Origin of the sequence: Rossellomorea sp. GCM10028870 (assembly GCF_042666755.1) — a bacterium.
Taxonomy (GTDB): Bacteria; Bacillota; Bacilli; order Bacillales; family Bacillaceae_B; genus Rossellomorea.
Window position 1 is genome coordinate 57,672 of sequence record NZ_JBHTGN010000001.1, and the last position, 56,712, is coordinate 114,383.

65 protein-coding genes and 3 pseudogenes (2 of these 68 running past the window's edge) are annotated in these 56,712 nt (G+C 37.9%); 57 read left to right on the top strand and 11 right to left on the bottom strand.

Annotation, left to right across the window (positions count from 1 at the left end; translation table 11 throughout):
* On the bottom strand, positions 1-851 hold the 5' portion of the coding sequence (locus ACFQWC_RS00290; protein WP_377105551.1) for an AraC family transcriptional regulator. It extends 172 nt beyond the left edge of the window; the window shows 851 of its 1,023 coding nt (coding positions 1-851); the start codon lies at positions 849-851; its stop codon lies beyond the left edge, outside the window.
* 690 nt (positions 852-1,541) lie between these two features.
* On the opposite strand from ACFQWC_RS00290, the gene ACFQWC_RS00295 reads away from it, so the two are divergent.
* The 6 genes from ACFQWC_RS00295 (at position 1,542) to ACFQWC_RS00320 (ending at position 4,596) form a co-directional block, all read left to right on the top strand.
* Positions 1,542-1,736 (top strand): DUF6980 family protein, encoded by a 195-nt coding sequence (locus ACFQWC_RS00295; RefSeq protein ID WP_148996010.1) that lies wholly within the window; start codon positions 1,542-1,544, stop codon positions 1,734-1,736.
* Positions 1,737-1,886: 150 nt separating this feature from the next.
* The gene (locus tag ACFQWC_RS00300) at positions 1,887-2,513 is read left to right on the top strand and encodes an HD domain-containing protein (RefSeq protein ID WP_377105553.1); all 627 of its coding nucleotides are present in this window, start codon (positions 1,887-1,889) and stop codon (positions 2,511-2,513) included.
* 46 nt (positions 2,514-2,559) lie between these two features.
* Positions 2,560-2,892 (top strand): DUF3221 domain-containing protein, encoded by a 333-nt coding sequence (locus ACFQWC_RS00305; RefSeq protein ID WP_377105555.1) that lies wholly within the window; start codon positions 2,560-2,562, stop codon positions 2,890-2,892.
* A gap of 92 nt (positions 2,893-2,984) precedes the next feature.
* Positions 2,985-3,506: a VanZ family protein gene (locus tag ACFQWC_RS00310; protein ID WP_377105557.1), complete on the top strand. Its 522-nt coding sequence runs from the start codon at positions 2,985-2,987 to the stop codon at positions 3,504-3,506.
* A gap of 131 nt (positions 3,507-3,637) precedes the next feature.
* Positions 3,638-4,144: a GrpB family protein gene (locus ACFQWC_RS00315; RefSeq protein WP_341356765.1), complete on the top strand. Its 507-nt coding sequence runs from the start codon at positions 3,638-3,640 to the stop codon at positions 4,142-4,144.
* Between the two features lie 113 nt (positions 4,145-4,257).
* Positions 4,258-4,596 carry a hypothetical protein gene (locus tag ACFQWC_RS00320; RefSeq protein WP_341356764.1) on the top strand — a complete coding sequence of 113 codons (339 nt, stop codon included), beginning with the start codon at positions 4,258-4,260 and terminating at the stop codon, positions 4,594-4,596.
* Between the two features lie 269 nt (positions 4,597-4,865).
* On the opposite strand, the gene ACFQWC_RS00325 is transcribed toward ACFQWC_RS00320, so the two are convergent.
* Both ACFQWC_RS00325 and ACFQWC_RS00330 read right to left on the bottom strand, forming a co-directional pair.
* Positions 4,866-6,137: an FtsW/RodA/SpoVE family cell cycle protein gene (locus ACFQWC_RS00325; RefSeq protein WP_341356763.1), complete on the bottom strand. Its 1,272-nt coding sequence runs from the start codon at positions 6,135-6,137 to the stop codon at positions 4,866-4,868.
* Entirely contained in the window at positions 6,128-6,472 is a 345-nt protein-coding gene (locus ACFQWC_RS00330) for a PadR family transcriptional regulator (RefSeq protein ID WP_125479584.1), read from the bottom strand. The genes ACFQWC_RS00325 and ACFQWC_RS00330 overlap by 10 nt, the downstream gene beginning before the upstream one ends.
* A gap of 393 nt (positions 6,473-6,865) precedes the next feature.
* Between ACFQWC_RS00330 and ACFQWC_RS00335 the strand changes: the two genes are divergently transcribed.
* The 8 genes from ACFQWC_RS00335 (at position 6,866) to ACFQWC_RS00370 (ending at position 11,991) form a co-directional block, all read left to right on the top strand.
* The gene (locus tag ACFQWC_RS00335) at positions 6,866-7,150 is read left to right on the top strand and encodes a hypothetical protein (protein ID WP_282139144.1); all 285 of its coding nucleotides are present in this window, start codon (positions 6,866-6,868) and stop codon (positions 7,148-7,150) included.
* A 113-nt stretch (positions 7,151-7,263) separates the two neighbouring features.
* On the top strand, positions 7,264-7,701 hold the full coding sequence (locus tag ACFQWC_RS00340) for an NUDIX domain-containing protein (RefSeq protein WP_148996006.1): 438 nt from the start codon (positions 7,264-7,266) through the stop codon (positions 7,699-7,701).
* A gap of 193 nt (positions 7,702-7,894) precedes the next feature.
* Positions 7,895-8,587, top strand: a complete 693-nt coding sequence (locus tag ACFQWC_RS00345; RefSeq protein WP_282139143.1) for an aspartate/glutamate racemase family protein — start codon at positions 7,895-7,897, stop codon at positions 8,585-8,587.
* Positions 8,588-8,998: 411 nt separating this feature from the next.
* Positions 8,999-9,406 carry a hypothetical protein gene (locus tag ACFQWC_RS00350; RefSeq protein WP_341356762.1) on the top strand — a complete coding sequence of 136 codons (408 nt, stop codon included), beginning with the start codon at positions 8,999-9,001 and terminating at the stop codon, positions 9,404-9,406.
* A 77-nt stretch (positions 9,407-9,483) separates the two neighbouring features.
* Positions 9,484-9,795: a hypothetical protein gene (locus ACFQWC_RS00355; RefSeq protein WP_341356761.1), complete on the top strand. Its 312-nt coding sequence runs from the start codon at positions 9,484-9,486 to the stop codon at positions 9,793-9,795.
* A 196-nt stretch (positions 9,796-9,991) separates the two neighbouring features.
* The gene (locus ACFQWC_RS00360; protein ID WP_341356760.1) at positions 9,992-10,576 is read left to right on the top strand and encodes a hypothetical protein; all 585 of its coding nucleotides are present in this window, start codon (positions 9,992-9,994) and stop codon (positions 10,574-10,576) included.
* Positions 10,577-10,819: 243 nt separating this feature from the next.
* Positions 10,820-11,308 (top strand): RNA polymerase sigma factor, encoded by a 489-nt coding sequence (locus ACFQWC_RS00365; protein WP_341356759.1) that lies wholly within the window; start codon positions 10,820-10,822, stop codon positions 11,306-11,308.
* The gene (locus tag ACFQWC_RS00370; protein WP_341356758.1) at positions 11,305-11,991 is read left to right on the top strand and encodes a zf-HC2 domain-containing protein; all 687 of its coding nucleotides are present in this window, start codon (positions 11,305-11,307) and stop codon (positions 11,989-11,991) included. Before ACFQWC_RS00365 ends, ACFQWC_RS00370 begins: the two co-directional genes overlap by 4 nt.
* 135 nt (positions 11,992-12,126) lie before the next feature.
* On the opposite strand, the pseudogene ACFQWC_RS00375 reads toward ACFQWC_RS00370, so the two are convergent.
* A pseudogene (locus ACFQWC_RS00375) lies at positions 12,127-12,313 on the bottom strand (IS1595 family transposase); the annotation flags it as partial.
* Positions 12,314-12,410: 97 nt separating this feature from the next.
* Between ACFQWC_RS00375 and ACFQWC_RS00380 the strand changes: the two are divergent.
* The 5 genes from ACFQWC_RS00380 to ACFQWC_RS00400 all read left to right on the top strand — a co-directional run bounded on the left by ACFQWC_RS00380 (position 12,411) and on the right by ACFQWC_RS00400 (position 16,478).
* Positions 12,411-12,941: a DUF4367 domain-containing protein gene (locus ACFQWC_RS00380; RefSeq protein ID WP_377105563.1), complete on the top strand. Its 531-nt coding sequence runs from the start codon at positions 12,411-12,413 to the stop codon at positions 12,939-12,941.
* A gap of 600 nt (positions 12,942-13,541) precedes the next feature.
* Positions 13,542-13,829 (top strand): hypothetical protein, encoded by a 288-nt coding sequence (locus ACFQWC_RS00385; protein ID WP_377105565.1) that lies wholly within the window; start codon positions 13,542-13,544, stop codon positions 13,827-13,829.
* Between the two features lie 71 nt (positions 13,830-13,900).
* Positions 13,901-14,026 (top strand): hypothetical protein, encoded by a 126-nt coding sequence (locus tag ACFQWC_RS00390; RefSeq protein WP_377105567.1) that lies wholly within the window; start codon positions 13,901-13,903, stop codon positions 14,024-14,026.
* A gap of 455 nt (positions 14,027-14,481) precedes the next feature.
* The gene (locus ACFQWC_RS00395) at positions 14,482-14,991 is read left to right on the top strand and encodes a GNAT family N-acetyltransferase (RefSeq protein ID WP_377105569.1); all 510 of its coding nucleotides are present in this window, start codon (positions 14,482-14,484) and stop codon (positions 14,989-14,991) included.
* A gap of 371 nt (positions 14,992-15,362) precedes the next feature.
* Positions 15,363-16,478 carry an L-dopachrome tautomerase-related protein gene (locus ACFQWC_RS00400; protein WP_377105571.1) on the top strand — a complete coding sequence of 372 codons (1,116 nt, stop codon included), beginning with the start codon at positions 15,363-15,365 and terminating at the stop codon, positions 16,476-16,478.
* A 235-nt stretch (positions 16,479-16,713) separates the two neighbouring features.
* On the opposite strand, the gene ACFQWC_RS00405 is transcribed toward ACFQWC_RS00400, so the two are convergent.
* Complete coding sequence (locus tag ACFQWC_RS00405) at positions 16,714-17,076, bottom strand: hypothetical protein (protein ID WP_148970000.1); 363 nt, start codon at positions 17,074-17,076, stop codon at positions 16,714-16,716.
* 189 nt (positions 17,077-17,265) lie between these two features.
* Between ACFQWC_RS00405 and ACFQWC_RS00410 the strand changes: the two genes are divergently transcribed.
* From ACFQWC_RS00410 to ACFQWC_RS00430, 5 genes are all read left to right on the top strand, one after another.
* On the top strand, positions 17,266-17,748 hold the full coding sequence (locus ACFQWC_RS00410; protein ID WP_377105573.1) for a hypothetical protein: 483 nt from the start codon (positions 17,266-17,268) through the stop codon (positions 17,746-17,748).
* Between the two features lie 271 nt (positions 17,749-18,019).
* Entirely contained in the window at positions 18,020-18,844 is an 825-nt protein-coding gene (locus ACFQWC_RS00415) for a S8 family serine peptidase (RefSeq protein WP_377105575.1), read from the top strand.
* Between the two features lie 13 nt (positions 18,845-18,857).
* Positions 18,858-19,661: an SAR2788 family putative toxin gene (locus tag ACFQWC_RS00420; protein ID WP_377105577.1), complete on the top strand. Its 804-nt coding sequence runs from the start codon at positions 18,858-18,860 to the stop codon at positions 19,659-19,661.
* Between the two features lie 16 nt (positions 19,662-19,677).
* Entirely contained in the window at positions 19,678-20,235 is a 558-nt protein-coding gene (locus ACFQWC_RS00425; RefSeq protein WP_377105579.1) for a hypothetical protein, read from the top strand.
* Positions 20,236-20,488: 253 nt separating this feature from the next.
* Positions 20,489-20,932, top strand: coding sequence for a GNAT family N-acetyltransferase (locus ACFQWC_RS00430; protein WP_148995996.1), 444 nt, complete (start codon positions 20,489-20,491; stop codon positions 20,930-20,932).
* Between the two features lie 170 nt (positions 20,933-21,102).
* Here the strand turns inward: ACFQWC_RS00430 and ACFQWC_RS00435 are convergent, their stop codons facing one another.
* Positions 21,103-21,507, bottom strand: coding sequence for a DUF4279 domain-containing protein (locus tag ACFQWC_RS00435; RefSeq protein WP_148969994.1), 405 nt, complete (start codon positions 21,505-21,507; stop codon positions 21,103-21,105).
* 518 nt (positions 21,508-22,025) lie between these two features.
* On the opposite strand from ACFQWC_RS00435, the gene ACFQWC_RS00440 reads away from it, so the two are divergent.
* The 12 genes from ACFQWC_RS00440 (at position 22,026) to ACFQWC_RS00495 (ending at position 31,061) form a co-directional block, all read left to right on the top strand.
* Positions 22,026-22,490, top strand: a complete 465-nt coding sequence (locus tag ACFQWC_RS00440) for a GNAT family N-acetyltransferase (protein WP_377107192.1) — start codon at positions 22,026-22,028, stop codon at positions 22,488-22,490.
* A gap of 93 nt (positions 22,491-22,583) precedes the next feature.
* Positions 22,584-23,180: a class I SAM-dependent methyltransferase gene (locus tag ACFQWC_RS00445; protein ID WP_377105582.1), complete on the top strand. Its 597-nt coding sequence runs from the start codon at positions 22,584-22,586 to the stop codon at positions 23,178-23,180.
* Positions 23,181-23,857: 677 nt separating this feature from the next.
* Complete coding sequence (locus ACFQWC_RS00450) at positions 23,858-24,550, top strand: response regulator transcription factor (protein ID WP_377105584.1); 693 nt, start codon at positions 23,858-23,860, stop codon at positions 24,548-24,550.
* 107 nt (positions 24,551-24,657) lie between these two features.
* The gene (locus ACFQWC_RS00455) at positions 24,658-25,581 is read left to right on the top strand and encodes an ABC transporter ATP-binding protein (RefSeq protein WP_377105586.1); all 924 of its coding nucleotides are present in this window, start codon (positions 24,658-24,660) and stop codon (positions 25,579-25,581) included.
* Positions 25,574-26,323 carry an ABC transporter permease gene (locus ACFQWC_RS00460; RefSeq protein ID WP_377105588.1) on the top strand — a complete coding sequence of 250 codons (750 nt, stop codon included), beginning with the start codon at positions 25,574-25,576 and terminating at the stop codon, positions 26,321-26,323. Before ACFQWC_RS00455 ends, ACFQWC_RS00460 begins: the two co-directional genes overlap by 8 nt.
* Positions 26,324-26,350: 27 nt before the next feature.
* Positions 26,351-27,259: a sensor histidine kinase gene (locus tag ACFQWC_RS00465; protein ID WP_377105590.1), complete on the top strand. Its 909-nt coding sequence runs from the start codon at positions 26,351-26,353 to the stop codon at positions 27,257-27,259.
* A gap of 191 nt (positions 27,260-27,450) precedes the next feature.
* Complete coding sequence (locus ACFQWC_RS00470; protein ID WP_377105592.1) at positions 27,451-27,804, top strand: PadR family transcriptional regulator; 354 nt, start codon at positions 27,451-27,453, stop codon at positions 27,802-27,804.
* Positions 27,791-28,135, top strand: coding sequence for a DUF1048 domain-containing protein (locus tag ACFQWC_RS00475; protein WP_148969986.1), 345 nt, complete (start codon positions 27,791-27,793; stop codon positions 28,133-28,135). The genes ACFQWC_RS00470 and ACFQWC_RS00475 overlap by 14 nt, the downstream gene beginning before the upstream one ends.
* A 156-nt stretch (positions 28,136-28,291) precedes the next feature.
* Entirely contained in the window at positions 28,292-29,065 is a 774-nt protein-coding gene (locus tag ACFQWC_RS00480; RefSeq protein ID WP_377105594.1) for an ABC transporter ATP-binding protein, read from the top strand.
* Entirely contained in the window at positions 29,055-29,804 is a 750-nt protein-coding gene (locus tag ACFQWC_RS00485; RefSeq protein ID WP_341356728.1) for an ABC transporter permease, read from the top strand. Before ACFQWC_RS00480 ends, ACFQWC_RS00485 begins: the two co-directional genes overlap by 11 nt.
* 274 nt (positions 29,805-30,078) lie before the next feature.
* Positions 30,079-30,339: a Gfo/Idh/MocA family protein gene (locus ACFQWC_RS00490; protein WP_341356727.1), complete on the top strand. Its 261-nt coding sequence runs from the start codon at positions 30,079-30,081 to the stop codon at positions 30,337-30,339.
* Between the two features lie 41 nt (positions 30,340-30,380).
* On the top strand, positions 30,381-31,061 hold the full coding sequence (locus ACFQWC_RS00495) for a Gfo/Idh/MocA family protein (protein WP_341356726.1): 681 nt from the start codon (positions 30,381-30,383) through the stop codon (positions 31,059-31,061).
* Positions 31,062-31,533: 472 nt separating this feature from the next.
* Here ACFQWC_RS00495 and ACFQWC_RS00500 read toward each other — a convergent pair whose 3' ends face one another.
* Entirely contained in the window at positions 31,534-32,715 is a 1,182-nt protein-coding gene (locus ACFQWC_RS00500) for an MFS transporter (RefSeq protein ID WP_341356725.1), read from the bottom strand.
* A gap of 81 nt (positions 32,716-32,796) precedes the next feature.
* Between ACFQWC_RS00500 and yeiL the strand changes: the two genes are divergently transcribed.
* The gene (yeiL, locus tag ACFQWC_RS00505; protein ID WP_148969982.1) at positions 32,797-33,468 is read left to right on the top strand and encodes a transcriptional regulator YeiL; all 672 of its coding nucleotides are present in this window, start codon (positions 32,797-32,799) and stop codon (positions 33,466-33,468) included.
* A 452-nt stretch (positions 33,469-33,920) separates the two neighbouring features.
* Here yeiL and ACFQWC_RS00510 read toward each other — a convergent pair whose 3' ends face one another.
* Together ACFQWC_RS00510 and ACFQWC_RS00515 are read right to left on the bottom strand one after the other, a co-directional pair.
* The gene (locus ACFQWC_RS00510) at positions 33,921-34,298 is read right to left on the bottom strand and encodes a VOC family protein (RefSeq protein ID WP_341356724.1); all 378 of its coding nucleotides are present in this window, start codon (positions 34,296-34,298) and stop codon (positions 33,921-33,923) included.
* A 53-nt stretch (positions 34,299-34,351) separates the two neighbouring features.
* On the bottom strand, positions 34,352-35,215 hold the full coding sequence (locus ACFQWC_RS00515) for a helix-turn-helix domain-containing protein (RefSeq protein ID WP_341356723.1): 864 nt from the start codon (positions 35,213-35,215) through the stop codon (positions 34,352-34,354).
* Between the two features lie 234 nt (positions 35,216-35,449).
* Between ACFQWC_RS00515 and ACFQWC_RS00520 the strand changes: the two genes are divergently transcribed.
* Positions 35,450-36,118, top strand: coding sequence for a DNA alkylation repair protein (locus tag ACFQWC_RS00520; RefSeq protein ID WP_341356722.1), 669 nt, complete (start codon positions 35,450-35,452; stop codon positions 36,116-36,118).
* A 118-nt stretch (positions 36,119-36,236) separates the two neighbouring features.
* Here the strand turns inward: ACFQWC_RS00520 and ACFQWC_RS00525 are convergent.
* Positions 36,237-36,472 (bottom strand): annotated as a pseudogene (locus ACFQWC_RS00525) (IS110 family transposase); the annotation flags it as partial.
* A 634-nt stretch (positions 36,473-37,106) separates the two neighbouring features.
* On the opposite strand from ACFQWC_RS00525, the gene ACFQWC_RS00530 reads away from it, so the two are divergent.
* The 15 genes and pseudogenes from ACFQWC_RS00530 (at position 37,107) to ACFQWC_RS00600 (ending at position 53,143) form a co-directional block, all read left to right on the top strand.
* Positions 37,107-41,186, top strand: coding sequence for a S8 family serine peptidase (locus tag ACFQWC_RS00530; RefSeq protein ID WP_341356721.1), 4,080 nt, complete (start codon positions 37,107-37,109; stop codon positions 41,184-41,186).
* 343 nt (positions 41,187-41,529) lie between these two features.
* Positions 41,530-42,090: a GNAT family N-acetyltransferase gene (locus tag ACFQWC_RS00535; protein ID WP_377105599.1), complete on the top strand. Its 561-nt coding sequence runs from the start codon at positions 41,530-41,532 to the stop codon at positions 42,088-42,090.
* A 631-nt stretch (positions 42,091-42,721) separates the two neighbouring features.
* Positions 42,722-43,204 (top strand): DUF2975 domain-containing protein, encoded by a 483-nt coding sequence (locus ACFQWC_RS00540; protein WP_341356719.1) that lies wholly within the window; start codon positions 42,722-42,724, stop codon positions 43,202-43,204.
* Between the two features lie 11 nt (positions 43,205-43,215).
* A complete protein-coding gene (locus ACFQWC_RS00545) occupies positions 43,216-43,431 on the top strand; it encodes a helix-turn-helix domain-containing protein (protein WP_341356718.1) in 216 nt (71 codons plus the stop codon).
* Between the two features lie 43 nt (positions 43,432-43,474).
* Positions 43,475-44,722: a DUF4153 domain-containing protein gene (locus ACFQWC_RS00550; protein ID WP_341356717.1), complete on the top strand. Its 1,248-nt coding sequence runs from the start codon at positions 43,475-43,477 to the stop codon at positions 44,720-44,722.
* 192 nt (positions 44,723-44,914) lie between these two features.
* Positions 44,915-45,841: a GNAT family N-acetyltransferase gene (locus ACFQWC_RS00555; RefSeq protein ID WP_377105602.1), complete on the top strand. Its 927-nt coding sequence runs from the start codon at positions 44,915-44,917 to the stop codon at positions 45,839-45,841.
* A gap of 5 nt (positions 45,842-45,846) precedes the next feature.
* Positions 45,847-46,371, top strand: a complete 525-nt coding sequence (locus ACFQWC_RS00560; protein ID WP_377105604.1) for a DinB family protein — start codon at positions 45,847-45,849, stop codon at positions 46,369-46,371.
* 18 nt (positions 46,372-46,389) lie between these two features.
* Positions 46,390-46,632: pseudogene (locus ACFQWC_RS00565) on the top strand (alpha/beta hydrolase family protein); the annotation flags it as partial.
* A 379-nt stretch (positions 46,633-47,011) separates the two neighbouring features.
* Positions 47,012-47,854 (top strand): alpha/beta fold hydrolase, encoded by an 843-nt coding sequence (locus ACFQWC_RS00570; protein WP_377105606.1) that lies wholly within the window; start codon positions 47,012-47,014, stop codon positions 47,852-47,854.
* A 713-nt stretch (positions 47,855-48,567) separates the two neighbouring features.
* Positions 48,568-48,915 carry a VOC family protein gene (locus ACFQWC_RS00575; protein ID WP_299739667.1) on the top strand — a complete coding sequence of 116 codons (348 nt, stop codon included), beginning with the start codon at positions 48,568-48,570 and terminating at the stop codon, positions 48,913-48,915.
* 134 nt (positions 48,916-49,049) lie between these two features.
* Positions 49,050-49,712, top strand: coding sequence for an AraC family transcriptional regulator (locus ACFQWC_RS00580; RefSeq protein ID WP_377105608.1), 663 nt, complete (start codon positions 49,050-49,052; stop codon positions 49,710-49,712).
* Positions 49,713-49,804: 92 nt separating this feature from the next.
* Positions 49,805-50,686 carry an AraC family transcriptional regulator gene (locus ACFQWC_RS00585; RefSeq protein WP_377105610.1) on the top strand — a complete coding sequence of 294 codons (882 nt, stop codon included), beginning with the start codon at positions 49,805-49,807 and terminating at the stop codon, positions 50,684-50,686.
* A 332-nt stretch (positions 50,687-51,018) separates the two neighbouring features.
* Positions 51,019-51,441, top strand: coding sequence for an SRPBCC family protein (locus ACFQWC_RS00590; RefSeq protein WP_299739665.1), 423 nt, complete (start codon positions 51,019-51,021; stop codon positions 51,439-51,441).
* Between the two features lie 156 nt (positions 51,442-51,597).
* The gene (locus tag ACFQWC_RS00595; RefSeq protein ID WP_299739012.1) at positions 51,598-52,146 is read left to right on the top strand and encodes a sigma-70 family RNA polymerase sigma factor; all 549 of its coding nucleotides are present in this window, start codon (positions 51,598-51,600) and stop codon (positions 52,144-52,146) included.
* Positions 52,136-53,143, top strand: a complete 1,008-nt coding sequence (locus ACFQWC_RS00600; protein WP_377105613.1) for a hypothetical protein — start codon at positions 52,136-52,138, stop codon at positions 53,141-53,143. Before ACFQWC_RS00595 ends, ACFQWC_RS00600 begins: the two co-directional genes overlap by 11 nt.
* A gap of 107 nt (positions 53,144-53,250) precedes the next feature.
* Here the strand turns inward: ACFQWC_RS00600 and ACFQWC_RS00605 are convergent, their stop codons facing one another.
* Complete coding sequence (locus tag ACFQWC_RS00605; RefSeq protein ID WP_377105615.1) at positions 53,251-54,498, bottom strand: TolB family protein; 1,248 nt, start codon at positions 54,496-54,498, stop codon at positions 53,251-53,253.
* Between the two features lie 190 nt (positions 54,499-54,688).
* Here ACFQWC_RS00605 and ACFQWC_RS00610 point away from each other — a divergent pair, with 190 nt between their 5' ends.
* From ACFQWC_RS00610 to ACFQWC_RS00625, 4 genes are all read left to right on the top strand, one after another.
* Complete coding sequence (locus ACFQWC_RS00610) at positions 54,689-55,159, top strand: DinB family protein (protein ID WP_299739008.1); 471 nt, start codon at positions 54,689-54,691, stop codon at positions 55,157-55,159.
* Between the two features lie 67 nt (positions 55,160-55,226).
* Positions 55,227-55,664, top strand: a complete 438-nt coding sequence (locus ACFQWC_RS00615) for a GNAT family N-acetyltransferase (protein WP_299739007.1) — start codon at positions 55,227-55,229, stop codon at positions 55,662-55,664.
* Positions 55,665-56,191: 527 nt separating this feature from the next.
* On the top strand, positions 56,192-56,662 hold the full coding sequence (locus tag ACFQWC_RS00620) for an NUDIX hydrolase (RefSeq protein ID WP_377105618.1): 471 nt from the start codon (positions 56,192-56,194) through the stop codon (positions 56,660-56,662).
* Positions 56,659-56,712, top strand: partial view of a hypothetical protein gene (locus tag ACFQWC_RS00625; RefSeq protein ID WP_377105620.1) — the start only. The gene runs 708 nt beyond the window's last position; 54 of the gene's 762 nt are visible here — the first part of the coding sequence; its start codon is at positions 56,659-56,661; the stop codon falls past the right edge of the window. Before ACFQWC_RS00620 ends, ACFQWC_RS00625 begins: the two co-directional genes overlap by 4 nt.

Below are 56,712 nucleotides of genomic sequence, written 5' to 3' on the forward strand. Positions count from 1 at the left end.
CGAACTTTTACTAACAAATGCTTGAAGCTTGTGCCTTCTTCAGTAAGCCGCCGTTGCAAGGTTCGATCACTTATCCCTAACTCGCTCGCAATAGTCTGAATGTCAGGGCGACCTCCTGCTAAGCTACGTTTCATGATCCACTTGACCGTCTCGCTAATTGAAGGGCTGCGTGGCTGCTCATTCAACGACTGTTCCAGTGCCGGAGTCAGTATCTCTAGCAATTCTGCATTATACGAGACAAAGGGACGATCCAGATCTGCTCGATGTATAGTCAACCTGTTACAATTTGTACCGATCTGAATTCGGCAGCCGAAGTAATCTTCAAGTATCTGCATGTCGCCAATTGAATGGGTAGAAAATTCTACTAACTTTGCTGTCAAAGGTTGACCTGTGCCCCGGCGCCCCAGTTCGAGAAGAAATGCCAAAGTAATGCCAATTAATATGGACAGACCGGGGTGTTCACTATGAAATGTTTTTATTTCAATTGTACAGTGTTCACCTTCCTCGGTGATATGTAAGCTTTCAGGTGGGCAAAGTTGTTTGTACTTGGCCATTCGCTTTAAAGCATCACGGTAGTCACGAGCGTGGTAAGTTGCTAAGACAGTCGGGGGGAAATGATCTGTTTCAAAGGATGTCGCGAGCTTGATGATTCCTTTGGAGGTGTCATCAATGAGTTCGGAAAAAGCCTGCCAGATCGCAAAATATTGGGCTGTGGTGACAAATGGATCAGAAACAATGGAGATTGGCAATTGTGCTTTTCGAACTACCTCGTTGGCGACTATTCCCAATTGTCGTAATCCTGTCCAAAATCCTGCAGGGATTTTTATACGATCAGAGGTATAGAACGTCATACATATGGGCCTCCTTTATCTATTTTCATTAGTAGTTTAAGCGTGTCCTTCTTTGCTAATAGTACAGTTTAATAGTAACTCTCCAACGATGCTCTGTAACTAGCGAATGGCGACAAAACACTTGCTAACTACGCCAAATTGTATTAATAACGATAGCAGTACATAAAGATCTATTTACTAAATTGGTCAGTTTGTTTAAAGCTCTATCTTATTTTCCACTATTCAGCAAACAAAGTGCAATTGTTGAATAAGCAAGATGAGAAAATAACAGATTTATTTGCTGAGCAGTACACGAATAAAGTGCAATTACTTTTCTTATTCAAAAGACCGGGGCTTATCCTGAGCTGGCTGAGTTTCTTTTGTGTTTAAAGTTTTTCTTGAGTAAGCTGCTTGATTTTGAAATAATTGGTATTAAGTTAAACGGCAGTTTACTCGAAGAACTATGTGATTTCCAATAAAAAAGGGAGATTTGATACAAAGGATTATTCAGCAAAACAAATACGAAATTACAATGAAATATATTCTTGTCACACTTTTCTCATTATCGACTTTAAGAAAGTTAAAAAGAATAGAGAACCTTAGAAAAGAATTAAAAGAACAGCAAGAACAAGAAAATGATTTTAACAAACTATAATGAATTTCCGTTACTTCACTAACCAGTGTTTGTACTAAATAAGGAGAAATAAAATTATGAAAAAGCATTGTTGTGAGGATATGGCTTATCATGCTAACTTCGAGTGTGATATACATAAGAACCCCTTTACATGTCCCGACAAGATAATCATTTTTGACGAAAAGGATAATGACTACGGTTTGATAATTCATGATGGCGGCACGTCAAGTATCAGCATTTATTTTTGTCCTTGGTGTGGTTCAAAAATTTGAAACAATAATTTTTCCTTGTTGAATGAACGGGGGCGTTTGCTGAACAAGCAGCCACCTCCCTTCAACTACGCCAGCAAGCGTTAGCATCTTCGGCTAACGGGCAGGATAATGGAATAAACTACTCTTCAAATAGTATTAGGAGGTTTTAAAATGGAAACAAACCTATTGAAGATTCTGGAAATAATCAAACTGGGCGAAAAGTTAAAATTTGAAATGAGACACAGTTGGTTATCTAATGGTAGAAAAGAAAGTGTAGCCGAACATACTTGGAGAGTTGCCCTATTGGCTATTCTAATAGAACCTTATTTAATGGAAAAGGTTGATACTTCAAAATTATTAAAAATGATTATAATCCATGATTTGGTTGAGGCTGAAGCGGGAGATATTCCAGCATTTGATACCATGGATAATCATGTAGCAAAGGAACAAAAGACAACTAATGAGATTAAATCAATAGAAAAGATAAGGAGTATTTTAGGTGGTTCATTAGGGGATGACCTTTACAATCTATGGTTCGAATTTGAAAATAAAGAGACATATGAAGCAAAAGTTGCAAATGCTTTAGATAAATTAGAAGCCCAAATTCAACACAACGAAGCAGATATATCAACATGGATAGAAATTGAACACAGAATGAGTTTTATGATGGGCAAGCATGTTGAGTTTGACGAAAATCTAAAACTTTTAAAGAATTTAATTGAAAGTGAAGCTGAAAGGAAATTGCAAAAAGCCGGAGTGGATACGACAAGAATTAAGAATGCGATCTTGACTAAATAATTTAAGGTTTCCTATTTAATAATCCCAAATGGGAGGAATAATGTTAGTGACAAGGATATTTATAGCATTAGCAACCATTGTCTTATTAACCATTGTTGGGTGCTCTAATTTAACAGACAGAAGTAAAGAAAAAAACAATGAAATCAAAACGGAAAGTTCCAGTTTTATAGGAACAATCAAGGAAATTAACGGTAACACTGCTCTTGTTTCTGCTAAAGTATTTAAGGGTAATCCTGAAGGTAATGTGTTTGTTGACCTTTCCGTGAATAATGATGAAACATTCCAATTTGGAGATAAGGTAAAAGTAGAATTTGATGGCACCATTAAAGAATCGAATCCAGCTCAAATTAATACTCTCTCTGTTGAATTGGTTGATTGATAAAATAATTCCGTGTTCCATAAACGGGGGTCGTTGATCTAAGAAGAATTAACGGGCAGGTTAACGAAAAGTGAGATAGGAGTAATTTAATTATGCGGGTAATTATAAAAGTAATCTCATTAGTGGTTATGTTTCTTTATTTATTAGTTCTTTCAAAACTAATCCTATTTAAATATCTAACAATGCCTGACATCATTAGTCATTTTACTTTTAATTATGACGGCGACTATTGGAACAACCATAACTTTATTCCATTTAAAACAATAATATTTTATTTGTTCTTAGCAGATATAAATTTCAATATTAGAGTTGAAAACTTAGTAGGAAATATAATTGGCTTTGCACCTTTTGCTTTTATTTTGCCTTTAGTGTCAAAACGTTTTCGGTTGTTTAAGAAGGTTATAATAGCTACATTCTGTTTAAGTCTAACATTTGAACTAATTCAATTCGTTTTTAAGTTTGGAAGTTTTGATGTTGATGATTTAATTCTAAATACAATTTGTGGCATCTTAGGCTATATATCTATTCACGCTGTCTTATTATTAATAAATAACATAAAAGCAAAAAATAGAGTAGAGATTTTAAATTATCTAACTAGTCGGCATGACAACTGAAATATCAACTAATAGACCACGACTATTGCCAATCTTCAATTATTGGGCAGGTTAATGGAATAAGAGTGGTTATTTATGGTACGATATTCCAATGTTTAAATATCGCATCCATATTAAAAAGGGGGAATAAGATGTTAGGCTTGCCGAAAGGAGAGGTATTCCTCGTTCCTTGGACAGAGGAATGGAATAAGGAATTTTTACTTGAGAAAGAAAAAATCCAAGATAAAATTGGTGGGTATATAAAGGATATTCACCATATAGGAAGTACTTCAGTAAAACATTTAAGTGCAAAACCAATTATTGATATAGCCATAGAAATCAAAACTTTTACTGATGGGGAGAATACAGCTTCATTTTTAGAGGAGTTGGGATATTCATATAAAGGTACAAATATTTTGCCTGACAGACATTATTTTAGCAAGGGGGAGCCAAGAACTCATCAAATCCATATGTATCAATGTGGAAATGATTATTTACTTGAACAACTAAAGTTCAGAGATTATCTGAGAAATAATGATGCAGTAAGAATTAAATATGAACAGCTCAAACTTGATTTAGCAAGCTTAAATAAAAGTAACAAACATAAATATGCAGAAGAGAAAACAGCCTTTGTTAAAGCAATCTTAGAAAAAATCTAAGAGCTACTTATTCAACAAACGGGGGCGTTTGCTAAACAAGCAGCCGCCTTTTGTTCAAATATTGGGCAGATTAGCTAAAGAGGGATACATACAGAAACTGGAGGTGGATTTATTTGGATTTTACAACGCTTAAATCAGGAATAGTAAGTTTGATTGCTGCAATTTTAATATTCGTCAGTCTGTTTGTTTATGAGCCGAATTTTATAACAAGGGTTGTCGCTTTATTGGTAGCAATTGGAGACGTAATTATTAACCTATATAGAAGACGGATAACAAAAAATGCTTTTTATTGGTTTTCTGGAGTGGTTATTATAAGTATGGGCATTATCGTATTTTGGGAAGAAGGTTCTTATACTAATAGTTATGAAGTGGTTTTACCTCTGTTATTTATTTTCACCATACTCCTAGCTACATACAGAGATATTTTCAAAAAAAGAAACAATGAAGGGTAAGCAATTTATTATAAGTAACCTACTCTTCAATTAAAGGGGGCGTTAATTCAAGAAAGATAAACGCTTTTCATAATGAATTTATTAAAAGATGTAGCAGGTTCGTGGAAGAAGGTAATTAAAGACCGCAACGGAAGAACCGTTTGAGTATAAAGGATTTGGCACTTTTTTATCATTAATAAAGTAGCCCATTAAAAAATCTCAGACTGGCAAATAGTCTGAGATTTTTTAGTAATGGCTTCTTGCAGCATTGAATCCATTATGGATCGCTTCTAATTACTTTGCGGACCGTGAGTCAAGGAAACTGTCTCCTTGGTTCTTCGCCTTCTATATACACTTAGAATCAGTCCTGCGGATATCATCTCCAGCAATAAATGTGAACCTCCATAACTCATGAATGGCACGGAAACACCAGTGAGTGGAGATAAACCGAGATTCGTCAGTAGGCTTAGTATAAACTGAGCTGAAAAGACTGCTGCCAATCCTGTAATAAGCAACTTGCCATAAGGTGAATTCACACTTTTGGCGGTGATCGATATTCTATAAATAAAAAATATAACCAGGGTTACAGCCGTGATTGCGGCTAGCCACCCAAACGAATAGATGATGTAAGCCAAGATAAAATCTGTATGGACCTCAGAAATGAAACTTGGGGTCACCTGAAGGGCACTTCCTATAAAATAAGCCTCACCTATTTTAAGATCTGTATAGAAGCTTACCATGGAGTATATCTGAGAAAGAGACAGCAAATTCCAGATGGGCCATATAGAAGCAGCAAGGGTAAACGCTATAGTTTGCTTAAGGCTGGACCTTGACGTATGCATGATTGCTGCGCAGACAATGATGCTAATGATAGTAGCTGTGAAGGCTCCTGTAGTCGCCAATAAGACGATAGGTGTTGACATAAGACCTACTCCAAACCAAGACTTTCGATTATCATTCCAATCCCAGGAATGAAAGATTCCTGCAAGAGCAATGACCAGTAGGAATGGAGTGATCTCAGTGAAATTAATAGTGGCCAAACCTACATTTAAAAATGGTACATCATCGACTCTAACTCCAATGAGAACGGTCAATAAGAGTATGAGGATTGTTGCCGCATAGAAGTGCTTGGAGTATTTCATCAATCTTCTGTAATCAAGCATAAATAGGCTTAGCATGAGCACGACACCCAACACGTAGAAGCCAAGACTTTTATTGAAAACTTTCAGTTCTTGAAGCTCTGTAAAAGCCGAATGGAATTGCAAATAATACATAACCAGCAGCCCAAATAGAGAAGCTGTCAGCACTGGCAGCAAGGTTTTCACATCCAATGGGGCTTTGTGTGTTTTGTTAAGCTGCTTTCCCAAAACTCCTGAATCTCCCATACGTGCTAATGCTTGATCTATAGCCTCTTCTTCTGAAAGTCCCGTACTCATTGCCTCCTCTTTGAGCGTATGAAGGTGATCGTTAATTTCCAGTTTTATATGGGCATGTACATCCTTATTTTTAATCCGTTTACACAAATCTCTAATATACATTTCAAACTTATTATCTAATCCCATACGATTTTCTCCCCACTTAAAACTTCGTCAACAGCATTCTTGAAAACGGACCACTCTTCTTTTTTTTCTTGAATAAATTCTTTGCCCTGGTTATTAATCTTGTAATATTTCCTCTTTCTCTTTCCGGTCCCTTCGCCCCAGTAAGATACAATTAATTCTTTTTCCTCAAGGCTATGAAGGATGGGATAGATCGTGCCTTCCTTAAAACTAAAAATTCCATTAGACTTCGATTCCAGTTCTTTAATAATTTCATAGCCGTACATTGGTTTAGAATTAAGCAAACTCAAAATAAGAGTAGTGGTACTACCCTTTAGCAATTCTTTGCTTATCTTCATAAACAGTCCACCTTTCTAATGCATAGTAAACCTATGCATAGTTATTATATGTATAATTTATGATATAAATTAATTCTTGTCAATATGTCTATAAAGAAGAACGGCATGTTTTATATAACAAAGACTCATTAAGTAATCGTTAGAGCACATTCTTTTCATAAATTGCTTTTAATAGTTGAATGTGGTGTCAGTAAAAAAAAGGGATAACAGACAATAAGAATTCCTATCATTTATGATTTTTATGTTTATGAAGCAAACATTGATTATTCAACTATCGGGGGCGTTGATCTAAGAAGGATTTACGCTTTTTTTGTTGAAGTTATTGGATTAGCGGACAGGTTAATAGAATACTATGTAAATGTTGTCCTATGGGAAAAAGAGGGAGTGAGTTATATGGATAACGTGATAAAAAGGTTTTTACAATCAGAAATAATGTATCAAGATTTATATGATGAAATAATATATTTCATCTCAAACGTTCATGTAAGAAATGGTGAGTTTGAAGGTAACGAGTTTATTATAAAAAAAATGGACCAAGAGAACTTTATTATATTTCCAGAATATACATTTCATGGTGAAAGCCAAAGAGATATTCCATATAGTACATCTATTTATAGAAAAAACCTACTAAAAGAAATTAACGATTATGCACAAAAACAAGATATAAAAATGAAATAGTTTATTTCGCTAAGGGGGCGATAATCCAAGAAGGGTTATGCCTCTTTTTGTTGAATACAATAAAGGTTGGTTAGATTTTAATTGGTAGCCAATATTTTTAGGAGGGATTTTATATGTTTGTAGTAAATGTCGAAGGTGCTATTCATCGTAATGGTAAGTGGTTGCTAATCCGAAGAAGTAAAAAAGAGGACCATGCTGGTGGTATGCTTTCACTAGTTGGAGGTAAGTGTGAAGTTGAAGGATTTTCAAGTGATATCCTTGAAAGAACGTTAATTAGAGAAGTTTTTGAAGAAGTAGGCATCAAAGTTATTGATCTTAAGTATGTGAACAGTTCCTCTTTTGTAACTCAAGCAGGAATCAATGTAATTGATGTCGTGTTTCTGTGTCGACCAGAATCGGGGGAGCCATACGCTAAAAGTACAGAAGAAGTTGATGATGTTTTATGGATGGCTACTTCTGAAATCCTGAGAAACCAGGAATTGCCTGAGTATTTAAAGAAAAATTTAAAGCTTGCGGAGAATGCTTTAGAAGAAAAATTTTATGTAAAATAAGTACGGTTATTCCGTTATTGGGCGCTATTCTGTAACAAGGATAAGTGTTCATTTTCATTTTAGTACCATATTATTGAATACTACGTAGGGATTATCAATCAGTTTATTGAATTTTTTAAGAAGATGTATTTTTGTTCCATAGGAGCGTTGATTTGAATTAGAATAACAAAAAAGGCTGAGACGGGGTTTTAACATGAAGGTTATTGGTCTTATTGGTGGAATGAGTTGGGAATCCTCTGCTGAATATTATCGGATTATTAACGAAGAAGTGAAAAGAAGATTAGGGGGGTTACATTCTGCAAGATGCCTTTTATACAGCGTTGACTTTGAAGTAATTGAGCGTTATCAGTCAGAGGGTGACTGGAAAAAGGCTGGTGAAACATTGGGTGACGTTGCACACTCTCTTGAAAAAGCTGGCGCAGATTTTATCGTCATATGTACCAATACCATGCATAAGGTTATTGGTGATATACAGGAAAAAATAAATATACCTATTTTGCATATTGCAGATGCAACAGCTCATCAAATTAAAGAGCAAGGAATTAGTTCAGTAGGGTTACTCGGCACAAGGTATACGATGGAGCAAGATTTTTACAAATTACGTTTAGAGTCTAAGGGTATAAAGGTTATCATACCAAATGACAATGAAAGAGAGATTGTAAATAAGGTTATTTATGAAGAGTTATGTTTAGGTAAGGTTCAACAAACATCTAGAGATTATTATAGAAAAGTAATCCAAGGTTTAATCGAAACTGGAGCTAAAGCTATTGTATTAGGTTGTACAGAAATTGGATTATTGATAAAACAGGAGGACTCCGATGTTCCTCTGTTTGACACAACTTATATTCATGCTCTTGAAGCAGCGAATATGTCCATAAAGAAGTAGCGATTTATGCAGCTCTTTTACATTGATTGATATTACACAAACTGGGGGCGTTTGCGTTATATATGGAAATCAGCTAAATGATTTTCATTTAATCCAATATAAAAATGCCATCTAATAGAAGAGAATTATTCAATTAACGGGGCTTATCCGGGGCAGGATAAGCTTCTTTTTTGTTTAAAGTTTTTCTTGAGTAAGATGCCGTTTTTTGAAATAATTGGAATTAAGTTAAAGGGCAGGTTAATTGAAGAAGAATAATTGTAAATGATATTCCCAAAACTAAAAATTAGAGCTTATTAAAAACAAGGAGGTTACTCTTTTGGTTGTTTTGGGAACAAACAATTTTTACAATGATACGACTTGTAATGTAAGAGATGTCTTTTTAGAATTTTTAGTTGTAGGTAAATCACTATTATGAAGAAATATAATTTTGTTTTTCTATTCTTTATTGGATTTTTAATTAGCAGCCCAATGGCTGGAGCAAAGAATTATATCAATCAACGGGTTCCTTTTGGGGAACAATTAACGACGCACTCATTAAAGCATTATGAGATTCAAAACATTAAGATTGAAAATGATTCTGGGCAGCAGCGTGTATTCAGTATTAAGGATGGTTTTCAAGAACGGGTACTCAGAAAAGTGGTACACTGGCTTAATAACTCTAGCCGTGTAAATGGAACAAGCGAGGTATCCTTAGATAACCCATCCAACAAATTGACATTAAAAATGGCAAATGGTGAAGTGATTACCATTGAACCCGCTTATACGTGTGTAACTGTCAATAAACGCAAAACCTGTACGGCTAAAGATGGAAACTTATAGTTTCGCAAAATAGCCAAAAAACACGGTTAAAGTCACAATCTTTTTATGATTGGATCTTAGTAGGGTGGAGAAAAGAGTTGAACGGTCCAACTAAAGAAGAGCTGCTTGAGGAAGCATTATTTACACGTTATTTATATTATTTGGGTCCATCCTATGATGATTTTTTTATGTGTCCAAAAATCATAATTGAACCCATTGATGGGGATCCCAGAAGACATCTTATTTTTGCCAGTGCTTTAAACTATTCAGGACACCACGGTAGCGATTATGATAAACTTACTTTTTTTGTGAGGGATTCTAACCTAACAGGAATACAAGTAAAAAATGTAAAAATAAAGAAACACATTACGCAAGAAGAAAGCCAAAAACAGTGTCAAACTTTCGACTAGATATATATACAAGGGGTGTTTATTTTAGAGAGGTGAACACTTCTTTTTGGGTTCTACAGCAAATAAAAGTTATTATTAGTTTGTGAAGGATTATACTTAAGCTAACGGGGGCGATTGCTGAAAAGCAGCCGCCCTTGTTCAAGTAAAAGGTTGATGGAAGAACGCTAGTGACCTTTTGCGTTTATAGGGGGAGAAAATGAAGAAAAATTTATTTGTTATCTTTATAATTATAGGTATATTTTTAATCGGTAGTTTATCAGGACTGCACTTTAAAGAGATAAATGCTGTACCAGGAGATGTTAAACTGATTAGCTCCAGTGATATTGGCGGTTATGCAAAAGCAGTATTATTTGAAGATAAAACTTCCAATACGTTTGGAGTTGCGGAAATTGAAAAGAAGTTTGGTTTTCTGTATCGATATGATGGTGGTTCATGGGGCGATATGGTAGAGGAAGGTAAACCTTTTCAAGCCACTGGAATTGGCGACGATGATGATTTTTTAGTAGCGATTAAAACTGCAAAAAACTCTAATATTGAGTATATTGTACTAGGAAACCATATGGAAGGTGTAACACCATCGGATAAATACCAATTAACGCTTGATAATGTAAGAGAAAACATTGACGAATATTATTTGAAAGAAGTAGAAGATAACTATGTGTTATTTGTGACTGAGGAATATTCAGAGGATACATGGACTATTAGAGCTTTTGATAAAGAAGGTAACTTAATAGCTGATGAATTATTTGGAGGAGACGCAAGATACATTAATTGGGAATAGAAGCATATTAAATTAACGGGGGCAATAACTGAAGATCGGGCATCTGATCTCCAGCTTTCTTTTTGTTCAATTATAGGGCAGTAATCTAATCTTTTATTAGGAATTTTAAAATCAGAAAGTAGAAAGTTATTCTAATTTGTTATTGTAATTAAAGGCAGACCTAAAATGTGTCTGCCAATTTTTTTGTGATTTTTGTAACGAAATACCTTTAACATAGTCTTACATATGAAGGGAGGTTGAAATGTGGCAGAGTTTGAGAATATATACAATCAATATTTTCGGGATGTTTACTCGTTTTTATTATCGTTAAGCCGTAATGAAAAAGTTGCCGAAGAAATAACACAGGAAACATTCTTTAAGGCCTTAAAAAGTATCGATAAATTTAACGGCAATTGCAAAATCAACGTATGGCTTTGTCAAATAGCTAAAAATACTTACTTTACTTATCTCAGCAAACAAAAACGATACGATAATACAGAAAATGTAGGAGAAAAAATAACTAAGGATAGTATCGAAGCGATGATACTTAGTAAGGAAGAGACTTTTCGAATTCATCAGGTGTTACATTGCTTAGATGAGCCTTATAAAGAGGTGTTCACACTAAGAGTATTTGGAGAACTATCCTTTAAGCAAATAAGTCAGCTCTTTGAGAAAACGGAGAGTTGGGCAAGAGTCACATTTCACCGAGCTAAACAAAAGATACAAAATAAGTTAAAGGAGGGGGCAAAATGAAGAAAATATCATGTGAAATAGTCAAAGATATACTTCCTTTATATTATGACAATGTATGTAGTAGAGAAAGCAAGAAAATGGTTGAAGAACATCTTATCGAGTGTGATGAGTGCAAGAGTGAATTAGCTAGAATAGAAGAGGATATTAAAATTCCGAAAGGAGAAATTGAAAAAAATAATAACGATGGTAATGTTATAAAAAATATCGCTTCCTTTTGGAACCGTTCAAGAGTTAAATCCTTTATGAAAGGTATAGTTATTAGTACATTAGTATTTACTCTTATTTTCTTGGGGTATATCAGTTTGTTTCATTGGGACATCACAGATGTGCCAACTGGTGTGGTGAAGATAAAAGAGGTAAGTGAATTGTCAGATGGGAAAATTGTTTATCATATAGAACTCACTGATGGTTATCAATTAAATACAATTAAATATCACATGGATGAAGAAGGGAACTTTTACTTAACTCCTTTCCGTCCAGTAATTAAGGAACATGCGAAGGCACCATATTCAATGGTAAAAGGTTATGAGATTTTTGACATTGAAGCTCAAGAGGTAAATCGTGACTCGGAGATAAAAGCGTTGTACTATGGAACCCCACAAGATAATATATTAATTTGGAAAAAAGGAATGGATTTACCCAAAGCAAGCGAAGAAGTGGAAAATATGTTTCATTTTGAGTAAATGCAAGTATTGGTATTCAACTAACGGGGGCGTTTGTTGAACAAGCAGCCGTCCTCTGTTCAAGTAAACGGGCAGTATAACGGAGTAAGCGAATTCAAAAGTTATTCCACATAACAGAATAAGGAGACAGCCGTTTCATAAAGGAATGGCTGTTTTTTTTACCTCTCCCAGGAAACTAACGGTAATACTATTTAAATTTTGGCAAGCATTAAGAAGTATTTGAATCATCTGCTCTTTTTCCACCATCTTTTTTACTTTGCTGGAGGAAACTGAATCAGTAAATAATTGTCCAAATACTTGGAGTCGCCACTCCTTGGAACCTACCCACCTACTTTTTTGGTTCGATCGGTTAGTAATTAATTTCCATTAATAGATAATTGTTGCTGTGGGAAACTACAATTAAAAATGGGGGTTAGAATATGCTTTGTAAACGAGTGCTATTGCTTTTTTTAATTATAACTTTGACTTCAACTGTTCTGAACCAAAAGTTTACTTTTGCTGAAATCGTCAAATCAAAACGTGTTCAAGCTAAAGAGATTAAATACAATCACAATAGTATTAAGATTGAAGAACTCGTTAGTAAGATTGGTTTTAATGTTCTTATCCCTGATAAACTACCTAATGATTGTACATTGGAGATTAAAACATATCCTGAATGGGCAAATGATGGCTTCACTCAAATCAGATTACACTATATGGATAAAGATGATAAAGTTCTCTTAGTCGGAATTGGACAAAGAAAATTATCAAAAACTCAATCGGAATTTTCATTTCAAGATGCGGAAACCGTTAATATTAATGGAAACAAAGGATATTTTAAAATCTATGATAATGCTCCTGGTGGAATACTTACTTGGAATCAAGAAGGAACTTTTGTAGAAATGGATAGTAACACTGTTAACAAACAAGAAATGATAGAAATTGCAGGATCGATGAAAGTGTTTAAGTAAAATACGTAGCATTACAAATTAGGTTTAGACAAATAAATTCAATATAAAGGGGCTTATCCAGAACAGGATAAGCCCCTTTATCGTGAAATTTGGAATCAAGCTAATGGTCAGGATAATGGAACTCCAAGAAGTTACTATACACAATTGGACAAGTGTAATAATAACGTTGACTTTTTCATAAATTTTAACATTAACCACTTTGTGGAGGGATACTAATGAGTGAATATATTTTGATTTTTGTAGCTCTCCTTATGACTATTGCCCTTCTAAGTCTTATCGACTTTATCCTAAGAGTGCTGTCATTAAGGAATTTTTATGGAGCTACTTTGAATTTGCTATTATTTTGTATACTAATAATGGCTTCTTTTATTATTATAAATTGGGATACTGGTGTAAGGCTGGTTTTAGATTAAAGTCCTTTTTATGTAATTTATGTATTATCAGGTTATTCCTTTAACGGGGGCAATAACTAAGATCAGCCAACTGTTCCCAGGCAATTGCCACCTTCCATTGTTGGGGAGGTTAGTGGAAATAATAGGAAATTGAGGTGAAGAACATTATTGCATGGCATAAATAAAAATATATTGGAGGGGAATAGTTATGTGGGTAATATTAGGGGTTATTGCAATAGTAGCAACTTTTATAAATCTTTATATGTATACAGCAGGAAAGGACTATAAGCTCGCTATGGCGTTAGGATTATCATTTACAGCATTAACACTTTGTGCAGATTACAGTTATGTATCTCGGTTGGTAAGAGTGGAAGATTGGGCGGCTTTATCGGATGTAGTACCTGGTATGGCAAGGGCACTATGGTTCTTGACAATTGTTTCTATCTTACTAAATATAGCCCCTATATTTTTAGAACGAAAACGTAAGAAATCATGACTTATTATTACATCAACACCTTGTCATTCTTCGAACCAATTTTAGAAAGTGCGTCTAGGATTCATCCACCAATGAAGGAAATCTCCCAATTACTTAAGGAGCAGATTGAACGTCCGGTTACTATTGTTCCTTATCCACTGCCCTATGATTTGGTTGATCAATCTTTACAGGGTGGAGAAGGACTGAACAATATTTAGACAATGATTTTCAGCGCGGCAATTCTCCACTCGCTAAAGGGGGAGATGATATTCGGTGGTTGGATAAATTAAGTACGGACCTGTAGAATGGAATTGGTTTGAAAACAATAACCACATTATGAAATTAGATGAGTACAATTTGGTCATTTCTTTTTAGTCGTTTAAAAAGTATTCATCATCGGAACCTTTTGTTGCTGTCCAGCTACTTGTATGTAGATACACGACAATAATGTATTATGTCCCCAATCTTCAAGTTAAGAGGGCGTTGATCTAAAAAGGATTAACGTCTTTTTGTTGAAGGTAGTGGATTAACGGGCAGGTTACTTGAAGAAGGAATCCAAATAATCGGTATCGAATTATATTAAAAATTTCATAAGGAGATAACAAACGATGAAGTTCAATTCCGTTCACATTGATAGATTATTAATATAATGTACAAAAGGCTGGAATAAATCATGGCAAAAAAAGAAGCATCGAAAATTCAAACAGAACGATTGATTTTACGTCCGAGAGCAGAAAAAGACATTCCCAATATGCTTAAAATGTTGAACAATGATGAAGTAAGAGAATTTCTTGGAATTAATCCCCCTCGTGATGAAGACTCAATGTTAGAAATGGTTAGGAATCGTACTGAAACAAAATGGACTGTCGCATTAAAAGATACGGATGAATTCATCGGTGATGTAATGATTCCAGAAATAGCAGAAGGTTATCTTGGCGAAATTGGTTATCGCTTCATGAGGGAGCATTGGGGATGCGGTTTTGCGTATGAAGCGGTTTCCGCGGTCATTGACCATAGTAAAAGCACATTACACCTTAAACGCCTATTTGCTACTATAGATAATAATAATATTCAGTCAAAAAAGTTAATTGAAAAACTCGGATTTACTTTGGTAGCGGTGTTGCCTGAATCGCATTTACACGGCAGAGTTGCCGATGTAGCTTACTATTCGCGTATAGTATAAGCATCCTTACGCTCTCCTGAGAAAAATGCACAAACAGGTGAGGGTTTAAATGGGGGATATTTTTGGTCAAACGATATGATTTTAGTGAAGAGGATTAGGCGGGAAGATATTAAAAGAGTTGTTAAACAACTAATAATAGATGGTGAATTTGAAAGAGTATTTAATCTTTGTGAATAATAGGCTTGCTTATTCCATTAACGGAAGTTATAGCTGAAGATCGATCAGACAGCTGATCTTCAGCGTTTTTTCTTTCTGACAGACTTATAAAATTCAGAAAACGATCAATTCAATAATCTTTTCGTATAAAAAAACTTATTAAGAAACATGCACTAGAAAAAATATAAATCATATATAGGTGATATCCCGTTTGAATGCTTGAGGAGGATATTATGAAACCACCTATGTTACCTAGTGAAAAATATTTCGGCAATTTAGAACTAGTTTATTCATTTTATGGGGCTATGCCTACAGGTGTTAGTGTTTCGGAAACTGGTCGTGTTTTTATTTGTTTTCCGAAATGGGGAGACGATGTTAAATTTACGGTAGCGGAAATTGTTGAGGATAAATTGCAGCCTTATCCTAATTTACAAACCAATTCGGTTAACCCTGAGAATATCACAATGACTTTCATCAGTGTCCAAAGTGTAGTTGCTGATGGAAGGGGAACGCTTTGGGTATTAGATACAGCGGCACCCAATTTTTCTGAACCAATTAAAGGTGGGGCGAAATTAGTCGCTGTTGATTTAAAAACCAATACAATTAGAAGAGTATATACCTTTACAGAGGATGTTGTCCTGCCAACAACTTACCTGAATGATGTCCGATTTGATTTTCGTGTTGGAAACGCTGGTTATGCCTATATAACGGATTCTTCTTCCAAAGGACCAGGAGCTATTATCGTCGTAGATTTAGAAAATGGAAACGCATTTAGACGGTTAAATGGGGCAAATTCAACTTCACCCGATCCCTATTTTATACCGAAAGTAGAAGGAAAAGTGTTGATGAATCGAAATAAAGATGGCGGGACTTCTCCCTTTAGATTGGCGTCTGACGGTATTGCGATTTCTCCTGATGGAAAGGTTTTGTTTTTTTGTCCACTAACAAGTCGTCATCTATTCTCGATCCCAACAGAAGCCCTGAGAGACAGAAATATACCGGACATGGATCTACCTTATCATGTGGAGTATTGGGGAGAAAAAGGTGCATCTGATGGAATGATTACAGATGCAAAAGGGGTCGTTTATGCTGGAGATTATGAGAACAATAGTATTCGAAAGATATTGCCGAATGGCATAATGGAAACCATCGCACATGATCCGAGAATTTTATGGCCGGATACTTTTTCGATTGGTCCGGATGAATACTTATATGTCATTGTGAACCAATTACATCGACAGGCAAGATTTCATTATGGAAAAGACCTGCGACAAAAACCTTATAGTTTACTTCGTATGAATATTGATGAATTACCTGCATCTACCATTTGATAATCAAAATTAGTTGGTTCATTTTTTTGTAAAATTTTACTGTAGTGCCAATAGGTCGTAATTTGTAAAAGTAAAAGAAAACGCGGTTGAAAATGAGGGGAATCGTATATTTCCCTTTTTTACGTGAGTCTCTTTATATTGTGGAATAAAGAATTGTGAAAATTGGTCATAGTAGAGCGGGGGCGGTTCTCTCTCTATCCCAAAAGTATAGTGGAACCGTCCCCAGTCAGCTATTTTAGTTGACCGAATCATGCAGATAGGAAACGGCAATCTGAAATGCCTTTATCCTTCTCTCGATGTAGGTACGCTGCCCACTTCCGGGCTTCAGCTTCTCAAGAAAGGAAGGAAGCGTCAACAGCAAACCCTCCAGAACCCCTTTTGCCTCTATCAAATCTTCTTTGCTGACATCTAAATCTTTGCCTTCCCAACATGCATGAAGCACATCTGCGCCAATCCTTGCTGCTTTCAATCGCTTCTCAAGCAACTTTGTCTGAGGAGCACCAGGTTTCATATGAGCAAGGGCATTTTCAGATTTACGAATGATGGATAGAAATGCTTCAATAGATTGCTGTTTTTCTTCCTCTGTCATATTTACCATGAGTCAATCACCTCGTTTCTCTTAGAATAGACTATTTGTAGTTTAACAAAAATACATAACCAGGACTGACATTTAATAAAGTGAAGTCTAGATACAATAGATTATTAAACTTACATAATTTTTAATAGTTCTCACCCGCCACAACTTAAAGCTAATAAAAAAATTCAAGAAATAAGGAGTTTAAACCAAATGGAAACAAAAGATAAAGTTCAAGCAGAGACCCTGCTTAACCACCTTTTCCGAGGATCTCAACTGGATGGAGTTCAATTCGGGGTATCCCCAGGTCCCTTTAGGCTATCTTTCTTTCATTATAAAAACACCGATGTCGAGGATGCCCAACTCTTTTTAAACATTGAATCTAAGTGGTGCCTTCTGTCTTCAAATGTAAAACAGTATCCTTCAAAAGAGGATGAAATAGAAGATCTTTCTGAAGAAGAAAACTATCTCCAAATCATTCGAATGAGAAGACAAGTGGTGGGAAAAATCGAACTGGTTGACGAGCATGCTCCCCACTTACTCATTCGATTTGAAAACGATTATTCATTATTTATAAACGGATATCATGACGAATTTGAATGTTGGCAAGCAGGGATTGATGGGGATAGTGAACTTGTAATTGCCTTACCAGGAAAAGACCTGGCTATTTGGACTCCTGATCATATTACTGAATGATGAATGCAGATCGCTTTGATTTGAGGTAAAGAATTAGTGTAAAAAAGTTAGAAAATACGCTTTCTCCCAGTTGGGATTGGGCGTATTTTTTTGCTTTTATTAAGGAAAGAAAAGTTAAGGTTCCTTTAAGCTTCCGTTAAGCTTCCTGTAAATTTCCACCATTATAATATAGAAAGAAGAATTCTTCAAAAAAGGTTGAATCGATCGATTTATCAACAGAATGTATCTTGTCAAAAGTGTGTCGACCAAGAGAAAGGTTACGTCAAACAAAATGAAACGTAAAGAGACTTATCGTGTAATAGGCATCATCGCATTGTTGTTCGGAGTAGCTCTTTTGCACTTGATTAATGAGAAGCAGCCAATCAAGGTCGCTGTACTCGATAGTGGAATTAATAAAGACCATCCGGCATTGAAAGGAAAGATACATAAATCATTTAATGTCATTCAGCCGAATCAACCGATTGAAGATCATTATGGTCACGGGACTCCGATCGCAGGCATCATAGCTGCCGAGGATTCGGGAGGCGAAATGAGCGGACTGGCTCAAAATGTGTCCATATATGATGTAAAGGTTCTAGATAAGAAAGGCAACGGGAAGGTAGCCGATTTGGTCAAAGGAATCAACTGGTGCATCCAAGAGAAGGTAGACATCATCAATATCAGTTCCGGTTTTCAAGTAGATGATCAACTCCTTAAGAAGGCAATTGATGAGGCGCTTTCTTCAGGGATTATCATCATAGCGGCTGCGGGTAATACACTGGGGCAAGAGGCTGACTATCCGGCACGCTATGAAGGCGTATGGTCCATCACATCTGTAAACTCCGACATGGTCCGATCTTCATTAGCGGCAAGGGGAAAGGTTGATTTCGCCGCGACTGGGACAGAGGTTCTTTCAATCAATAAAGATGGGGACTTGGAAACCTTCAGCGGTACTTCCTTCGCTGCTGCCCAAATATCTGGATATACAGCCCGCATACTAGATCGTGAGCACAAAGGGATCAAGAACATTTACAAGATGCTGCAAAGAGAAGCGATAGATTTAGGAGAAACAGGACCGGACCAAGACTATGGACATGGACTTGTAAGAATAAAATAAAGAGGTGCGCACATTGAGAAAACTAGTACTAAAGTGTTTGGTCATCACATTATTGTTCTCCATACTCCCTCAAGGGACCATGGCAGCAACAGAGGAAGATGCTCAACCACAAGGAATCGATTTAGAACAGGCTGAAAGATCGGTTAGTGAGGAACATGATGTCGATCTTTCAGAACAGGTGAAAGTAGAGATTAAAGAAGATAGTGATGAGAAACTTGTTTTAGATATGGAAGTAGATGAGGAAGACCTGAAAATTGATACAGAACTATCCATGGACCTTGATAGCCAAGATGCGATGATCACAGGAAGCATCGTGGATGAATCAGGAAATGTATATGATGAATCCTACCATGTTGTCTTCCACGAAGTAGATGATGAGATACTGATCGCTACTTTAACCGATACGCAAACAGGTGAAGAGTACGAGATCAACTCTACCACTCTACAAGCTTCAGTTATTCCGATTATAGTGGGTATTGTATTAAGATTAGGTATAAAGTATGCTATTAAAAAGTTTGGAAAAACAGCCGTAAAAAATGCCTTGAAACAAAGCTTGAAGAAAAAATGGAGTGCAGACGATTTAAAATCACTTCCAAAAGCGGATCAAAATGACATCAAAAAAATGTACGGCACTGCTTCCGATGCCTGGGATTTCTTCAATGCACAAGTCTCCAGTCAAAGGGAAGTATCACCTGGAGTATTTGTCGGAAAAGACAAAAACGGAGTAACCTTTACATACAGGAAATCTTCTAAATCAGGTCCTCCTACCATTGACGTAAACGGCATAAAAGGCGTTAGAAAAATAAAGTTTCTATAGGGAAAGAGGTATTTGAATGGAAAGAGTACAAAAGGCAGACGACATTTCCCGGTTAAAGGAATCATTCCAGAGAGTATGTAAGAAATCGGATCCATTTGGCAATCCATTTCAAGAAACCCTGAACGAAAAGGTGCTGATCTTCCCGACCAACGGTTATTATCTTCAGGAAAATCAGTTCCATGCTCTGATGAAATCCATTGAACAGGTTGGACAGGGGACCTTTTTCGTGTCGGAGTCGGAAGGTGATTCTTTTAATCTTTCACAGGACTTTCACTCGGAGTTGGCACCACAGCATTGGGTAGTCGAGAGTACCATTTCCTACGAAGACTATCAATCCATGCCTCTTGTGGTCGAGAATTCCCTCTATTCACCACAAGGAGAGTGGGGCTTGCAAATATCCCATGAAGACCACGCAATCCTTGCAGGGAATTCATTATTCATTGACACATTTAAAGAAGCGTATCCCGAATGGAAAGAGTATAAAGAAAAATTTCTTCAATATTGGGTTGGTGCAAATAAGGAATTTTCTACGGATATTACATGGGTTCACGACTTCTTAAAACATTATAAATAAAAGGGTTACAAGATTGATTTCCACATTCATCATAAAAACCGGCCACTTTTGTACTGGCCGGTTTTTGTGGTTTTTGGTGTCTGACCCTCAGCACGATAACGTTTTATTGTAGTGAGGGACAGATACTACTTTTCTGTTCTTGTTCTATTAAAGATCAAGTTAATGGAAGAACTCTCTTGCTCAAAATGGTATTAGTAAGATAGCATTCAATTATATTTGTTTTTTCTAAATTTGTGGAGGTATAGATAATTCCATGAGCAATTTGTATTTTAGAGATATTGATAAAACTAATGTATGTATAGTAAAAAATATAAAATTAAAACCTGGCCAAGATAAATTTATTGAAACCGTAGAAAAATGTCTGGAAGAGGCTAAGGCTCACCATGAATGGCACCCGGTAGCTATATATTCTGATGAGGAGATTATTGGCTTTGCAATGTATGGTTCGTTTGGTTCAAATAAAGATACTTGGATTGATAGAATAATGATAGATCAAAATTTTCAAGGTAAAGGCTTTGGAAAAATTGCAATGACTAAACTAATAGACATAGTTTCGAAAGAATATGGGGTAAACGTTATTTATTTAAGTATCATTGAAGAAAATAAAATAGCTCATCGTTTATATGAAAGCATAGGTTTTGAGTTAACGAATGAAAGAGACCCAAATGGAGAACTTATTTTTAAGTACACTAGATAATTTTGAAATAATTGGTATTAGTGAAAAAGTAGTTTGATCGATAATCGACAAGTTCAGTGGACAGATAATATAATGATCTGTTTATTTATGTTTTATTTTTGATTTCAGTGTCTGACCCTCGGCACGTTAACATTTTATTGAGAGAGTGACAGATATAAGTTTTCGTGCACTTACATTACATAAGTGCAAATATCCATTTCAGCTTCTAAATCGTTGACAATAAAGGATAATGTAGATGGAGAAAAATACATACCAGGTACATTATTATTATAGATCTTAATAACAATTGTCATTTTACAGTCAAACGTATTGGTTCTTTTAATCTGAAGGATTTTCTCTGTCTTTTCATCGAGAATTTCTTTCATTTTACTCAAAGCATCATTAATATCTACTGATGGAGCGTAACCTGTATTAATCTCCCAACATCCCTCTAACCTTTTCATTAGTCCATTATCTCTGATGAAATCGTCTTTTCTATAACTTAGGGAGGGCTGCAATTCTAGAAGTCTAGTAATTTCATCAGGATTTAATTCATCACCATATATGCAAAATTCCACATTGATTTCTGTATTCATTAAAATAGCCTACTCTCATTGTTATTTAAAAAATCAGCTTTAAAACAAATAGTTCTGAACATTATAATCATACCTACAGAAAGTGAAATAAACCTTAATAAAACATTAAATTAACCATAAATAACTTTTTTTGTAAAAACTCTTCTTGAGTAAGATATTAGATTTTGAAATAATTGGTATTAATTGAAAAAGTAGTTTAATCGATGAATAACTACTTGTGAAAGCAATTCACAAAGAAGGGAGTGGGATAAAAATGTTTAAGGAAAGCATCAGTCTCCCCTTAATATATTTCTTGGCATCAACTGTTTGGCAAATAATCGATAATCGACAAGTTCATTGGATAGATAATATCATGATCTGCTTTTTTATATTCTTGTTCTTGATGTTATATAATTGGTCGAAAATCCCTTATAAATGGAAGAAGGATAAGGTATAGAAGGATTAATTTAATATTGTTATGTATCGGAAGTTTACATTAAAATCAACACAGCAAACATCAGGGGGAAAGTATATTGAATATGCACATTAGAGAAGCCACCCGGAATGATTATGATGTGGTTCATCAAATCCAAAGACAAGTGCACGAAATTCATACAAAGGAAAGACCGGATCATTATAAGATGGCTGATACTACGTTAGACAAAGAGTATTTTAATAACTTGATAGAAGGAGAAAATACAAAGGTCTACTTACTGGAAGAAGACCAACCAATCGCTTATACAATCCTTACGATCAAACATACAGAGGAAAGACCCATTCTCATTCCAAGGAAAGTGGTCTATATGGACGATTTTGGTGTTGATCGTATGTACAGAGGAAAAGGAGCGGGGAAAATATTCTTTGGGAAAATATTAGAATTCGCAAAGAATATAGAAGCAGACTCATTAGAATTAGGCGTGTGGGAGTTTAACGAAAATGCTATAAAGTTTTATGAATCAATGAATGTAAAGACAAAAATGAGGAGGATGGAAATAGAGTTATAAAGCTCTCCTTGTTCCATCGCGTCCACTTGGATCTTCATGATTTGATATAATGTTTACCACGCAGCTTCAATGCTAAGGATAGGAGAGTGAAATATGGAAAATAACGTTTTTGAAGAGATGGCGAAAAGATACGATACAGAAGATCGAATAGAATTAGCTAAAGTAATTGTAAAGGAAGTAAAACAAGAACTACAAAATAGTAAATCAAAATCTCTAATCGACTACGGGAGTGGCACCGGTCTGATTAGTCTGGAATTAACGGATTTAGTGGAATCCATTTTGTTGGTTGATTCATCAGAACAAATGGTAGAGGTTGCGAAAGCAAAGATTTCTCAAAAAGGTATCACCAACTCGGAAGCACTTTATTCAGATTTTACCCAGGGTACTCCTGCTCTTAAGGCTGACATCGTGTTAATGTCACTCGTCCTTCTTCATATTCCCGATACTAAAAAAATTCTAAAAGAGTTGTTCAACATTCTGAATGATGGTGGCAAGCTCATAATTGTTGATTTTGACAAAAACGATAACATCAGCCACCCGAAGGTTCATAACGGCTTTGTCCATGAAGAACTGAAAGAAAAGCTATCCGAAGCGGGATTTAAGTCAACGGAAATCAAGACATTCCATCATGGAGAACGTATTTTCATGAATCAGGATGCCTCCATGTTTATATCCAGTAGTATAAAGTGATTTAGGGGAAACAATAGCTTAACCATAGAAATCGAGTTTGAAATCATAAGGCTCTTTTCGCAAAGATTGTTGTTTTCTAATATAGAATCTGCGAGGGCTCTGTCAACCAGTTTATGCTGAATGGTGAGGGAACTTCTCCGCTTTCCGCTGACGTTCGGCCGAGCTTCCTCAGCTTAGCCGAACGGGGTCTCAGCACGCCCAAAATCCGCCCGAGTCTGCGCAGTTCCCCTCACCATCTTTAAAAGAATTTTCTTGACAGAGCTTCAAGGTGTGCAAAAAAAAATTCTTCTTTCTTAAAAGGTAAATCAATCTCTACATACCTTAAATGAGATTGTTTGCTAAAATTCTTGTTTTAATTGTTCCCCATTAAGGATTCATCCTCAGAAAGTTGATTGGAGCGGAAGGATGCTCGACTCCTGCGGGAATAGCTGGACAGGTGAGACCCCGGAGGCGCAGCCGAGGAGGCTCACCGCCAGCCCCGCGGAAAGCGAGCATCCTGGAGCGGAAATCAACTATTACTTTCTCCCTCTACAATAAGCAACAAACTTTACGAAAAGAGCCAATCATAAAGATGTTAGGCTCGATTTTTTTTAGGTGGGTACACAATGATTATTCCACACTTGACATTGACTTGAATTCAATCAATGATGATGGTAATAAATGTGAGGGTGATTCAGTTGAAGGATTCAGTTGATATTCTAATAATTGAAGATGATGAGGATATTAATCGCTTACTATGTAATATTGTCAGGAAAAGTGGCTATTCCCCCAAGCCCGCATATTCAGGTACTGAAGCAGTGATCTACCTGGACAGTCAAAAATGGGATATGGTATTAATTGATCTCATGCTCCCGGGTTTATCTGGTGAAGATCTATTAAAAAAGGTCACAAATGAAAGTAATGTTCCGATCATTATCATTTCGGCAAAGCTTGAAACACAAACGAAGATCAATTCGTTAAGAGCTGGTGCAGACGACTATATTACTAAACCTTTCGATGTTGATGAGGTATCGGCCAGAATTGATTCCTGTCTTAGAAGGTATCGGGATCTATCAGATGCTCCACTGACAAATCGAATGATTTATAAAGATATCGTATTGGATACGGACTCAAAAATAGTGACAGTGAATGATAATGAACTCAAATTAACGGCACGGGAATATGAGATATTGCTTCTCATGATGTCCTCTCCTAAAAAGGTTTTTTCAAAGTCTAATTTGTTTGAGAGTGTGTGGAATGAGAAATTCCATGGGGACGACAATACCATTAATGTTCATGTAAGTAATATCAGAAGTAAGCTTGCGAAAGCGAATCAGAATGAAGAGTATATTGAAACCATTTGGGGAATGGGCTATAAACTTAAAACTTAAGGTTTTCTTAAGATATGACTTAAGACTTTCTTACGTTTTCCTTCTTATACTTTAAGAGTGTTCAAAGAGGAGGCCTTTGAACAAGTGAATAAAGGAGGGAAATATTGATGAATGGATATGTATTAAAAACCAGTCAATTATCAAAAACATATCAAAATAAAATGGCGCTTCATAAAGTGAGTGTCATGATCAAAAAAGGGTCTATTTATGGCTTTATCGGTCAGAACGGTGCCGGGAAATCAACGTTGATTCGCCTAATAACCGGTCTCGCGTATCCAACGACAGGTTCATTTGAATTGTTTGGAGAAAGCCAGGAACGAAATATTATTGAAGCAAGAAAAAGAATTGGAACCATCATCGAAGGGCCTGCGCTGTATCCGCAAATGACCGCCGCTGAAAACTTGGAAACTCACCGTCTGTTGAAAGGGATACCGGGAAAAGACTGTATCGAAAAAACCTTGAATTTAGTCGGTTTGCAGAATACAGGAAAAAAGAAAGCAAAGGATTTTTCATTAGGAATGAAGCAGCGTTTAGGCCTTGGTATCGCATTATTAGGGGATCCTGAGTTTCTGATTCTGGATGAACCGATCAATGGACTGGACCCTATGGGAGTTGTCGAAGTACGGGAATTACTTAAAAAGCTTAATCGAGAATATGGAATTACTATACTAATCTCCAGTCATATATTAAGTGAGCTGCATTTACTGGCCACTCACTATGGGATTATTCATGAGGGAGAATTGTTAGAACAACTTTCCGCGAAAGAACTGAATGAAAAATGTCAGCAGTACCTGCATATTAAAGTGGATGATCCAAACAAGGCTGCAACGGTAATAGAAAATCATTTTTCAACACAAGAGTTTGAAGTGATGCCTGATGGAACCATAAGGTTGTTTGCCTATGTTGACGTACCGGGTGAAGTTTCCAAAATCTTAACCAGTGAAGGGTTGGTCATAGAAGAATTTATGCCGATGGGAGAAGATTTGGAAACGTACTTTAGTCATCGCATCGGAGGTGTACAGCATGGGTAATCTACTCAAAACGGAGTGGTATAAATTAAGGAAGGACCGATCATTTCGATTCCTGACCTGGATGTTAGTTGCGGCTGCAGTGTTGTTTCCACTAATAGAATTCGATAATGGGGTTTCAGGATTACCAACTGTAAAGGATTATTATCGGGAGAGCATTCTCGGTCCTCATGCGAATATAGTGAAGCTTATTCCAAGTATTTTGGCAGGCTTCTTTATCACAAGCGAATATTCCATGGGTACGATGAAAAGTATCGTATCTTCAGGCAATAGCAGGTTCCGAATCTACTCTGCAAAGCTGATCGTATTTTCAATTGGAGCCATTATCATATCATTAATATTACCGATTATGATGACAGGATCCAGCGCCATCTATTTTGGATTTGCAGAGATGCCTGAGTGGACATATTACCTGCATACACTGGGACTGATTATATTGTACGGGGCAGCCTTCGCTTCCATCATGGCGATCTTTTCTATCCTGTTCACAGACAGTGGGAAAACGATAGGGTTTCTTCTTCTGTTTTTTGTATTTGCTGATTGGCCACTGCAGATGTTAGCGGCAAAAGTGCCTTTGTTTGAAACCATTTTAAATCATTCCATCTTTAAGTTGATTTATGACATCATCATTGTGGATACGTTGAAGAGCGGGGATATTTTAAATATGATAGTGGTTCCCATTCTGACGTTTCTGTTATTTGGTGCCTTAGGAAGCATGATTTTTCAAAGAAAAGAAATTAAGTAAACGAAAAACGAAAGTGGGTGAGGTCAAATGATACTCTATTTATTGATGGCAGTTTTGGCAGCCCTCGCATATGTCCTCATCCGTTTTTATCTGCTGAAAAAGGAAATGAAAAGGGCAACCTTGCAACTCCGGCAATTACACCAACAGGACTCAGCGAAAAAATTGACGATTAGCTTTTATGACCGCGATTTCGAGGAGTTAGCACAGGAAATAAATAACCAGATTGATTTAACGAAACAGGCTGAAGCAGTCAAGCGCTCCACTGAAAATGAACTAAGACAGGCTATATCCCATATTTCTCATGATATTCGAACACCCATGACATCAATCTTAGGATATATTCAATTTCTGGAATCAGATGAAATGAGCCATGAGGAAAAGAAGAAATACATTGAAACAATCAAAAATAGTGCAGGAAGGTTAAAGGTGTTACTTGAAGATTTTTTCGAGCTATCGATTATTGAACAAGCGGATTACCCTTTGAAAATGGAGAAGGTCAGTGTTAACCATTTGATTATTGAGTCACTATTAGGGTTTTATGAGGAGTTTAGTAAAAGGGACATAGAACCGGACATCCATATCCCGGAGCAAGACATTATGATGATGGCCGACCCCTCTCTCATGAAAAGAGTGATCGAAAATCTTGCAGTGAATGCCATTCGATACTCTACAGGAAATGTGACCATTCAGCTTAAAGAAATGGATACAGCCGTTCAGCTGAAAATTTCAAACTCTGTCGGGAAAATGAGTGAGCTTGACGTACATCAGATGTTCGACCGTTTTTATAAGGCTGATCAAACAAGAACCGGGAAAGGTACTGGGCTCGGTTTACCGATCGCGAAAAGCTTAATGGAAAAAATGAACGGAAGCATTCATGCTGAATTAAAAGAGAATCATTTAACGATGATTTGTGAATGGGAAGCGGAATCCGATTAATACAATACTCCACAATCACCATTAGAGCTGAAGTTTAGTCGTTACTAAAAAAATGGGCTATTATTTGATTGACAATTTGAGCTATTCTGCGATACTATATACTAGTAGTCAGTATTACTGAATATCAGTAGCACAAAATACCTGAGAGACAAATTACAGGGAGTATACGAAATACAATTGGGGGTGAACATTTGGAGAATTTTACTGAAATGCTGAAAGGAGTGCTTGAGGGTTGTGTGCTTGAAATCATCAGCCGCGGTGAAACGTATGGTTATGAAATCACGCAACAGCTGAGGGAACTTGGCTTCACGGATGTGGTTGAAGGCACAGTTTATACGATTACCATGCGCCTTGAGAAAAACAATCTGGTGGACATTGAAAAAAAGCGCTCTACTGTGGGGCCACCGAGAAAATTTTACACACTCAACGCAGCAGGTCATGAGAAGCTCGAAACTTTTTGGGGAAAATGGGATTTCGTCTCAAGCAAAATGAACGAACTCAAAACAAAAGAAATTAAAAGGAGAGGAAAAGATGAAGTTTATTGAAATGATTATCGGAAATCTGGCTGACAAGCGGGAATGGAAGGCGATGGAAGCACGTGCGAAGACACTTCCTAGTGAGTACCTCAACGCATACAAAGCGATCCAAAAATATATGTGGACCGCTGGTGGCCTCACCGATTGGAAGGACACCAGCCGTATCTTTAATGGCATTCTCGATCTGTTCGAGGAAGGTGCAGCGGAAGGCAAGAAAGTAACTGACCTCACGGGTGAGGACGTAGCTGCTTTCTGTGATGAACTGGTGAAGGACTCGGAGACCTGGAGTGACAAGCATCGAGCTAAGTTGAACGATACGATTGGCCGTGAAAAAAAGTGAATGAAAAAGAGAATACCGACTGAATAGCGGGTTGAATGTGGTAGTCCCTTCACTATTCAGTTATTTTTTTAATCCAGTAGTAAGTATTACAGAATATCAGTCTGACTGAGTACTGAGGGAAAGATAAACTAGCGCATTTTATAAGGAGGAAAAAAGATGAATGATGCAGCGATTTGTATAAAAGGGTTGAAAAAATCCTTTAAAGACAAGGAAGTCTTAAAGGGAGTGGACTTAGAGGTGGTCCGTGGTGAAATTTTCGCACTGCTGGGCTCTAATGGAGCGGGAAAGACAACGATCGTCAATATCCTCTCGACGCTGATGAAGCCGGATAGCGGTGAAGTGAGTATTTGCAGCTTTGATGTTCAGCGTCAACCGGATCATGTTCGCCAGAGCATCAGTCTGACTGGTCAGTTTGCAGCTTTAGACGGCATGCAAACCGGGCAGGAAAATCTGATGATGATTGCCAAGTTGCGTGGGGTTTCCAATCCCTCTCAAGTCGCCGATGATCTGCTTGCAAGATTCAGTCTCACCGATGCAGCCAACCGACGTGCAGATCATTATTCAGGGGGGATGAAGCGCCGGCTTGATATTGCCATGAGCCTGATAGGGAAGCCGGCCGTGATATTTCTAGATGAACCGACCACGGGGCTTGACCCCGAAGCGCGGATTGAAGTCTGGGAGACCGTCAAGGAGCTTGCCGGCGGTGGCACGACCATATTGCTGACGACCCAGTACCTGGAGGAAGCGGAACAACTGGCGGACCGCATTGCCATCCTGCATGGCGGTAAAATCATCACGACGGGTACCCTTACGGAACTCAAGGAGATGTTTCCGCCAGCGAAAGTGGAATACATCGAGAAGCAGCCGACATTGGAAGAAATTTTCCTCGCAATCATTGGCAAAAAAGGAGGAGATGTAAATGAAAAGTAAAACAGGGGTATTACTGGGACGTTTAATGCGCAATATCTTACGCAGCCCGGATACGATTATCACGGTGGCGATCACGCCGATTATGATGATGCTGCTGTTTGTCTACGTATTTGGAGGAGCTATAGAGACTGGCACGGACAACTACGTCGATTATCTATTGCCGGGAATCCTGCTGATCACGATCGCATCCGGCGTTGCTTACACTTCTTTGCGGCTCTTTAATGATGTGAAAAGCGGGTTGATGGCGCGCTTCATTACCATGCCCATCAAGCGCTCGTCTGTATTGTGGGCCCACGTATTGACATCGCTTGTTTCCAATGCGCTTACTGTTGTGGTGGTCATCCTCGTCGCACTCTTGATGGGTTTCCGTCCCAGTGCTGATATCCTGGATTGGCTCGCGGTAGTTGGGATACTCGTGCTGTTTACGCTAGCGCTGACATGGCTGGCGGTTATACCTGGATTGACAGCACGGTCCATGGAAGGAGCCACAGCATACTCGTACCCGCTGATTTTTCTTCCGTTCATCAGTTCAGCCTTTGTCCCCACTGAAACCATGCCTAAAATAGTTCGGGCGTTCGCAGAGAACCAGCCCGTGACTTCAATCGTGAATTCCATTCGTGCCCTCTTATTTGAAGGGACTGTGGGCAACGATATCTGGATCTCGCTTGCCTGGTGCGTGGGTATTATGGTCATCGCTTATTTCATCGCTAGTAAAGTATTTAAACGTCAGTTAGGTTGAATGCAACAATATGTTGATTACCTGTGTTGTGAAGGTATTTGAAATAACTCTAGATGGATTTTAGGAAATCATCAACTATTTGTACTGGTTTTGTAAAGGAATGTAGTTAAAGTTGAGGGGCGTTGATCTAGTATGGATGAACGCTTTTTTTATTGGAGTTATTGGATTAACGGGCCAGATTGTTGAAGATGTAGTTTAGCATTGGATGTGGGGAACCGTATCATAAATAGACAAGCCAAGCAGAAAAATAAGATTCATGAGGAGGAATCCACCCATGAAATACAATAAAATCCGCTGGGGAATCATCGGCTGCGGGGAAGTGACGGAAAAGAAGAGCGGCCCTGCTTTTCATAAGATTGAAAACTCGGAACTTGTGGCGGTCATGCGGAGAACGGGTGAGCTGGTAAGGGATTATGCGGAAAGACATCAGGTCCCGAAGTGGTACGATGATGCGGATGCATTGATTGATGATCCTGAGGTGGATGCGGTTTATATTATCGCAACTCCGCCGGGCTCACATAAGAAATATAGCTGAAGGCAGCCGCTGCGGGGAAACCTGTCTATGTGGAGAAGCCGATGGCCCGTAACAAAGAGGAATGCAGCGAGATGGTGGCTGCCTGCAAAGAAGCTGGGGTTCATTTATTTGTGGCTTACTACCGCCGGGCGCAGGAGCGCTTTTTGAAAATTAAAGAATTGCTGGATCAAAAGGCAACTGGTGACGTTCGTTTGGTCTCCTCGACTCAATATCAAAAAGAGGGGGACGACGTGAAGGATTTGGACCATCTTCCATGGCGGGTTCAGCCTGAAATAGCCGGTGGCGGCTTGTTCATTGATTTGGCGAGCCATACCCTCGATATTCTCGACTTCCTGCTCGGACCGATTCAAGGAGCAAAAGGCTTTTCTTCGAATCAAGCCGGCTATTATGATGCGGAAGATATTGTGACGGGTACATATCAGTTTCAATCCAGCGTTCATGGGGTTGGAAAGTGGTGTTTCACGGCTTTTGAAGATGTGGATATGAATGAGATTGTCGGAAGTGAAGGAAAAATCAGCTTTTCTATATTTGGGGATGACCCCGTTATCTTGACGACCCGTGAAGGACAGCAGCAATGGAGCTTCGAACGGCCCGAGCATGTCCACCAGCCGCTAGTAACGACGATCGTTAAAGAGTTAACTGATGGCGGCGGGTGGTGTCCAAGTACCGGAGAATCGGGTGCGAGAACCAACCGCGTGATGGATGAGATCGTCGGGAAGTAATGAGGTGAGGTTGCTGCATCAGCGCAGCGAGCCCCTCTAGCAAATATGAAGATGGGACATAAGTAATTTAACCTAAGGAAAACCCGAATCAATTTGTTAACTATCTAGCAAATTGATTTGGGTTTTTATTGTCAGTTAGATATTAGCTCTTTCCAGCGGTTGATTGGAGTGCAAGACGAAGACTCCTGCGGGAAGAGTGGTTTATGTAAGACGTGTCTAGCTATGGGGCTTAGAGGCACATGTCATAAGTCAACTCGTCCAAGAAGGCAAAAAACGCCTTCGTGGCCGATTCGCCTTATGCCACCCGCCTCTGAGCAAAGCCCCTCCGCTTTTCATACCCGCAGGAACGAAGTGACGAGGAGCCTTACGGGCTACCCGCGGAAAGCGAATTCTTGCACGGAAATCATTAGTGGTGTTAGAAAGTGCTATTAGGAACTAGTCCCAGCATCTTTCTTTTAACATACTAAATAAATTAACGCGATTCAGCAGACACCAAAACATTCTTTTCCACTTCCAATTTCCGATACCCAAGAGCAATGAACATTGCCGGCAGGCTGCAGGCAAGCATTCCGATGAAGGCATATCTTGGCTCAATTTCATATAAGAACCCTCCGAATATCGTAAACATCGCTGTGCTCCAGCTGAGTGCAAAGGCTGAATACATGCCTTGAGCCTTTGGGATATGTGTATGCGGAATGTTTGTTGTTAAGTATTTCATAAAAGCATAGTGCCCCATCGCAAACGACAATGCATGAAGCGTCTGTGCAATGCAAAACACCACAACGTTTGGAAACGTAAACACCAATATCCACCGCAGAGAAGAGCCGGCTGCAGCCAGTGCCAATAAGGTCCCTGGTGAGAATCGATTAAAGCGCTTATCAGCCATCGAAAAAAAGATAATCTCTGCAATGACGGCAATGTTAATAATGACACCGATGAGATAGATCGGTGCATGAATCTCCTGTAAAAAAATGTATCCATAGTTGTAATAAGCAGCGTGGGCTGCTTGAAGAAGCACCACAATCATAAGGACAACCAGGAAATGTTTCGTCCGGAATAAATCAAAGATATTGACCTTTATGGATTGATTTACTTGCGGTTTCTTCGATAAAATTTCCGGGGCATTCGTTAAGCTGAGAGCGACAAAGCAGCTGATTCCCAGCAATAGTGCCCAAAAAATTACGTCATCACCAAACATTCCTGTAAAAACCGTTAACAGTATACCTACCGAGACAAATCCGATGGATCCCCACTGTCGGCTTTTCCCATAGTGCTTCAATTGCTTACTTTGTACAAGAACGCCGGCAACGCTGTCTAAAGCCGGCATTAAGGTCGGGTAAAAGATGTGCAGTATGACGGTTACGATCAGTAAGGCAGGAAACGAGTCAGCCGGGATATAGCAGAGAATTGCGACCAGTGTACCAATTCCGGCTATGTTTAAGAGTGCTTTATTACTGACCCTCTCTAATAAATAGGGAAACGCAAAAAGCGTGGAAAGTCCCCTCGCAACTAATCCAATACTCATAATGAAACTGGCTTCTGAAACCGAAATGCCTTTCGTTTGTATCATCCACCCTGACCAATAAGGCAGAAAGATTCCCCAGGTCAGAAAAAAACTAAAAAAATGTGTGCTCATCCACCGTTGTGTATTCATTTGTATCCTCCTTATCAATCGCATGATATCATGAGAATAAGGAAGATTAATATGAGATATCTCATATTTTCGAGGTGGAAGATGGAAATATATAAAGGTGAGAAAAAGCGGTTATATCTAGAAAAGCACTCAATCGCTCATCGATTTTCTTTTCAAATTGAAGAATATCTTGAAGTAAGGGAATATAAGCGGGATGAATGGATCATACAAGAAGGGAAGAGACCTGATTACTTATTTTATGTGACAGAAGGAAAGGCAAAAATATACGTCACGCATCAAAATGGAAAAGTTTCGCTGATTAACTTTATCAATGCGCATGATTATATTGGTGAGATGGAATTATTAAACGATGTGTACTATACAAAAGGAATTCAGGCATCCACAAAAACAGTTTGTTTTGCTATGCCTTTTTCCAAGAATCGAACCAAACTGCTTGAAGATACAAAATTCCTACGTGAATTAACAAAATTCTTGAGTCTGAAGGCAACGTTGATGGCAGCCAAGTATTCACAAAGCCTTGCTTTTCCGTTGGAAAACAGGCTTGCAGACTTTATTTTACAGACGTCCGATAAAGGAGTTTACCTGGAAAAGCACGTAATTGTTTGTGATTATTTAGGAGTCTCTTACCGCCACCTGCTGCATGTGCTGACACAGTTTTGTGATAAGGGCTATTTGCAAAAAGAAGGCAGGAACTATCGAATTAAAAAGCAGAATGCTCTGTATGAGCTTGCCGAAGCGATAAAGAATAAATAAATGTTGATTTCATGAGTTCATGACATCTGATATGTTTAGATGCAAAAGGTGAAGCCTCATCATATAAAAAGGGGGTTTATTAGAATTTGCCGTATAGAAATTTATTAAACCAGAAAACGTACTTAGTCGGACTGCTTCACACTAAGTACGGTGATCGTAACCAAGATGACCATCATTCCAGGAAGTTGCAGCCATTAACATGCATAGTCAGTCCTAGGGATCCATACTAGTAATAAAGGTAAACGCTATACCCTGAAAATTAGGGCTAAACGAGCTTGGAATTGAACGCAAGCTCGTTTATTTTTGGCCACTTAAATAACCACGGGGAACCGTATCACAAATAGTAGTAAAGCAGAGGGAAGAAGTAATTCTGGATAAAAGAAGTATTAAAAAGTCTAACTTATATTGAAGGAGACTGTTCGTGTAATTTAGACGATCTCCTTTTGGTTTTCTTAAACTTGTACTTCACTCATCAATGCATGAGTATTATCTTCTGTATCTTTAAAAAATACCATCCACATTTCAGTTTGTCCCATTTTCGTTACCACATGTGGTTCATCGATAAAAGTAACTTCTTTACCTACTAAGCGCTCATAAGTATCTTTAATATTATTTACTTGAAAATAAATAACCGAACTTGAATGAGCAAATTCCTCTTTTTCTGGAAGTGTCAACATGAGCCGCAGGCCATCGCATTCAAAAAATGCCATACTATCCGTGTTAAATAATAGGGAAAGTCCTAGTTTATCTTTATAAAAATCCAGTGCCCTATTTATATCTTTTACAGGTATTCCAATTTGCCCAACATTCTTTATCATTGCAGTATCCATAAAACATTTCTCCCTTCAAATTTCTTATTCCTCATAAGAATAAAGAATCTCCCTTATAATTTCTTATCCGATCTCACTTTTTTTCGATATTCTTTAGGAGATAAACCAACATGTTGCTTAAACATTTTACTAAATGATACAGGGTTTTGAAATCCAAGTTCAAAGGTTATATCGGTCATATTATGGTCTAATTCTGCTAGTAATTGTTTTGCCTTTTGTATTCTAAATACTGTAATATGCTGATGGGGCGTTCTGCCGTAAATTTGAGAGTAAGTTCTTAATAAATGGTTAGGTGATAAACAAGCAACTTTAGCAACTTCCTCTAGTTTTATCGGTTGATTAAAATAAGATCTAATATAATCGTGTGCTATACTTACCCTTCTGTATAGTTCTTCACGTGTAGAATTACGAATTGCATGTAATGATTCGATTTCTGTATATGTATTTATGTGTTCATTTATAATAGAAAACATTATCTTATGGAATTGTTCCTCATAACCAACGGAATCAATATCAAGACTGGGTAATATCTGCATGAAATATTCCAGTTGATAAGATAGATTATTATTCTTATGATAGGTTTTTTCAAAAAAACCAATTGAACTTGTATCCTTAAACGGATCGCTGAGAAGACGCTCATTTGTTTCTTTTAAGCAATGAAGGACTTCTTCCGCAAATCCATCTTTAAAGAAAAGACAAAAGGATTCTACAACTTTAGGTTCTTCAATTGAAATTGTGTATGCACCTTCATTGAGGAGTAGGTATCTACTCTCTTCAACAGCAAAGAAGCCTTTGTTAGTCTTATAATGGGCTTTACCATTAAAGAATGTTTTAATGGACAGTTGACCATTCCCTTCCCAGTAAAACTGTTTACTTTTTGCATTCAAAACGAAATTGGTAGAATCATTTTTTGGCATAATACAATCTCCAGATAACTTATTTTTCCATAGTATTATTATACAATGGAATTTTAACTGTGTTCATATATATTACCAACGCATTTAGATGAACCGTATCATATATAACGGCGAAATGAATCATTCCTTTTACATTGTTATGGTACAATTGTATGCAATAACACTTATAACGAAATTCAGTTATTGATATATTCTGCCAAGGACTAACAGTGCTTTAAGAAGGAGTTGTGGCAAATGAATATTAATAAAAGTACAGAAATAAAACGCTCATCAAAAGCAGAAAACATTCTACCTCAGATCACTAGTAAAACTAAGCTGGGCGACTTACGAAAAATCGCGAAGGACATTAAAAAAGATCACGAACTAGCTATGGAACTTTGGTCAACTGGGAAGTTTCAGCCAAGACTATTGGCAATCTTAATTATGGACAAAAAACTTCTTTCACAAGATGTACTAAATAAGCTTGATCAGGATATGCAGACTCACACATATGATGAGCGAAATAACTTAATGGATTGGTTAATGGCTAATCAGCTCACCAAAGACAAGAAGAACATTGCATTGATGGAGTCATGGGAAAATAGTCCATCTGCTCTTCAAAGGCGAGCTTTCTGGTATTTTCAAGCGAGATTGAGATGGACTGGACAAACACCGCCTGATAACACCGCAGACTTACTATCTGCAATTGAAGCGACTATTAAGCAGGAAGAACCGGAAGTTCAATGGGCTATGAATTTCACCGCAGGCTGGATAGGCGTTTATGATGAAAAGTATCGAGCACGTTGTATGAAACTTGGTGAGAAAACGGGTCTTTACAAAGATGAAATGGTATCAAAAGGATGTACTCCCAATTATTTGCCGGAGTTCATTACGATTGAAGTTAACAAACGAATGAATAAGTAGTTACCAGTGAAAATATGTGAAAATAAAGGAATTCAAAGCGTCAATATGGACAGGATCTGAAAGTAAGCTTTCAGATCCTTTTTGCTTGGAGGGAAATTCGCAAAAAATATTATGAGAATATGAAATTCGCTGCTATTTTAGTACCTATTCCTGGATTGATGTTAGAATTTCATATTCCTCAAACTCCGTCGCTTACTTATCAATCTCTTGTTCTAGTGCGCTTAGAAAGTCACGTTGTTGAAGAAGCAATTGAATATACATCTTTAATGTAATCAAGTGGCTGTCAAACAACGTTTTCTTAAATGGATTTCGTTCTGCTGCTTATTTTAACTTCAAAGCTTTTTCATAAAACCAAATTAACTAAATGAATGAAGAACGCCAAGGATCCTTGTTATGGAAGGGATTATGGCGTTTTTTGTTTTTATACGTTACCCAGAAAACCCCCATTAATGACAAAACGGATGACATTCTAGTTATCTAAAAGCTAAGAATGTCAAACACACACCTTTATTCAATTAAAGGGCCAGTTTAGAGGAAGAAGTTATACCAAATGTGTTTCAGTGTCCCCCTGCTTCCTTCGTGCTTCCCATTATTTATTTTTCATTCTTTCTTTCCCATTCCTGACCGAGTGACTAATTAAAAAATTATACAGGAGAATACGAGCAGAGTATATGGTGGGAATTTAGTGGGTTAAATATCCTGGTTTTGTTTATTGGTACGTTTGTGACAATTGAAAACATTGTCAGAATCATAACGAATTTTGATGTTGGAAAATTCGTTTGTTTCCATTTGGGAAAGTCCATTTTATAAAGGGATTTTTCCATGTTAACTGTAAATGGTAGATATGGTCATAGTTTGCTAATTACAAAGTATTTAAGATTATTTTCAAAGGTGGTGAAAATCGTTTTTCAAAAAGGGAGTTCAAAAAATCATTTAAAAGCTTAATCGCATGCTCTAATGAAATTAAATAGACTGATGGGGGAAAATAATGAAACATAGAAAGAAAATCGTAAAAGGGTCTGTATTAGCTGTAAGTGCCATGTTATTAAATCCAATTGACGGTATAGCAACATCTGAGGTACAACCCAATATAAATGGGGAACAAACTCTACAAACAGCAGAGGCAGGAAATCTTGTTCACGGAGAAACCACAGCAAAAATTGACCAGTTTTTAAAAGGATTAACGACCGAGCAAAGAAAAGCACTCCAAGATTTGAATACAACAAGCAAACCCGAAATAAATATCTCACCTGAAACGAATTTAGATAGTTCTAATAAAATATCTGTTATTGTCGAGTTTAAGCAGCATACAGCAAACACTGCAATTATGCTGGAAAAGCTTAAGGGAAGAACCTTAACAAAAGAAGGTGCGAACAAAAAGATAGAAGCATCGCATGAACAATTTAATAAGGACTTATCTCAACTAAAGGTAAAACATAAAGTAAGTGATACTTTTACGGAAGCATTCAATGGTGTTGCATTGACATTACCCGCGGATCAGGTAGAAACCTTACTTCAATCTGAAGAAGTTAAAAGCGTTTACGAAAATAAACAAGTACAGTTAATCGAACCAACTCAAGAAAATACGAATACGTCACCTTATAGTGGGAAGACCCCTCAAGAAATAATGGGTGTAGACAAACTGCATGAAGAAGGTTTAACAGGGAAAGACATAAAAGTTGGTGTGATTGATACTGGAATTGATTATAACCATCCAGATTTGAAAGATGCTTACGCAGGTGGCTATGACCTTGTAGATGATGATGATGATCCAATGGAAACGACTTATGAAGATTGGATCAAAGCCGGGAAGCCAGGGGGGAATGCTTCGGATTATATTACCTTTCATGGCACCCACGTTTCCGGTATCCTTGCAGGACAGGGGAAAGCAGAATCAGACTATGCAACTAAAGGGGTAGCGCCAGATGCGGACCTTTATGTATATAGAGTTCTTGGTCCACATGCTACTGGTTCAACGGGAGATATTTTAGCAGGTATTGAGAAATCAGTGAAAGATGAAATGGATGTTATTAACTTATCGCTTGGGGCAAACTCCAATGATCCATACTCACCTTTAGCGATTGGAATCAATAATGCAGTATTATCAGGTGTTACGTGTGTTCTGGCCGCTGGTAATGAAGGTGGAGGACAGTATACTCTTGGAACTCCCGCCGCTTCAGCACTTGGGATTACAGTTGGTTCGAGTAATCCAGAAGTTGCAGAATTCAATTATACAGGAAAATTTAAAAGCAGCAGTACGGAAGTAGATTCGGAAATACGTTATTCTACACATGGCTATGGTGAGGATCCCAGAACATTAGAAGGAAAAACATTTAATATAGTCGATGTAGGTAAAGGACTGGAGACTGATTTCAATAGTGTCGACGTGAAGGGAAAGATTGCCCTGGTTTCAACCGGGACGAATCGGACATATGAAAAAGTGAGGTTAGCCAAACAATATGGAGCGGCAGCTGTATTTATATATGGTACCTATAACGGATTCATAGGAGATAAAATTGCCGTCTCTACAGATAATACGTATGCTTATATTCTTAGTGGTGAGCAAGGAAAAGCATTTAAAGAATTGTTACAGAACGAAACGGCACAATATACTTTTAAAAACCCTGAAAAAAATATGATATATCCAGAAGATACACTCTCCTATTTCAGCTCTCGTGGACCGGCGCTATTTACGTATGATATTAAGCCAGAGGTGACAGCACCAGGACTGGATATTATGTCAACGGTTCCTCCCAATTTACGCGGTGAGAAATATGAAGGACAGTACGAATACGGATATGCCCGATTATCAGGAACCTCTATGGCGGCTCCACAAGTAGCGGGTGTGGCAGCGTTAATGCTTGAAAAAAACCCCAAAGCAAAACCATCTGATATTAAAACATCTTTGATGAATACGGCAGATGAAATGGCAGAAGAGTACAGTGTCTTTGATGTGGGAGCAGGACGTATCGATGCTTATGAAGCGATTCATTCAGATATGAACTTACAGGTGATGGATGAGACGAAAAACTTCCTATATGGTGAGGAAATTCTGATTGATGAGCTGACAGGGAGTATGAGCTTTAGTTTGCAGCATGAAGATAATTCACTTAGAGATCAACGAACGATCATAATGAATAATTCCGGTGAAGAAACGAAAACGTTTATTGGTAGTGTAAAGTTTACAAAGCATTCTCTTGACGCTTCAGAAAATGGAATACAGCTGACCTTTGATAACAATATTAAAGTAAAGGCCGGGAAGAATAAGAAAACCAATGTTTTCTTGAACGTGCCTAAGACAGCTGAAGACGGTTACTATGAAGGGTACATCCGTTATAAAAATAAGGAAGATTCGTCAGAGGAGTATCGTATACCTTTTAGTATTCGGAAGGTGAAAGATGGGGTTGAATATCTGGAAACTAGCTCCGGAATTACAACCATCAATAATGGAGATTTTAATTACAGCAGTTTAGCATCAGCTAGTCTAAAATTAAATTCTTATATGCGCTCACTTGATATTTTCTTAGTGGATACAAACTCTAAGGATATCGGGTATATTGGCTATTTCGCAGGAACTGAAATGCCTGAAGGGAAAGATATTAAACTAAACTCTTTCTTCAATGGAGATTATTATCCTCTTGGAGTCACATCCGAAGAAGTTGAAGCGATGGAACCCATCCAAGTAAAGCCGGGTACGTATAAGGTGAAGTTTGTCTTTACGAGAGAAAATGGAAAACAAATCATTATTGAAAAACCGATTTCGGTTGATAATTCAAATCCTGAATTGACTACCAATCTAGCGGGAGGAGTAATTGAAGTAAATCCAGATGATTCAAATCCGCTGATTGATATCAATGGGAATGTGATGGATCAAGCAATAAATGATTTAAAAGCTGCTGGTTCCGAAATCACTCAAGCAAATAACACGGTCTTTTATCGTTACAACACAAATTATCCATCCAGACTACCTGTTGATGAGGAAGGGAATTTTAATTTTACAAGAAGTACGTTTCCCAGCCACTTAAAAGTACTGCCTGTTGAATTTTACTCAACAGATCATGTGGGGAATAAATCCTCTTCCTTGCAGTACTATTTTGTTAAAAAAGGTTCACCATATGTGACAACTATCGCAAACCAGAAAGAAGTGACGCAAGGTGAAACGGTCACATTCGATGTAAATGCTGCGAATCAAGGAGAGTTTAAAAAAGCAGAGATGGAATTCAAATACGATCCAAAGGTTCTTTCATTTACAGAAATTGAACTAATAGATACAATGAAGGATCGCTTCAATGCAGAAGTGACGAATGAAAATGGTACGATTAAGGTGACATTACAAGCTAAGAATACAACATGGAATGCCGAAGATGTACTCTCTCTGCTTCAATTAAAAGCAGAAGTGAAAAAGGATAGCTATATTAATGACTATGCAGAAATGTCACTAACAAAAGCGGATTTCACAAACTTATCTGATGTGAAAACAACAAGTGAACGAATTAATCCGTCATTCAAAATAAATGCTGCGAATTCTCACATTGTGGGTACCATGAATGGAGAAGCAGTCTATGAATTATCAGCATCCGGCCCTGTACAGCTATTTGATTATTCCTCAATGGGTGCTACTGTTAAGGTTATGGGTGAGGATGGAAATCAATATCCGGGGAAAGTAATGGATAAGCCTACTTTTGAAGTGGATTCACTGCCGTCCACTAGAGAAACATTAACATTAATTTTTGATTTACCTGGACATTTTATAGTACAAAAGTCCTTCTATATCGGATTAGATGGTCATGTAGGTGAAAAGAAATTTATTGGTAAAAAAGCAGCCATTGCTGGAGATGTGAACAAAGACCATGTAATCGATATTCTTGATGCGATCTACCTGGAAGTACATTGGGGTACGAACGACCGAAAAGGAGATATCAACTTTGACGGTACAATTGATTTGGTCGACATGAACTACATCAAACAAAACTTCCTAAAAGAAAATTCAACAGTCCCTCATGAAAACGAACCGAAATCAACCGAGAATGGGAAAACATTAGAGAGCATCATGGATAGCCTGAATTAAGAGGGAAATTGAAAGAACTAGTTCTAAGGATACTCCTTGGGACTAGTTCTTCAGAATAAGGTTTGGCCCCATTTTTGCATGTGGAAAGTTATGTTCTAAAAAAAGAGGAGGTTTATTAGAAGTGATTCAAAGCCCTGACTCTGCGATCATTGGTAGATAACTGAAGTATGCGGACCTGATCTTCAGTTTAATTCATGTTGCATTAACGGGCATTCTAGCGGAAAAGCTACTGAATTAATATGGCGTAACCTAAAGCAGGGTTACGCCTCTTTTTGTGGAATAGATAGTTAAGTCGCATATGGGGTGCTACTGAAAATGAATAATATTTAGGGAGAGGTTTATTGTGATAGAAGTAGGTGAATTTCCTATACTTGAAACTAATAGGTTGATTTTAAGACAAGTAACACAAGATGATGCAAACAGCCTTCTAAAGTATTTGTCTGATAAAGACGTAATGAAGTTTGTTGGTTTAGAACCATTTAAGTCCATTGATGACGCATTGGATGAGATTTCGTGGTATAAATCAATATTCGAAAAGAGAACCGGAATAAGATGGGGGATTACGTTGAAGGATCAAGGGGAGGTAATTGGTAGTTGTGGATTTCTTAACTTGGTTCCAAAGCATTATCGTTCTGAAATTGGTGTTGAGTTAAGTGGAGAACACTGGGGGAAAGGAATCGCAGGTGAGGCTTTTGAAGCTGTTATTAGATATGGATTTGAACAGATGAATTTACAACGGATAGAAGCGTTAATAGAACCTCCTAATAAACAGTCACAAAAATTAGCTGAAAAACAAGGGTTTATTAGAGAAGGACTTTTGAGAAATTATGAGTTTACCTGCGGAAAATTTGATGATTTATATATGTATTCATTGTTAAAGAAAGACTTCAATATAAAACAATAATTTTAACTTTTGGAGTTATTATACTTAAACTGAGAGAGCTTATCTTGAACAAGATTAGCTTCTTTTTTGTGGAATTTATCATTAAGTTACAGGTGATATTCTGAAAAAATTGGTATTAATTTAAAGGGCGGTTAATGAAATAAGCGCTTAAAGGTGTTAATGAGGTGTTAATGCTCAATAAGGGAGCTATTAATCCAATAAGTAAGAGGCTGGGACAAACTTAAAAACCACGATAAAAAGACGAACAATAGAAGTAGGTTCTTAATAACGCTAATGATTTCCGTGCAAGACTACGCTTTCCGCGGGTAGCCCGTGAGCCTCCTCGGCAAGCCTGCGGGGTCTCACATAAGTTACTTTTCCCGCAGGAGTCTTCGTCTTGCACTCCAATCAACCGCTGGAAACAGCTAAAATCAAATGATTCGAAAAATTAATAATAAACCCGAACAAATCTGCACACTACGAAGCAGATTTGTTTGGGTTTGACTTAGGCTAAAACACTTTTGTCCCAGCCTCTTTTTTATATATACAAACAACTCACAATAAAATTGTTATATTAATTAATAAAAATTTATTGTAAAACGATAAACTTTGTATTAAAATCAAAATCAACATAAATAAATGAGGTGCTTTTATGGGAAAAATTACAACGTTGTTTCTGAAAATAGCTGTTATTTTTTTAGGAGTTCCAGTTCTTGCTCTGTGCATCTTTTTGGTGCCTGAGATGGCGGACCTTTCAGCAACATTAGTTCCAGAGTTTGCAATTATAAAATATTTCGTTTTCATCGTTTTCTATGCATCAGCAATACCTTTTTACTTTGCTTTATATCAGGCTTTTAAACTCCTGCGCTACATTGACAAAAATAAAGCTTTCTCTGATCTATCTGTAAAAGCTTTAAAGAATATCAAATATTGTGCAATCACAATCAGTATTTTGCATGTACTAGTTTTGCCGCTCTTCTATATCTTTGCGGAAGTAGACGACGCCCCAGGAGTTATCTTTGTCGGATTGGTTGTTCCTTTTGCTTCGATGGTTATCGCAGTGTTTGCGGCGGTTCTCCAGAAACTTTTAAAAGAAGCAATTGATATAAAATCAGAAAATGATTTAACGGTCTGAGGTGAATAACAATGGCAATTGTAATCAATATTGATGTGATGTTAGCAAAAAGGAAAATGAGCGTAACAGAGCTTTCGGGTAGGGTTGGGATAACGATGGCTAACCTTTCTATATTGAAAAATGGAAAGGCGAAAGCGATTCGATTATCCACCTTAGAGGCAATTTGTAAGGCTTTAGAGTGTCAGCCTGGGGATATATTAGAATACAAAAGTGACGAAGATAGTTAAACATTGTGGAGAAAAAATAACAATTATTAGGGGAGGTATTACGATGGAATGTAACAATTCGATTATTGAAAACATAGCTAACCCTCATGAACTGGAGAGAATTTATAGAAAAGATCCAAAAGCTTTTAAACATTCCTTCTTACAGGCATGGGAACAAAATCCTGATTCTCAGGTCCTTGGCGTTTGGTATGAAAGATTGCATTTCAAGGAGGCAGCAAATACAGAAAAATCTTCCAAGATCCAAAAAGATTTCATATTCATGGGCATTTTAGCCATTATGGCAGGGATATTTACCAGGATCATTTTCCATTTTGTCGAACAGGAAGTGATCGCTCCAATTAACTTGGCCTTTGGTATCATTCCTTTTATTGCTACCTATTTTGTATACAAAAATACCCCGAAAAAAAGTGTTATTTTTTCCCTTGTAGGGTTGTTCCTGATTTCTGGGGTTTATCTTAATATGCTGCCTTTAAATGATAAAGACAGTATTATCCTTGCTTATTTACACATGCCCATATTCTTATGGATCGTGTCAGGGCTCGCATTTACAGGAAATGAGTATTCAAAAGGGAGTACTAGATTAGCCTATATCAAATTTAATCTGGAATATGGTATTCTCTACGCCAGCATGGCTGTGAGTGGAATGATACTGGCAGCATTAACCATGCAGTTATTCAGCTTTATCGGCTTGGATATAGAGGAATTTTATTTTAGTAATATCGTTTTATTTGGTGCTTCCTCTCTCGCTATTGTGGCTGCATACCTGGTATCAATGAACCTTAAACTTGCTAAGAATATTACACCCTATATAGCTAAAATTTTTAGCCCTCTTGTCCTGATCACATTGTTGGTCTATCTCATTGCGGTTATATGGCTCGGGAAAAATCCATTCTTGGACCGTAATTTCCTGATAGCCTTCAACGGAATACTCCTTGGTGTATTGGTCGTTACCATATTTTCCATTACCGAAAGCGACTCAGACGAGAAAAAAAACATTTCAGACTATATAAATTTTGCCCTGATTGTTCTTGCCCTTATCATTGACAGTGTGGCAGTGTCAGCCATCGTGTTCAGACTTTCTTCTTATGGGATTACGCCAAACAGACTTGCTGTTTTAGGTGTAAACATACTTATCTGGGCAAACCTAATTTGGATTATGTTCTCCTATATGCGTTTTCTACAAAACAAATCCGGACCTTCAACGATCCAAGATTCCGTTACCAAGTATTTACCGGTCTACGGACTTTGGGCAGCTTTCGTAATATTTACTTTTCCTTTACTTTTTAATTAGAAAATACGATAAGGCAGGTTAATTCAAGATAAAGAACATTGGGAGGAGCTTAAACCCCCAATGTTCTTTTTGTTATCTAGATAGGGAACTTTCATCTTTTTTCGACCATTTACTTGAGTAACTCATGTGAATTTGAAATAATTGGTATTAAGTTAAAGGTCAACGTAGAGCTGAAGAGAAAGGGCGAAATACATGAGTGAGCAAGGTCGATCTTTGAAACAACTTATTAATCTAGAAGACGGATTAAGATTAGTTTACCAAAAGCCCAAAGAATACATACGATACTATTCCATTTATCATGGACAAAAAAATGCAGATTCCTATTTTAGAAGGTCCTCTGAGACATTAATAGATATCGCATCCATTTTTGACTGCGGATATTTCATCATGGATGGAGAAACCATTATTGGCGGTGTATTTCTAAAACCTAATTTCATATCGGATATATTTGTAGTGCCACCCTATAAGGACTACGAAGGGTTGGCACATAAACTATTAAACTATGTCAAAAAGATATCGACTACTGAAAATAAAATCATTGTAAGAGAAGTGGTAGAAGAACAAGTGGCAGCGTATAAACAACTTGGATGTAAGATTCATGAAGTGAATGTATGGATGATTCGTCCGACGGAGCCAATGAAGGCCTTTCTACCTGAAGGATATAGATCAAGGGCTGTTTCACGTGGAGATGCGAATGATATCGCATGTTTACTCATGATAGCCTATAAAGCCAATCCGGCGTATAAGCAAATCGGAACGAATGCAGATTATCTTCTCCATGAAAACGAATTTATCAATCAACATAAACATAATAAAATCATGGATGAGTGTTCAAGAGTTGTGATCGATACTCACTCGAACAATATTGTGGGCGTCTGTCTGCACATGGAATTTGAAGACTATCCACTTATCATGAGTTTAGTCGTGGACCCTGATCACCAACAGAGGGGGCTTGGACGATATTTGTTAACCCATTCGATCCATTCTTCGAGTGCAGCGTACCCGGCTACCCGCTTATCTGTCATTAAGGATAATGCAGCGATTCAACTTTATGTAGATCTTGGGTTTCTTAGAAGTAAATCGATCATTGATATGCATTTAGCATGTACAAAGGAGTAGAAGCTATGATGAGGAAACCAGAAACAAACGAATATCCCCCGTATTATAAGGAATATGTAAACAATGTACCAGATGGAGAGCTGCTCCAGATTCTTGATGATCAACAAAACGAAACCAAGAAACTGTTAAAGGACTTAAGTGAGGAAACGGCAGAATATAAGTATGCTCCGGGAAAATGGACCATCAAGGAAGTCATCGGCCACATAACCGATACGGAGCGCATTATGTGCTACCGCCTTCTCAGTATCGGCAGGGGAGAACAGGAAATGCTTCCTGGATATAATGATGATGAGTATGTGAGAAGAGGAAATTTCAATCGCTTTTCATTATCGGACCTTTTACATCATCAAGCTCTTGTCCGCCAACACACCATTCTTCTTCTAAGCAGCATGGATGAAGAAGCGTTGCGCCGGCGTGGAAACGCAAACGGTTCCGAAGTGACAGCTCGTGCGATAGGGTACATCATTGCCGGGCATGAAATTCACCATCGAAGGTTGATTAAGGATCGATATCTGAGATCTGATCAATAATGGGAGTTCAATCGAGCGTCTCTATCCCCGCCCACCCTGATCCAACATGGAGAAAAGGATACAAGAGTTCCAGTTTCAAATGCTTATGAGCTCCATAAAGGACTACGGGATATGGGAGTGGATACAGAATTAGTTACATTTAAAGGAATGGGATACAGCTCTGAGAAACCTGGAGTACACCGGGCTATTGTGAAGCAGAATCTGATGTGGTTTTCACATTATATACTTGGGGAGAGTATGGATGATTTTAGGGGAATGTGATTAATAAAAGGATATACAAAAATCTTTTTTAAAAGCCTATAAATGAAGTTCCACCTATTCAATGGTGAAAATATTTAATAATAGTAAAGGGGCAATAGCTGAAGATCACCAAAATGATCTCCAGCTATTGCCCTATTTATTTTTTCATTGAAATGAAAAAATCGAAACTTTCACTCTATTGAAAACGTCTAATAGATAGTAAGTACTAGTTGGATGAGCAAGAATCATATTGAAGGAGAATTTGGTGAACGATCACATCCTATCCCCTTCTTCTCCGGGGAAAAGTCAATTTAGATCATGAACACTCAAATGAATAGCTCCTCTACGGCTTTTCTTATTTTCAGTTAACGGGCCGTGAAGAGTGAATGGGGGATAAAACATGTGGGAACAAAAGCTAATTAAAACAGATCGAGGGGATTTCGAAATATTTGAAGCCGGGAATGGTGAACCATTATGTGTGACTCATCTATATAGCGAGTTTAACGAGCGAGGCTACCATTTCGCTGACCGGTTTTTGGAAGATTTTAAAGTGTACCTGGTCAACTTGAAAGAATCGGGGAATTCCACTGAGATTCAAGATGAAGATGAGTTAAGTATGAGTGAAACCAGCAAGGATTTAGAAGCAATCCGATCTGCTTTAGGGTATGATAGCTGGAATTTTGCAGGACATTCCACAGGTGGGATGTTAGGGCTGGTTTATGCTGCTGATTATCCAGCTTCTTTAAAGCGGTTGATTGTAGGTGGTGCCTCAGCTACAAATGAGTATATGGACGATCAGGAAAGCATTTATTGTGATAGGAATCCTCTTAACAACCGATTGAAAGAGGTATTTTCCATCCTGAATTCCGATGATGCAACAAGAGAAGAACGGAAGCACGCACGCAGGGAATGGACGAAAATGTCATTGAATGACCCAAGCAGATATGATGAATACTTCTCTAAGCCAAGCAGTGGGAAATTGGTTCCAAAACGGTTAGAGTATTATGCTTATAACGAACTGCCAACGTATGATATCAGGGAGGACATTTCGAACATAAAAACCCCGACAATCGTTTTTTGTGGGAAACACGACTCTCAATGCCCGTTTGTGTATTCAGAGGAAATTTTCAATCTTGTTCCCAACTCAACATTTTATATCTTTGAAAATAGTAACCATTCACCCCATCTAGAAGAACAAGAAAAATTCAGCGGGATGGTGAAAGACTCTTTTCACTTGGTCTGAATTGATAGAAGTGAATAAATCAAAAGAGGCTGGGACAAAAGTGTTTTAGTCTAAGCAAGACCCGAACCAATCCGCTACTTAGAGGCAGATTGGTTCGGGTTTATTATTTAACCTTGGTCCTTTTGATTTTAGCAGTCTCCAGCGGTTGATTGGAGTGCAAGACGAAGACTCCTGCGGGAAAAGTAGCTTATGTGAGACCCGTCCAGCTCCGGGGCTTAGAGGCACATGTCATAAGGCGAAGCGGCCAAAGGCAAAGAACGCCTTCGTGGCCGCTTCGCCTTATGCCACCCGCCTCTGAACAAAGCCCCTCCGCTTTTCTTCCCGCAGGCTTGCCGAGGAGGCTCACGGGCTACCCGCGGAAAGCGTAGTCTTGCACGGAAATCATTAGCGGTATTAAGAACCTACACTTCTATTAATCGTCTTCATTTCGTGATTTTTTAGTTTTGTCCCAGCCTCTTTTACCTTATGGCTTGAGAACAAACTTCCAATAAGCAAAACAGATAAACGTACAAATCCACGAAACAAACCCAAAGGCGGTGACAATGGTCGTTTCACCCCAACCATATTTTAAGCCGTTGTGATAATGAATCGGAGTCATTCTGAAGATTCGTTTCCCCTATCGGGTGGCTGAAGAAGGATATTGTTTTTATTTCTTGAAATTCTAATATAGTGGAGAAATTAATGAAATTAGAGAAGGGAGCGAGTTTATTATGTTGATAAAAGGTTTCGGGGGAATATTTTGGAGGACTAAAAACCTGGATACTATTAAAAGATGGTACAGTGAAGTGTTGAAGATTGAAATGGAAGATTGGAATGGGACTATTATTAAACCCCAATCAGGAAATGAAACCATTTTTTCTTTCTTTACTGAAGATGACCCTTACTTCCCAACAGAACAGCAAGTGATGTTGAATTTCCAAGTTTATAATATAAACGAAACGATTGAGCATCTGGAACAAGTCGGTGTACCTCTTGTAAAGGAAAAAGAGGTAAGTGAATTTGGTACGTTTATTTGGATTAAAGATCCTGAAGGTAGACTGATTGAGCTATGGGAGAAATAATGGGTTGTCATTATTCTTATTATGTTTAATAAACGGTCCATTCTTAAAAAGAGAGGAGTTTTTTGAGGATGTCTTGAAGTATACGGGATAGAGAAATGCTGCAGAATCAAGTCACCAGAGCAGGAGGTGTCAATGTGGATCCAACAGGAACCGTACATATATTAAATGGAACAGAAATGTATAAGAATTTCAAAGAGACACAGTTTCTTGAAGCCGAAAGGATGATTCCCTTTAACGAAGCAATGTGTTATGGGGACACCTGCGATGATTTATTTTCCGATCAATTTACAGAAATACGTGCGAAGGTTCATCATGTAACGCCAGTTCAATATGCTGAAATCACCCTAAAGCCATTGCAGCCTCTCTTTTGTGAGGATTATGATCATATAGCCCTATGGTTTGGTGAGGATATGTTTTGTAAAATGAATCTTCTCACCATACTCGCCTGGTTAGATCAAACTGAGTATGAAGGTTCAATTGATCTCCATCTTGTCGGAGATGATTTTCAACCTATAAGGTATTACAGCCTAAAAGCAAAAGGATATGATCAACTCTACAAACAAGTATTGATTCATAAAGCTATGCCTAAGGAAGTTCATCCAATCCCTTTATACAAAGGAATTGAACTGTATTTGAATTACCTTAAGAAAGATAGTGATCTTATGCTGTATATTCAACAGCACCAAGACGTCCCGATAAAAGAACTGGTGTCTCTTCTAATCGAAAATTTCAAAGACCATGGCTTAGGAGATACACAATACTTTGAAATGATACAATCTTATCGTCAAAAGTCATGACATCCTATAGGGGCGTCGACTAAATTGTGCACAGATTGTCGGATGGATTATCGCATTCTTTACTAACATTGTTGGTGAAAGGAGGTTATTTGATGGATTCTTTAAGAAGGATGAATGAGGCATTGGCTTACATTGAAGAGCACCTGACGGAGGAAATTGATTATAGCGAAATATCAAAAATGGCTTACTGTTCAGAGTATCATTTTAAACGGATGTTTTCTTTTTTATCAGGCATATCCTTATCAGAATATATTCGGAGAAGAAGACTGACGCTTGCTGCCCTTGATTTGAAAGATAGTGACTTGAGAATAATCGATATTGCGGTCAAATACGGATATCGTTCAGCGGATTCATTCACCCGTGCTTTTCATTCGTTGCATGGCTTTCTCCCTTCTGAAGCAAGAAGAGAGCATACACCGTTAAAAGCTTATCCTAAAATGACCTTCCAACTCACAATAAGAGGAGGATGCGAAATGAATTATCGTATTGTTGAAAAAGCACCATTTAAGGTAGTGGGCTTTAAGAAAAGGGTTCCAATAATCTTTAACGGGGTTAATCCAGATGTTGCCGAAATGTATGGGCGATTAACACTTGAGGTAATTAAACAACTAAAAGCACTTTCAAACATAGAACCAACAGGTATTATTAGTGCTTCAACTAATTTTTCTGAAGGAAGAATGGAAGAAAAGGGAGAGTTAGATCATTACATCGGGGTGGCAACTTCAAGTGATGAAACAGGAGAATTTGATGCATTAAAAATAAAAGCCAGTACCTGGGCCGTATTCGAATCGATTGGACCATTTCCGGAAACACTTCAGAATGTGTGGGGCAGGATATACTCAGAGTGGTTTCCGGCTTCAGGCTATGAAGCAGTTGAAGGTCCTGAAATGGTATGGAATGAGAGTAAGGACACAGGGAATCCGAAGTATAGAAGTGAAATATGGATTCCAGTAAAGAAAAAGAACGTTGGATAAATTTGTCACTATACTTAAGGGCACTCTTTTGTGAGTGTCTTTTTGCACATCTAAATGAGCATTAAAGTATCGTTTCATATAAATGGCTAGTTGTACCAACTTTATCAACTTGTGATTATGGATTAGATTTGTCCGATGCAAAGTTAAATCAGTTAGTTTGATTCGTTCAACCTCTGAAATTATTGAAACCATTTGAGGCGTTGGTTACCGCTTTAAGGAAATAAGTTTTTGAAAACAGAATGGCCAAGTAAATGGACAATAAATGGACAATAAATAGTAGACAGTATATAAATGAAATAACCCAAAAATACATGAAAGTGAGTGGAAGATGTATGAATAATCTCTCTCAAATGAGAATTCAAAAGCAGGCACATGAAATTTTTGAGGCATTTGTTGATCCTGAAAAAATAGGTAACTTTTGGTTTTCTTCAAGTTCTGAAAGGTGGGAGGAAGGAAGGGTTGTTACTTTAAGATATGAAGAATATGACGCACAAGGGGATATAGACATAAAAGAAATTCAAGAACATAAAAAGATTGTCTTCGAGTGGGCAGGTAGCCATAAAGTAACCATAACATTTGAGCAAGAAGAAAAAGGCAGCACAATTGTCGTAGTCAAAGAAGAAGGATTTGATGAGAACCACGAAAATCTTATCAACCAATTATTAGACAATAAAGAGGGTTGGGTATACATGCTGACATGCTTGAAGGGATACATGGAGTATGGTGTCAATCTTAGAGCGGCGCTGGTTAAGTGAGACTAGAGTAAGTGAAAAATAATATCATATTTTGAAATAAGGTGCTTAAAGCTTGATCTAAGTACCTTATTTTTTCATCATATAATTTTACAAAAATATGAAACCTGTAACTAACTGATTCGTCTTAGCATTAAAGGGGAATGAGGTGATGGAAGTGTGAGAAAGGTGAAGAACGAAGACCATTCAGAAGACAGGGATTCCTGGCTGGAAGGAATCATGGATGAGTACGGAGAACGCCTTACGAAATTGGCTTACAACTATGTGAAAGATTGGAGTATGGCCGAAGACATCGTTCAGGATGTATTTGTCACATGCTTCAAGCATTATGAAAAAATAGATGAGATTAAATCTTTTAAAGCGTGGATTTATCGGCTGATTATTAATCGATCGAAAGATGTCCTGAAGAGTTCATCGTTTAAGAGAGTGGTGATGAATTCAAGCCTGTTTTCTCTTTTCACTTCCAAGGAACCGTTACCTGAAATGAGTGTCCTGAAGCGAAATGAGGAAGAGATTCTTTCAAGGTGTGTCCTTGCCCTGCCCGTAAAGTATCGGGAAGTCATTACACTGTATTATTATGAAGATTGTTCGATAGATGAAATTAAAGGGTTGTTAGGCTTGAACCGGAATACGATCAAAATAAGATTGACCAGAGGCAGGGCTAAGCTGAGAAAAATGATGGAAAGGTGGGACCATGATGGAAAATGAGCTTAATGAGTTGAAGAAAGCGATGGATTCTACGACTCATAAAGGCCGGCACTTTACGGAATGTCAAAAAAGTAAAATCCGTCATGCCGTTCATAATCAGGTGGGGACAAAGAGCCCTAAACCATTCATTATTTTTATCATGACGACTGTTACCATTTGTTTAATAGGTTTCTTCGTTTCAACAGAGTTGTTGGTTAAGCAGAATGGAGCGATGAATGGTAGTCCGAACACATGGCAAGTAAAACACGATTATACAGAAGATAATAGGCTCGTTTTCAGCATATTTCCTGATCCCGAACTGCATGAAGGTAAGCCTTATGGATATATTTTCAGTTTCAAAGAACCTTTTGACACATTCAAAGGGAAAGAACTTTCCATTTCGGCGGTTCATAAGGAAACGGGGCAACGAATCGAAGTGGTGTCTCCTCAAATAATAACGGAGCCCTCAAATGGGTACTCAAGCTTACAGCGCTTCGCGGCGAGTTTTCGGGTTCCGGACAGCGGATTATGGAGGTATGAAGTCTACCTTAACGGCAAGACTTACGGTGATGTCGTGGTGAGTGTAGGTAAAAAGGAAGAAGGAAGTCCCATCATTTTACCCGAGGGTATTCCTGACTATGTTCAAAAAAGTGATTTTGACAAAATCAATTGGGATCGGAAGGCAACCGAATTTGGGCGGAATTTGATAGGGAATGAAAACAGATCCGGCATCATTGGTGCGGACATGCCAAGCCTGACCGGACAAAAATGGATGTGGCATCTGTGGGACACGGAGGCTTCAGAACTAACAGTGGTTGGTTATCACAGGGAGTCGGGAACCGTCCAGCCTGTATTGAATAACGGTGAGACCTGGAGCATTCCCCTAGGTGGAGAGAACAACGGTGCGGATGTTCATGCTCCGTCGTCAGTTACCATTCCTGAACGTGGCGAGTGGGCGTTCGTGCTTTATGCGGGTGGGGAGTTGTTTGATGTGGTTGTGTTAGAGATTGAAAAGTGACTTGTTAGTAGTAGAGGTCATTTTTTTAGAAGCCGGGGTTATGCCCGGCTTATTGTATGATCCGTTTGTCGAAAAATCTTGGCCTTTTGACTGGAAGGCTACAAGATTTACCCCTTCATTTTATAAAAAACAATTTCCTCAATATTCCGCAACCATTGCTTAGCATCAGTACCATCCTTGTTCCCCATCCACAGATCCCTTGTCGTATCTGTTAAAGATGTCCCTCTTAACCAAACGAGTTTTGAAATGGACGCGATGAACTGAGGAGCATAGTCTCCATATCCTTTAGGAGGACTCGTAATTTTCATTTGGTGATTCGAATCGATATTCAGAGTATAAAGGGCAGGAAGCGGGTGCTTACTGAAGTCATTGGTCCACTCCTGTTCTTTGATTCTCGAAACGACCAGTGATTTGTCAGTCATCCAGTCAAAATCCAGATCAGCGAAATGGGCAGGGGTGTAAGTTCCTGAAACAGGCATTTCTTTTACCTTTAAATCTTTGTTTTTGAACCCGAGAACAATTCTTCCACCGCCAGCGATATAGGCAATCGTATCAGTGGAGGGTGACCACTTGGGCTCGCCTACTTGCAAAATCATCTCGTCTAATACTTCGAAGTTATTTCCTTCCTTATCGATGATGCAAACCATATTGCTATCCATGGACCAGGCGGCGGTTGGAGACACCACAAATGAAATCCACTTGCCGCTCGGTGAGTAGGACAGCTGCTCGGCATAAACCGCGATCAGTTTGTTTAGATCACTTGTCCCGATTTCCCTTGGGAGTGTAAAGAATGGCTCCACCCCACCAAAAAGAACAATGTCTTCATAGTTATCGCCGACTTTTTTTATGAATAAAGAGGCGCTTGACCATCCATCCGGGCTGAGGGTTCCTGATGAAGAAAGAAGGAATCCACTACCGTCCGGAAACCACGTGAAGTCACTGACCCCGGTTGCAATGTTGTAGAAACGCTTGAGGTCTGAAATATCTAAAATTCCTCTATTATTATAAGCAACATGGTTTTTATGGGGAGCCCATTCTGGAGAATGACCGTTATAAGAAATTTTCTTCTTTTTCCCCGTTTTAAGATTGTAAGTCCACAGTTCTGACTGCATTTCCCCTTGATCGAATTCAGAAGTGGTTTCTACTTGATAGGCAAGCCAGGTTCCGTCGGTTGACCATTTGGGTTGAGAGTGGACGTTTTCGGAATTCGTTATTTGTGTTTCTTGGCTATCTATCAAGGTCCACAAATTCCCCTCCCTTATAAAAGCAGCTTTAACTTGATTCTCTAGGGATGCGGAGGGTGTTGATGGAAAAATAAGAGCAAGAATGATGGTAAAGACGATAGCTTTTTTCATTGTGAATTCTCCTTTTTGCATATGCCCTTACTATTTTCCCGGATGGCTTACATTATGTGAAAAAGAGTGTGGAAAGGAAAGATGTGGTCTGGCCAGATTCTTTGTCCCCACCCTATTAAAAGAAGGAGTTCTTCACTTTATGCTGAAGTACTATCAATATGAAACTTCAATTCCAAGGAGGAAAACACTTATGAAACGAACTGACTTGCTCTTAAGAATGCTCGATACTACATACGACCAGGAAAGTTGGTATGCCCCATTCAAACCTTCAATAGAAGGAATCACAGCAGCACAGGCGAGATGGAGACCGGATGGAGAGGCGACCAAAACCATATGGGAGAATGTAAATCATCTTACTTATTACAAAGAAAGACTAACAGCACAATTAGAAGGCCGAGAATGGAATCAAACCCTCGATGGAAATGAAACCTTCTACCTTACGGAACAACTAAATGACGACAAGGCCTGGAGAGCAGTCGTTGAACGTGCTGATGCCGCTCACCGTCTTTTAAGAGAAGCACTTGGTAGAACTACGACTGAAGAACTTGAACATAATGCTCTGGAAGAAAAGCTCTTAGACATCATGCTTCATGAGGCATACCATACGGGTCAAATTATTCAAATGAGGAAAATGCAAGGTTCCTGGCCGTCACATCGTTGATTGAAAGAACAAGATATAAAAGTAATCGCTGGACGGTTTCATCCACAATATCGAAAGGGTGGTTTATATGAATCTGGCATTAAAGGAGATCAATGCTGACAATTGGGAGGAATGTGTAACCTTATCTGTTTCGGAACATCAGAAGGAATTTGTCGCAGATAACGCTTATTCATTGCTGCAATCAACATTTATGGAAGAACAATATCCATTGGCTATTTATCATCAACATAGCATGGTAGGGTTCATCATGTATGGGATCGACCCTGACACAAACCGTATGGAGATGAGCCGGTTAATGATCGATCAGAATTATCAAGGGAGAGGCTATGGGAAAAAGGCAACGCAACTACTTTTAAAAGAACTGACACATACATATGGAAATATAGAATTATTCACAAGTGCGGAACCGGAGAATGTGAGTGCTATAAAGTTATATAAAAGTCTGGGATTTGAGAAGACGGGTGAAATGATGTGGGGGGAAGTTGTGTTGAAGACGCAACTTTAGTATACAAGTGATTTCGTACTCTATAAAAAGCGATTAAAAGGGTTGATACGTCAATGAAAAAGTATAGCCTTCTTTTATTTGACTTGGATGACACGCTACTTGAAAATTCTTCCTGGTTTGACGAAGGACTGGTTCAGTCTCTTACAGAGCATTCACTGACAAATAGGCTTCTTTTTTTATAACTATATATATATCGAGTTGTTGTCAGTAAACTGGAATAATTGGAATTGTCAGTAATAAAGCTAAGTCATATAAGCATGCTCCAAATAGCCGTAACTATAAATAAAATTCGACAAGGATGTTACATTATTTCGAATCAGGATTGATTATTGGAATTTCGGATTAATTAATCTGTAATAGGATTAATAATCTCAAATCAGGATAAATAGTGTCTCCTAATGGATTAAAAAGTGTATACGGCTATGATCAACCATGTTATTTCAAGTGAAGAGTAGTCTATTCTTGTCATAGGATATGAAAAAGTGGTGGGAGCGTGTAAAACTTGAACAAATAAGGGAGGGGAAATGATGAACTATGTCCAAGATCTGCGAAAACTGGTTGGCACCAGCCCCTTAATCCTACCCGGATCTGTCGTCATTATCTTAAACGACCATCATGAACTGCTTCTGCAGCACCGGACGGACGGTGGTTGGGGACTGCCGGGAGGTTTGATGGAATTGGGTGAAAGTCTAGAGGAGACAGCAAAGCGAGAAGTGATGGAAGAAACCGGTCTTGAGATAGGGGAACTGACTCTGGTAAATGTGTTCTCCGGGCCTGACTATTATTTTAAAGTATCGAATGGGGATGAATTGTATTCCGTCACAGCCGTTTATGCCACAAAGGACATAAGAGGAAAATTGGAGGTCGATAAAACAGAATCTGTTGATATCAAATTTTTCAAACTCAATAATCTGCCAGATGGTTTAACGGACGAATATAAAAGCTATATCAAGCCATACATAGATCAATTAAAGAAAGAATCCGAGGTGCAAGAATGAACGCTTCAGAAAGTATTTTAAAGACGTGGGAGAAATTCAATGATTTTCCC

Excerpts from the sequence above, each read along its gene's own strand:
- ACFQWC_RS00425 (WP_377105579.1), top strand. The coding sequence starts at position 19,678 with ATGGAAAGAGTACAAAAGGCAGACGACATTTCCCGGTTAAAGGAATCA.
- ACFQWC_RS00570 (WP_377105606.1), top strand. The coding sequence starts at position 47,012 with ATGTGGGAACAAAAGCTAATTAAAACAGATCGAGGGGATTTCGAAATA.
- ACFQWC_RS00340 (WP_148996006.1), top strand. The coding sequence starts at position 7,264 with ATGTTTGTAGTAAATGTCGAAGGTGCTATTCATCGTAATGGTAAGTGG.
- ACFQWC_RS00345 (WP_282139143.1), top strand. The coding sequence starts at position 7,895 with ATGAAGGTTATTGGTCTTATTGGTGGAATGAGTTGGGAATCCTCTGCT.
- ACFQWC_RS00455 (WP_377105586.1), top strand. The coding sequence starts at position 24,658 with ATGAATGGATATGTATTAAAAACCAGTCAATTATCAAAAACATATCAA.
- ACFQWC_RS00530 (WP_341356721.1), top strand. The coding sequence starts at position 37,107 with ATGAAACATAGAAAGAAAATCGTAAAAGGGTCTGTATTAGCTGTAAGT.
- ACFQWC_RS00380 (WP_377105563.1), top strand. The coding sequence starts at position 12,411 with ATGCTTTGTAAACGAGTGCTATTGCTTTTTTTAATTATAACTTTGACT.
- ACFQWC_RS00480 (WP_377105594.1), top strand. The coding sequence starts at position 28,292 with ATGAATGATGCAGCGATTTGTATAAAAGGGTTGAAAAAATCCTTTAAA.
- ACFQWC_RS00460 (WP_377105588.1), top strand. The coding sequence starts at position 25,574 with ATGGGTAATCTACTCAAAACGGAGTGGTATAAATTAAGGAAGGACCGA.
- ACFQWC_RS00500 (WP_341356725.1), bottom strand. The coding sequence starts at position 32,715 with ATGAATACACAACGGTGGATGAGCACACATTTTTTTAGTTTTTTTCTG.
- ACFQWC_RS00395 (WP_377105569.1), top strand. The coding sequence starts at position 14,482 with ATGGCAAAAAAAGAAGCATCGAAAATTCAAACAGAACGATTGATTTTA.
- ACFQWC_RS00310 (WP_377105557.1), top strand. The coding sequence starts at position 2,985 with ATGCGGGTAATTATAAAAGTAATCTCATTAGTGGTTATGTTTCTTTAT.
- ACFQWC_RS00410 (WP_377105573.1), top strand. The coding sequence starts at position 17,266 with ATGGAAACAAAAGATAAAGTTCAAGCAGAGACCCTGCTTAACCACCTT.
- ACFQWC_RS00440 (WP_377107192.1), top strand. The coding sequence starts at position 22,026 with ATGCACATTAGAGAAGCCACCCGGAATGATTATGATGTGGTTCATCAA.
- ACFQWC_RS00490 (WP_341356727.1), top strand. The coding sequence starts at position 30,079 with ATGAAATACAATAAAATCCGCTGGGGAATCATCGGCTGCGGGGAAGTG.
- yeiL (WP_148969982.1), top strand. The coding sequence starts at position 32,797 with ATGGAAATATATAAAGGTGAGAAAAAGCGGTTATATCTAGAAAAGCAC.
- ACFQWC_RS00385 (WP_377105565.1), top strand. The coding sequence starts at position 13,542 with ATGTGGGTAATATTAGGGGTTATTGCAATAGTAGCAACTTTTATAAAT.
- ACFQWC_RS00610 (WP_299739008.1), top strand. The coding sequence starts at position 54,689 with ATGAAACGAACTGACTTGCTCTTAAGAATGCTCGATACTACATACGAC.
- ACFQWC_RS00545 (WP_341356718.1), top strand. The coding sequence starts at position 43,216 with ATGGCAATTGTAATCAATATTGATGTGATGTTAGCAAAAAGGAAAATG.
- ACFQWC_RS00405 (WP_148970000.1), bottom strand. The coding sequence starts at position 17,076 with ATGGTAAATATGACAGAGGAAGAAAAACAGCAATCTATTGAAGCATTT.
- ACFQWC_RS00325 (WP_341356763.1), bottom strand. The coding sequence starts at position 6,137 with ATGGGATTAGATAATAAGTTTGAAATGTATATTAGAGATTTGTGTAAA.
- ACFQWC_RS00390 (WP_377105567.1), top strand. The coding sequence starts at position 13,901 with ATGAAGGAAATCTCCCAATTACTTAAGGAGCAGATTGAACGTCCGGTT.
- ACFQWC_RS00295 (WP_148996010.1), top strand. The coding sequence starts at position 1,542 with ATGAAAAAGCATTGTTGTGAGGATATGGCTTATCATGCTAACTTCGAG.
- ACFQWC_RS00350 (WP_341356762.1), top strand. The coding sequence starts at position 8,999 with ATGAAGAAATATAATTTTGTTTTTCTATTCTTTATTGGATTTTTAATT.
- ACFQWC_RS00515 (WP_341356723.1), bottom strand. The coding sequence starts at position 35,215 with ATGCCAAAAAATGATTCTACCAATTTCGTTTTGAATGCAAAAAGTAAA.
- ACFQWC_RS00335 (WP_282139144.1), top strand. The coding sequence starts at position 6,866 with ATGGATAACGTGATAAAAAGGTTTTTACAATCAGAAATAATGTATCAA.
- ACFQWC_RS00560 (WP_377105604.1), top strand. The coding sequence starts at position 45,847 with ATGATGAGGAAACCAGAAACAAACGAATATCCCCCGTATTATAAGGAA.
- ACFQWC_RS00540 (WP_341356719.1), top strand. The coding sequence starts at position 42,722 with ATGGGAAAAATTACAACGTTGTTTCTGAAAATAGCTGTTATTTTTTTA.
- ACFQWC_RS00300 (WP_377105553.1), top strand. The coding sequence starts at position 1,887 with ATGGAAACAAACCTATTGAAGATTCTGGAAATAATCAAACTGGGCGAA.
- ACFQWC_RS00315 (WP_341356765.1), top strand. The coding sequence starts at position 3,638 with ATGTTAGGCTTGCCGAAAGGAGAGGTATTCCTCGTTCCTTGGACAGAG.
- ACFQWC_RS00330 (WP_125479584.1), bottom strand. The coding sequence starts at position 6,472 with ATGAAGATAAGCAAAGAATTGCTAAAGGGTAGTACCACTACTCTTATT.
- ACFQWC_RS00615 (WP_299739007.1), top strand. The coding sequence starts at position 55,227 with ATGAATCTGGCATTAAAGGAGATCAATGCTGACAATTGGGAGGAATGT.
- ACFQWC_RS00445 (WP_377105582.1), top strand. The coding sequence starts at position 22,584 with ATGGAAAATAACGTTTTTGAAGAGATGGCGAAAAGATACGATACAGAA.
- ACFQWC_RS00370 (WP_341356758.1), top strand. The coding sequence starts at position 11,305 with ATGAAGAAAATATCATGTGAAATAGTCAAAGATATACTTCCTTTATAT.
- ACFQWC_RS00495 (WP_341356726.1), top strand. The coding sequence starts at position 30,381 with ATGGCCCGTAACAAAGAGGAATGCAGCGAGATGGTGGCTGCCTGCAAA.
- ACFQWC_RS00600 (WP_377105613.1), top strand. The coding sequence starts at position 52,136 with ATGGAAAATGAGCTTAATGAGTTGAAGAAAGCGATGGATTCTACGACT.
- ACFQWC_RS00585 (WP_377105610.1), top strand. The coding sequence starts at position 49,805 with ATGGATTCTTTAAGAAGGATGAATGAGGCATTGGCTTACATTGAAGAG.
- ACFQWC_RS00605 (WP_377105615.1), bottom strand. The coding sequence starts at position 54,498 with ATGAAAAAAGCTATCGTCTTTACCATCATTCTTGCTCTTATTTTTCCA.
- ACFQWC_RS00430 (WP_148995996.1), top strand. The coding sequence starts at position 20,489 with ATGAGCAATTTGTATTTTAGAGATATTGATAAAACTAATGTATGTATA.
- ACFQWC_RS00415 (WP_377105575.1), top strand. The coding sequence starts at position 18,020 with ATGAAACGTAAAGAGACTTATCGTGTAATAGGCATCATCGCATTGTTG.
- ACFQWC_RS00620 (WP_377105618.1), top strand. The coding sequence starts at position 56,192 with ATGAACTATGTCCAAGATCTGCGAAAACTGGTTGGCACCAGCCCCTTA.
- ACFQWC_RS00510 (WP_341356724.1), bottom strand. The coding sequence starts at position 34,298 with ATGGATACTGCAATGATAAAGAATGTTGGGCAAATTGGAATACCTGTA.
- ACFQWC_RS00465 (WP_377105590.1), top strand. The coding sequence starts at position 26,351 with ATGATACTCTATTTATTGATGGCAGTTTTGGCAGCCCTCGCATATGTC.
- ACFQWC_RS00485 (WP_341356728.1), top strand. The coding sequence starts at position 29,055 with ATGAAAAGTAAAACAGGGGTATTACTGGGACGTTTAATGCGCAATATC.
- ACFQWC_RS00475 (WP_148969986.1), top strand. The coding sequence starts at position 27,791 with ATGAAGTTTATTGAAATGATTATCGGAAATCTGGCTGACAAGCGGGAA.
- ACFQWC_RS00590 (WP_299739665.1), top strand. The coding sequence starts at position 51,019 with ATGAATAATCTCTCTCAAATGAGAATTCAAAAGCAGGCACATGAAATT.
- ACFQWC_RS00360 (WP_341356760.1), top strand. The coding sequence starts at position 9,992 with ATGAAGAAAAATTTATTTGTTATCTTTATAATTATAGGTATATTTTTA.
- ACFQWC_RS00400 (WP_377105571.1), top strand. The coding sequence starts at position 15,363 with ATGCTTGAGGAGGATATTATGAAACCACCTATGTTACCTAGTGAAAAA.
- ACFQWC_RS00520 (WP_341356722.1), top strand. The coding sequence starts at position 35,450 with ATGAATATTAATAAAAGTACAGAAATAAAACGCTCATCAAAAGCAGAA.
- ACFQWC_RS00435 (WP_148969994.1), bottom strand. The coding sequence starts at position 21,507 with ATGAATACAGAAATCAATGTGGAATTTTGCATATATGGTGATGAATTA.
- ACFQWC_RS00555 (WP_377105602.1), top strand. The coding sequence starts at position 44,915 with ATGAGTGAGCAAGGTCGATCTTTGAAACAACTTATTAATCTAGAAGAC.
- ACFQWC_RS00550 (WP_341356717.1), top strand. The coding sequence starts at position 43,475 with ATGGAATGTAACAATTCGATTATTGAAAACATAGCTAACCCTCATGAA.